Below are 41,453 nucleotides of genomic sequence, written 5' to 3'. Positions count from 1 at the left end.
CAGTGAAACGATGCATCGCCGATGGTAGTGTGGGGTTTCCCCATGTGAGAGTAGGTCATCGTCAAGATTAAATTCCGAAACCCCAATTGCGAAAGCAGTTGGGGTTTTGTTTTGGGCGCTCGAAAATTCCAGCGCTTTCAGCAACATTAAATAAGCTGCCGTTGAGGGAATTCGATACAAAGTGTTTCTGCATTTTTGCTATGGTGCAGCACATTTTCACAAGGATTGATCTTTATCCGCAGGATGCGGCGTCGACCTTTTCCAACGAGATGCTGTAGAAATGCCTGAACCAATACCTATCAAAGATCACGAAAAAGAAAACCGTTTGGTCAACAAACGTTTGTTTGCCTGCGCATTGCTGGTAATTGGGATCACGTGCGCCTTGGTGGGGCGTATGTATTTTTTGCAAGTCGTGCAGTACGACTATCACTCCACAATTTCGGAAAACAACCGGGTCCACGTACTGCCCATCACACCGACTCGCGGCTTGATCTATGACCGTAATGGTGTGGTCCTGGCCGACAACCGCCCGAGTTACAACTTGACCATCACCCGTGAGCGCACAGCCGACCTCAAGGGTGAACTGGACGAAATCGTCAATCTGCTGCATCTGCCTGCCGAAGACCGTGCGGTGTTTGATAAGGCGCTCAAGCAGGCCCGCCACCCGTTTGTTCCCGTCACGTTGTTCTACGAGTTGACCGAAGAGCAGATCGCCGTTTTGGCCGTCAACGAGTTCCGTCTACCAGGGGTGGACGTGGAGCCACAGTTCGTTCGCCACTACCCCCTGGGCGCGCACTTTGCCCACTCCATTGGCTACGTCGGTCGTATTAACGAAAAGGAATCCAAGACCCTTGATTCGGTGGAGTACCGCGGTACCCAATCTATCGGCAAAACCGGAATCGAGCGTTTTTACGAGTCTGAACTGCATGGCCATGTCGGTTATGAAGAGGTAGAGACCAACGCACAGGGCCGTGTGCTGCGCGTGCTCAAGCACACCGATCCGATCCCTGGTAAAAACATCGTCCTGAGCCTCGACGTCAAGCTACAGGAAGCTGCCGAAGAGGCCTTGGGTGACCGTCGTGGTTCGGTGGTCGCCCTGGACCCGCAGACCGGTGAAGTACTGGCTATGGTCAGTAAACCGAGTTTCGATCCGAACTTGTTTGTCACAGGCATTAGCTTCAAGGAGTACGCTGCGCTACACGACTCCATTGACCGACCGCTGTTCAACCGCGTGCTACGCGGGCTCTATGCGCCGGGTTCAACCATCAAGCCGGAAGTGGCCATCGCCGGTCTCGACAGTGGCGTTGTTACTCCACAAACCCGAGTGTTCGACCCGGGTTACTATCAGTTGCCAGACTTTGACCATAAATACCGCAACTGGAACCACAGTGGTGACGGCTGGGTGGACATGGACGCGGCCATCATGCGTTCCAACGACACTTACTTCTACGATCTGGCCCATAAGCTCGGGATCGATCGCCTGCACGACTATCTGGCTGAGTTCGGCCTGGGTCAGAAAGTGTCCCTGGATATGTTCGAAGAGTCTGCCGGCTTAATGCCATCCCAGGCCTGGAAGCGTGCAACCCGACGCCAGCCGTGGTTCCCAGGCGAAACCGTGATCCTCGGTATTGGCCAAGGCTACATGCAAGTGACACCGCTGCAATTGGCCCAGGCCACGGCATTGATCGCCAATAAAGGCGTATGGAACCGACCGCACCTGGCCAAGACAATCAATGGTGTGCCACCGGTGGATGAGCACCCAATGCCCAACGTGATCCTCAAGGACCCGCGTGACTGGGAGCAGGTCAACCACGGCATGCAATTGGTGATGCACGATCCCCGCGGTATCGCCCGAGCGGCAGCGCAAGGCGCGCAATACCGCATCGCCGGCAAGAGTGGTACCGCCCAGGTGGTGGCGATCAAGCAGGGTGAGCGCTACAACCGCAACAAGACGTTGGAGCGGCATCGCGATAACGCCTTGTTCGTCGGTTTCGCGCCGGCCGAACACCCGAAAATCGTGATTTCAGTCATGATCGAAAACGGTGAGGCCGGCGGCCGTGTAGCCGGGCCTGTGGTGCGACAGATCATGGATGCTTGGCTGCTCGACCAGGAAGGCCATCTCAAGCCGCAATATGCAGCGCCGGCCAAGGCACCCGGCGACCCAAGGGTTTGACTCAAACCGCCCACTCATCCCAGCGCGCTACGCCGTCATAGGCCAGCCAGGGCACTTCATGGGCCGTCCAGATGTGCGAGGTGGCCCTGACGCCCGGATCATCATCCAGCGTCGCCACCCGGACGATCACGTGGGGCTGATGCCCACGTTCAGCGATCAGATGTGAGCCGCAGCGTGAGCAGAAATGTCTGAATTTGCCCGGCGAAGACTCAAAGGACGACAGCAGCTCCTCACCGAGTGTCCAGCGAAAATGTTCACGCATCACCCCGGCCGTGGCAACAAACGCGGCCGCGTGCGCCTTGCGGCAGCTTGCGCAGTGGCAGTGGCTGATGGGCATGTCCAGGCTGTCCACTTGATAGCGCACACCTTTGCACAAGCAACTTCCATTCAGTGGGTCAGTCATAACCTATGGCCAGGCAAGGAGGGGGTCATCATCATCGCGCACAACGCAAGGTTGCGCATTGATTGATGTCGCCTACTGTTCAATGAAGGAGGTGACTTATGCACGTATTAGATCGCATCGAACGTAAAGTCCTGCTCAATGCGTCACGTAAACAGGTCTGGGAGGCTCTCACGGAGGCCGAGCAATTTGGACGCTGGTTCGGTATCGCGCTTAAGGGTAAAACCTTTGTGGCTGGGGAAACCATCGAAGCGCCGATTACCTATCCAGGTTATGAACATGTCGTGTGGAAGGCCAGGGTCGAACGTATCCTGCCCCAAACGCTGTTTTCCTTCTGGTGGCATCCTTTCGCAGTGGAAGAGGGCGTCGACTATGACAAAGAGGCACCGACGCTGGTGGAGTTCACGATTGAAGATCGCGCCCCAGGCATCCTGTTGCGGGTCGTCGAGTCCGGTTTTGACAAGGTGCCCGAAGCGCGTCGTCAGAAAGCCTTCAAGATGAACTCCCGTGGCTGGGACGAGCAAATGAGCAATATCGAAAATTATCTGAGCAAGCCCCCAATAAGGTGATGGGGCACACCGGAGGGCAGTCTTCACTCCGCTAGGCAGACAGGCCGCTGACGGGCTCACAAAGCACGTTCAGCTCGATGCCTTTTCTTGATTTGCTGGCCTTCATGCACACAGCGGTCGGTGGTGGCGTTTGCACGGATGCCGAGTAGAATCACGCCCTGAAAGCGATTCCTGAGGTGCGGTACGGTGGATTTACAGCAGGGTTTTGTCCTGACCCGGCATTGGCGCGATACCCCAACCGGTACGGAGGTCAGCTTCTGGCTGGCCACCGACCAAGGGCCAAGGTGCATTCGCCTACCCGTGCAGACCTCGGTGGTGTTCATCCCAGAGGCCCATCGCAAGCCACTCGATTGGCTGCTCAAGGGGGAGCGCGATCTCGAGTTGCGGCCCTTGCAGCTATGCGACTTTCATCACCGTCCGGTTCTGGGCCTCTATGCCCGCCAGCACCGCCAGTTGATGGACATCGAGAAGCGCCTGCGCGCTGCCGGGGTCGATGTGTACGAAGGTGACGTGCGGCCGCCCGAGCGCTACATGATGGAGCGCTTTATCACCGCCCCGGTGTGGTTCGGCGGCACTGCGGATGCGAGCGGCACCTTGCTCGACGCGCAAATGAAGCCAGCCCCCGACTACCGTCCTCCCTTGAAGCTGGTGTCCTTGGACATCGAGACCACCGCCCAGGGCGATCTCTACTCCATCGCTCTTGAAGGCTGTGGCGAACGCCAGGTGTACATGCTCGGCCCGCCGAACAAAACCGACGCCGTGGATTTCAAGCTCAACTATTGCGACACCCGCGCTCAACTGATCGAACACCTCAACCAATGGCTGGCCACTTTCGACCCCGACGCGATCATCGGCTGGAACGTGGTGCAGTTCGACCTGCGCGTACTCCACGAACACGCCCAACGCCTGAACGTGCCGCTGTTGCTGGGACGTGGCGGTGAAGCCATGGCCTGGCGCGAACACGGCAGCCGCAATCACTACTTTGCGGCGGCGGCAGGAAGACTGATCATCGACGGTATCGAAGCGCTGCGTTCGGCGACTTGGAGTTTTGAATCCTTCAGCCTGGAAAACGTTGCGCAAACCCTGCTCGGCGAAGGCAAGGACATCTCCACGCCGTACCAGCGCATGGACGAAATCAACCGCATGTTTGCCGAGGACAAGCCTGCCCTGGCGCGCTACAACCTCAAGGACTGCGAACTGGTCACGCGGATTTTCGAAAAGACCGAGTTGCTCAAGTTCCTGCTGGAACGTGCCAGCGTCACCGGGTTGCCGGCCGACCGTAACGGCGGCTCCGTGGCCGCCTTCACCCACCTGTACATGCCGTTGATGCACCGCCAGGGTTTTGTAGCACCGAACCTGGGCGACAAACCGCCCCAAGCCAGCCCCGGCGGTTTTGTCATGGACTCGCGCCCAGGCCTCTATGAGTCGGTGCTGGTGCTGGACTATAAAAGCCTTTACCCGTCGATCATCCGCAGCTTCCTCATCGACCCGGTGGGCTTGATCGAAGGCCTCAAGCATCCCGACGACAGCGATTCGGTGGAAGGCTTTCGCGGAGCGCGCTTCTCCCGCACCCGGCATTGCCTGCCGTCCATTGTCACGCGGGTGTCCGAAGGCCGCGAAGAGGCCAAGCGCGAACGCAATGCGCCGTTGTCCCAGGCACTGAAGATCATCATGAACGCCTTTTACGGTGTGCTCGGCTCCAGCGGCTGCCGGTTCTTCGACACCCGGCTGGCGTCCTCGATTACCCTGCGTGGGCATCAGATCATGCGCCAGACCCGTGCACTGGTCGAGGCCCAAGGGTACGAGGTGATTTACGGTGACACCGACTCCACCTTCGTCTGGCTGGGCAGCGCGCACTCTGCGCAGGACGCCAATCGCATCGGCCTGGCGCTGGTGCAGCACGTCAACAACTGGTGGCGCGCGCACCTGAGCAACGAGTACGGCCTGCAAAGCGCCCTGGAACTGCAATACGAAACCCACTTCAGTCGCTTCCTGATGCCGACCATTCGTGGCGCCGAGGAGGGCAGCAAAAAGCGCTATGCCGGCCTGGTCGTGCGCGAAGATGGCAGCGAAGAAATGGTCTATAAAGGCCTGGAAACCGTGCGCAGCGACTGGTCGCCCCTGGCCCGGCAATTCCAGCAGGAACTCTACCAACGCATCTTCCATCGCCAACCCCATCAAGACTACATACGCGACTATGTGCGGCGTACCTTGAGCGGCGAATTCGATGAGTTGTTGATCTACCGCAAACGCCTGCGCCGGCCCTTGCACGACTACGAACGCAACGTCCCGCCCCACGTACGCGCCGCGCGCCTGGCAGACGAGTACAACGACCGCGTGGGCCGCCCGCGCCAGTATCAGCGTGGTGGCTGGATCAGCTACGTGATCAGCGTCAACGGCCCGGAACCGCTGGAAGTGCGGCGGGCACCCATCGACTACGACCACTACGTCACGCGCCAATTGCAGCCCGTGGCTGACGCAATCCTGCCGTTCGTGAATGACGATTTCGGTACCCTGGTAGGCGGGCAGATGGGGCTATTCTAGCTAATCGACCACAGGCTCGATATTGCCCATCGCTCAGGAGGAAACGCCCATGTACACCCTTTATGGCACCGACGAATCCGGCTCCTGCATGATCGAAATTGCCCTGCGGCGCTGCGCAGTGCCGTGGCATCGCGTGCAGGCCAGTTCCTGGCAGGACGGCGAGGGTAGCGACGCGCTTGCACGTATCAATCCACTCAAACAGATCCCCACCCTGGTCACTCCAAATGGCCAGGTACTGACCGAAAGCGCCGCGATCCTGATCCACTTGGGCCTGGAGTATCCCAAGGCCGAATTGCTGGCCGGCGATCGTGCGCAGATCCTGCGCGGCTTGCTGTATATCGCCGCCAACTGCTATTCGGCGATCGGCATCATCGACTACCCGCAACGCTGGTGGGGCAATGCCGATGAGGCGCAACAAGCGCAACTGGTCAGCGGCACACGGCGCTACCTGCGCCAGGCTTGGGTCGTGTTTGCCGATCAGTTTGCCGGCCAGCTGTTTACCCCGAGCAACGCGCCGAATGCACTGGGCATCATGGCGGCGGCGGTGTCGCGTTGGGACGACGCGCGTGAGGTGCTCGGCAACCTGGCGCCGGGCTTTGCGCAGAGCCTGGAGCGGGTAGACGCTGACCCTGTCGTGGCCCCCGTTTTTGCCCGGCATTGGCCGCAGTGGAAGGTCTCGTAACCGGAAGAAACAATGACCGAGCCACTGTCCAAGCCCTTGCGTAGCGGGCTTCCTGACCTACGCTTCTCAAAGTGGTGTAGGAATCATCCTTGAATTTGGCTGTCGCAGACATGAAACTCAAGAACCCTGCATGGAATTCAAAGGAGGTGCGCATGCTCATCCGGTCGCTGACCCTGGCTACCTTGATGGCTTTTACGGGGCCTTTGTTGGCCGCTGATGATAATCCGCTCAAGCAGGAATTGGGCAAGACGCGCCCACTGGTGGTCGTGGAGCTTGATGCTGGAAACCCGACACTGGCAACGCTGAAGAAACAACTGGAAGAGGCTGCCACCAAGCAGGCGTTCGAAGAGCGCAGCATGGTGTTCTACACCGTGAAGTTCGGCAGCATTGGTGCCGAAGGGGAGAAGTTCGCCAAGGATCCCAAAGACAGCAAAAAGCTCACGCCGCCTGAAACCAACGCACTGATCCGTGCCCTCAAGCTCGGCGTCGGCAGCGGCACCAAAGTGATTCTGATCGGCAAGGACGGCGAGAAGAAACTCGAGAAAACCGTGCCGCCGGACAGCCTTGACCTGAAGGAATTCTTCAGCGCCATCGACCAGATGCCGATGGCGGAAAAGGAGCTTGCCGCCCCTGCGGAACCGGAGCCTGTTGCAGCCGCTCCAGCCAAGGGCACCAAACCCGCCAAGCCCGGCAACAAAACCCCTAAGCCACTGGAGGATTGAACAGGCCCCCACCCACCGTTCTGGTGGGAAGCGGCCTCAGGCTTTCCACGGCTTGAGCCAAAGCCCCAGCCCCACCAACACCAGCGCGCCGGCCAGGCTACTTAACCCCAACTGCCACCCATCGTTGTGCAATGGATGCAGGGCCAGCGCCGCCACACCCAACAGAACCCCGCTCAAGCCCCACTGCAACGGCCAGCCCAGTTGGCCGAGCAGTTGCTGGCGGTGCATTAGCAACACGTTGGTCACCACCACGCCACCCAACGCCGCCAAGGCGATCCCCGGCAGGCCGAAACAATAGGGCAGCACCACCAGCAAAGCGGCGTTGACCAGGCTGCCCAGCAGTTCGCAGTTGAGTGGCAGGCGCGTGTCGCCGCTGGCATAGGCATAGCGGGCGAGCATGGCGTTCCAGGCGCCAAACACCAGTGGCGTGGCGAACCAGGCCAGCAGCGCCGGCAGTGGGCCGTCGACGCTCTGGGCGGGCATCAGCAGATGGATCAGCGTGGGGCTGGCGCCAATCAGGCCAAAGGCTGCAGGCAGGCTCAGCAGGGTCGCTGCATCCAGGCCGCGGCGCAGCAGGGCCAGGCGCTGTTGACCTTGCTCGCCGCTCATCATGCCCAGCAGCACTTGGTTGAGGCTCATCAGGGCGATCAATGGCAGGTTGATCAGCTTGCGTGCGAGGTTAACCCACGTAACAGCGCCTTCCCCCAGGAAACTGGCGATCAATCGTTCCAGTAGCGCCAGGCCCTGGCTGGCCACGTTGCTGGCCAACAACGGCCCGATGCGCCCCAGCAATTCGCGGCCGGCCAGAGGGTCGCCGGTGACCTGCCACGGCCGCCAGCCGAAAGACCAGACCGGCGCCAGCAACGGCAGGCACATCAAGACACTGCCAGCAAAAAAGCTCATGGCCAGTTCGGCACTGTCGCTGGAACTGCCGCGGATAAACAGGTACAGCACCGGTGGCAGATTGAACAGTAAAGAGCCCAGGCCTGGCAGGACAAAACGTTGGCGTGCCTGCAAGGGAATACTGAACAGCCCATGCATCACCAGGCCTGGCGCACAGGCGGCCAGCCAGCGCAGGTTGGCGGCGGCTTGTGCATGGGCCGCGGCGTCCAGGCCGGGCCCGATCAGGCGCACCCACAGCGGCGCGCCCAGCGCCAGTATGGCAAACAGCGCCAGGCCCACCCCCAGCAGGCGGGGGGACAGGCTGGCCAACCAAGCTTGCTGGCGGTGTGGGTCGCGTTGCTGATAGAGGGGCAGGGCCGCCGCTGCGAGCAAGCCGGCAGCCAGGGTCATGCGCAATGCTTCGGGCAAAAACACCGCCACCAGAAACCCGTCGCTGCGACTGCCCGCGCCCCAGGCCGCCACCAGTAGCCATTCTCGGGCAAAACCGGCCACCAACCCGGCGAGCGTCGCCAGGGTCAGCCAGAGCGTGCTGCCGAACATCAGTGAAACAGGGTGAACAGGCCCTTGCCACCCACCTTATAGTTCAGGTCATGGCAACGCTCGCCCATGATTTTGGCACCACTTCCGCCAATGATTTTGTAGGGCGCAACGGCTTTGGCCACCACGGTATTGGCGCTTATCACCGAACCATAGCCCAGGTGCGTGCCGAAGCCGATCAACGCACGGCTGCCGATCCAGACGTAGTCGTCGATGTAAGTCGGCCCGGAAATCGACCAGAACTCCGGCGCCTGCAAATCATGGCTGCCGGCGATGAGCAGAACATGCGACGCAATCGCCACATGGTTGCCGATCACCAGTCCGGCGCGGGCGTCCACTTGGCAATGCCAACCGATTACCGAATCGTCGCCGACCACCAAATTGTGCATGCCCAGCACTTCGGTGTTACGCCACAAGCTGGAGCCCTTGCCGATCTTCGCGCCACCCAGGCGCAGCCAGGCAATGCGCACATGGTGGCTGGGGATCTTGTTGATCAAGATGTTGTAGGCCATGTCCCAGGCACTGCGCCAGCGGTCTTTGACGGTTGCCCAGTTTTTGCCGTAACGGGGCAGTAACTCGGCCGCAAGGTCCTGTTTCATCCGGCGGAACAGGCGTCGGGCCACCGGGTGTTCAATCGCAGTTTCCAGGTCGATGGAGCTGATCCAGAACCGCTTGTTGTCGCCTTCGCCTTCTTCAAATACCACGTCGTTGGCCAGGCACCAGTCCAGCGCCTCTTCCAGGTCTGGCAGGCTTACGCCTAGTTCACTGGCCAGCATGGGGAGACGGTCGCGCAAGTCGGTGGAGTGAATCATCCGGTGCTTCATGGTCGGTTATCCTTTGGCGCAGTAGCAGGAACGGTGGCGGTAACGGTGGGGCGCAGGCGCACCTGTTGCAGGCTCATGCCCATCAACAGCCAGAACAGCGCGATCAGTACAAAGGTGAAGCTGAAATAGTGGTCGAAAATCCCCGTCAGCAGCGCCGCTAACACGCCACAGATGCACCCCAGCCACAGCGCATTGTCGGCGGTGACCTTGCGCACCTGGCCCAGGGGCCGCACTTCGCGCCACCACAACAGGGTGACGGTGATAAACAGCAGCATCCCTGGAATGCCGACCTTGTAGATGAAGTTCAGCCACAGGTTTGAGATCCCCAACAGATTGGTGCCGGGCACGGGCGGGTCGATCTTGAAGCCGATCCCCAGGGGGAAGGTCGCCATGGCGGCGGGGAACTTGGCGTACTCGTCAAAGCGGATTTCGGTACTGGCGTTGGTGGTCGAGAAGATGGTCATCAAGCGGTCCTGCAACGGCGGATAGAACATCACCAGCGCAACGGCGAACGCCGCCCCGATACCGATGATGCGTCCGCTGTTCGGCACGCGCTTGTAGGCCAGCCAGATCAACACCAGCGCCAGGGCCACGATGGCACCACGGGAAATACTCAGCAGCAGGCCGGCACACCCCAGCACCGCCACCGCCAGGCCCAGCGCCCGGCGCCAGCCGCTGCGGGTCCAGCCATAAAACAGCGCCAGGGGAATAAACAGCACCAGCACGCCACCGGTCAGGTTGGGGTGCACCCAGGGCGAGGCCATGCGTGTGTAGTTGGCAGAGAAAATATCCTTCACCGCTTCCGGGTGGGCGTATTTGAGGTCGGTGAGAATATCGATCATCGACATCGCGTTGCGCGTCTTCAGGAACATGAAGATCGACAGCAGCAGCATCGCCAGGTTACCCAGCAACAGGGCGACCACCACCTTGTCGCGGTCGGCATCGGTGCGTAGCAGCAGAGGCACGATAAACAGCATCGACAGGTTCATCAGCCAGCGCACCCAGTTCACCGGCCCGTTGCCTTCGGCATGGATGATCAACATGCCCCAGATAAACGGAATGGTGCTGAACAGCATCAGCCACATCAGCGCCCGCTCGGTCGGCCGCCACAGCATGAAACCACGGGTCTTGCCGATGAACGATTGCCAGAACACTCCGACCCAAGTCAGCCCCAGCACCGCCTCGCTGACGGTGGTGCGGATACCCAGTTGCAAGGTGGTGTAGGGAATACTGGTGGCCAGTACCGCGAAAATCAGCAAGCCCCACAGGGGAAAGCGGATCAGCGTCAAAGCCACGGCTACACCGGCCACGGCCAGCATGACCTTGATCGGCGACAGGGCCAATAGCAACCCGCCGAACACCAGGCCCAGCAGCAGACTGACGAATTTTCCTGGCAGCATTAGCGATCCAATTCCTTGAGCAAAGTGTCCAGGCGTGAGCGATAGGCCGGTTCGGCAAATTGCCGGGCCCAGGCGCGGTGTGTTTCGCCGTCTTGCGTGGCATCGGCGGCTGCCAGTTGTTGCATGACGTTTTGCAATTGCTCGGCATCATGGGGGGCGAAGCGCGGGGCGTTGGGCGGCGCGATTTCATCCAGGGCGCTGCCGCGTGCCACCGCGACCGGCGTGCCGACACTCAAGGCTTCCACCACTGGCAGGCCGAAGCCCTCGGCATAGGATGGCTGCCACAGGCACGCGGCATGGCGGTAGAGTGCTTGCAGTTGGCCGTCCGACAAACCGGTGCACCAATGCAGGCCCGGCAGGTCACCAAGTGCCGTCGGTACATCGCTGGCGTGGCCCACCAGGACCATGTCCGGCACGTCAGGGTTCAGCGCACGGCAGGCCTGCCATTGGCGCAGGAAGAACTCCATGTTCTTGCGCGGCTCCCGCGTGCCCACCACCAGCCAGTAACGTGTCGGCAGGTTGGTTGGCAGTGGCTCTGGCGCTGCATTCAATTCGGGCACTAGGTTGTTCAGCACGCGGAATTTGGCCCGGGCCCAGGGGAACAGGCGCGCGGCCTCATTGCAGGAAAACTGCGAAGGGCACCACACCCGATCAGCCTGCCACACCGACCAGGCAATCGAGGCCCCGTCGATCAGGCGGTAGGCCAGGGCCTTGAGCTTGGATCGATGGAAGTTGCGGTGGGTGAGCTGAAACAGGTCATGCAGCACCAGCACATAGCGGGTGCCAGCGGGTTTGCGGCACAGCGGCAAGCCCATATTGGCCGTGGCGATGTACAGGTCGATCTGCTGCTCGTGCAAAGCCTTGGGCAAGAAACCGCGCTCGAACCGCAGGCGCACTTGTGGGCGTTGCAGGCCGTCCAGCGGGCTGGCCCAGGCCGGGCAAACGGCAGTCTGGCGTTGTGGATGGTCCAGGGGCGCCTCGGTGAACAGCACCACCTCGGTGTTGCCGCGTGCGCGCAGGGCATCTTCCAGAGCCACGACCTGGCGGGCGATGCCCGAAGACGGCGCAACTGTGGCGGGGCGATAGTCCAGGGCTACACGCATGGCTGAGACTCCTTGGCGGTGAGCAAGCTGCGGTAGAGGTGCTCCAGTTCGTTAGCCGCCACCGCCCAGTCGTGGTAGTGACGCGCATAGTCGCGTGCGGCATCGGCCAGCCGCCCGGCCAGCGCCGGTTCATCCAGCAGGCGCACAACGGCGTCGGCCAGGGCCTCGGCGTTTTCGCCGGCCAGGTAATGCACCTGGGGCTGCACCGCCAACCCGGAGACACCCTGGGCCGTGCTGACCAGAGGCAAGCCGGCGGCCATCGCCTCCAGCACTTTGAGCTTGGAGCCGCCGCCATGGCGCAACGGGGCGACAAAACCGGCGCAGCGGCGCTGCAAGGCGCACAGGTCGGGAACAAAACCCAGCCACTCGATACGCTCATCTGGCCAACGCTCGCGCCAGTGTTCGGGTAAGCCATAGCCGACCACCGCCAGGCGCGCATTCGGGCACTGCAACCAGACCCTGGGGAAGATCTCTTCGAGCAGCCACTGCACGGCGTCCAGGTTCGGTGCATATTCGTAGTTGCCAACGAACAACAGGCGCTGGCTCTGCGCATCAGCGCTGACCTCGGCAAAGGCTCGGCTGTCCACCCCGTTGACCACCACGGTCACCGGCGTCGATGACAATGGCCGCATGGCCTGGGCGTCCGCCTCGGTCACGGCGACTACCTGGGCGGCGGTATCGAATGCCTTGCGTTCCCATTGTCGGCAGCGCCACTGGTCATACTGTACAAACGGTGCGGCCCACTTCGGGAAACGGTCGTAAGTGGCGCCGCCGAGGCTCGATTCCAGGTTGTGCTCGGTCAGCACAAAGTCGCGCCGTTGCTGCTGCAGGGTGCGCAGGAACGGCTGCAGGCTGTAGCTGTGTTCCACCTGAATCACGTCCCAGCGCTCGTTCAACAGTTGCGCAAACTGTGCCTGCAACGGTGCCGATAGGCCGTTGACCGTGGTCAACAGCGGCCAGGGGGCGAACACGCCACCGAGCAGGGTCAGCGGGTGTTTCAGTGGCCGGCGCGGTACGACGATCAAGCGTTCGAGCAACGGCTCCAAGGCCGCATGCACCGCGTCATCGGCCAGCGTTTTTGATTGCGCCAGCAGCGTGATGCGATGCCCGCGCTCACTCAAGGTGCGCAGCAAATGGTACTGCCGCGTTTTGCCGCCGCTGGTGGTCGGCCACGGCAGGTAGGGCACAATCCATAGGATTCTCATGTACAGCTCTCCATGCCCAGGGCTACCACACCAGTATCTGCAAACTTGGCTTCACCACCGGGCGAATACCGTTGTCGTCGCTCAGGGTTTGCCGGGCGCCGGTCAGCGGGTCCAGCAGTTCTGCGCGTTTGATGCTGGGCAGGCTGATGTTGCTGCCTTCGGCACTCCAATACATCAGCAGGTGTTTTCCGTCAGGGCGGGTCCAGGCCACGCTGTAGAAACTGTCTGGTACATCCTGCAACGGCGGCGTGTTGCCGGGTTTAAGCGTGGGGCCGGTGATCTCCAGGAAGCGGGCGAGGGCGGTGTATACCGGCTTGGGTTCGCCATCAAGGTTCAACAGGCCGTAATGCTGGTCGCGTGGCGAGGCGCGTTGGTCGAGGTCAGACAAGGCGAACAGAAAGATCTTCTGGTAGTCCTGGGAAGCCATCAAGGCCAGGCGGCGCAAGGTGTAATCGGCTTGCCCGTCGATACCGATCAGGTCCTGCATTTCCTTGGGGCCGGCATAGCTGGACCAGCCCCATTCAGTGGCCCATACCTGCTTGATCCCGGCACCGTGGAGCATCGAATTGAGTTGATCGCCGCGCAGCAGCACTTCGTTCTTGCCTGGCTCATCGGTTTCCGGGGTCATCGAATAAGGGTGATACGCCGCGACCATGCCCAGGCTTTGCACGCCCAGCGCGCCGAGGGCTTCAAACATCAGGGTTTTGCCACGGGGCGGCATCTGGCTGTAATACGCCATGCCGCCCATGACTTGCAGTTTGTCGGGCGCAGCAATGTTCAAGGCCTTGTGACTGGCCAACAACAACTGCGCGTATTCCTTGGCGTTGACTTTAGGGCGCCAGTTGTTCGGCAGGTTCTGTTCATTCCACACCTGCCAGGCATCGATATTCGGGTAGCGCTTGGCCAGGACGGCCAGGCGCATGGCGTAGATGTTGGCGTCCCGTGGCTGATACTGGTCTTGGAACGGCACGCCCTTGGGTGCGGTGGTGATAAAGGGCGCCGAGCCCACCAGGTAAAACACCGAGCGCAGTTTTTCGGCGGTCAGGGTGCGGTCTAGTTCGTCGAAGGTGCTCAGCTGATACTCGTCTTCCTTGGGTTCCAGGCGATCCCAGTGCAGGTCGACCCGCACCCATTGCAACCCTAGCTTTTTATATTGCTTGATCTGCTTGCGGTACTGCTCGGGTGTGAACCACAGGAAGTGCGCGTTCACGCCGAGGAAGTCCTTCCAGACTATGGTGCGCTCCGAGGCCAGGTTGACCGGCTGCGCATCAACTTTTTCACTCAACAGCAGGGCGCTACCGACGGCGATTGACAGCACCAGCGGCAGGTAGCACCACAGTGGGCGAACGGATGACAGGTTCATCGCAACGGTTCCTTACAAGCATCCCGAAATAATTCAGCAAACCGCTGGGCCGTGTTGGCCCACTGGCGTTGGCGGCCGATTTCTCCCGCCCGGTCGGCCCATTGCTGCGCCTGTTGCGGGTCGAGGATCAAGCGGTTCAAGGCGTTGCTCAAGGACGCTGTATCGCCCTGCTGATAGGTGATGCCATTGCCGCCGGCCACCTCTTCGGCAAAGGCGCGGGCGTTGGAGGTGATCACCCCGCGGCCGCATGCATTGGCCCACGACAGCGCGCCACTGGTGCCGCGCATCTGCCCCAGAAAACTGAGTTTTTTCGATTCGCGATAGGGCAGCACCATCACATGGTGCGCCTGGATCGTAGAAGGGATCTGCGCCGATGGCAGGTCCAGTTGCCAGTCCACCACATCCTCAAGATGCAGGGTGCTGATCTGCTCGCGCAGGCCATCGAGGTAATTGCCGGCGGGGTCAAACGTCATTTCCGGCGCGGTGCCACCGGCCAGGGTCAGGCGTACCTGGCCTCGGCATTGCGGGTGGGCGGCCAGTGATTGGGCCAGGGCCAGCAGCAAGTCCTCGATGCCCTTGCCACGGTAGATAAAGCCGAAATACAGCAGGCGCAGTGGCGCCAGTGGCGGCAAGGCCTGGGGCGCGATGGGCAGGTTGCCATGGGCAATCACCGCCACCTGTTGCGGGCGCAGGCCCATGCGCTGGCGCAGGCAGTCGCCGCCCAGGCGGGTGAGGGTGATCAGCCGGCGCATACCTTTGGCCAAGCGCCGTTCTTCGTGCAAGGTCAGCGGGTCGGCCAACAGCGCGGCCGCTTGGGGCAGCGGGTGGGGCAGGCGTTCAAGTAGCGTCAAGGGGAAAAACAGCTTGGCCCGGCGCCAGATCAGGCGCTCCGGGTCATGCACCGTGGCGGTCAACGGCAGGTGCGGTTGCGCCCGGCGCAGGTACTCCAGCGCCTGGAACTCACCGAAGCGTCCACCTCCCAGTTCAGCATGCACCAGGTCCACGCTGCGCCAGTCAAAGGCCTGCAGGCGCTTCAACTGTTCAGGCAGCTCCAGGCAGCCGGCGAGCGGGGTCACCACCTCCAGGCCCTGTTCGATCAACGCGTTGCGCAAGTGCGCGGCGTAATCGGCGATCCCGGTCTGCTCCGGTGGCAGCGGCGCCAGCAATGCGATACGCATCAGGCCGCCCCACGCCAGCTGTTGAGTCGCGCCAGCACCTTGGCCGGCACTTCGAAGCGGCGGCGGTTGAGGATCATGCCATCGACTTTGCCGAACGCAGTGGTCAGCAACGACACGGCATTTTCGATCGTCGGTACGGTGCTGGTGCGGGCCTCGATCACCAGCACGATCTGGTCGGCGCGGCGCAGCGTCAGGAACGCCTGCGGGTTGGAGGACAGCGCCGAGGCGTCCAGCAGTAATACTTCACCCGGCGTTGGCGCGTTCGCCCCATCGACCGAGACGCGATGGCCACGCTCCTCCAGCAAACGCTTGAGTTGCGAGGCGATAAAGGTCACACCCTCGCCATGGCGCGCCGAGGTCAGGCCCAGGGCGAAACCTTCGGCGGCGATGCGATCCAGGGGCAGCAGGCTGTACAAGCGATAAAGGCTGGCGGTGACGGCTGCCGGCGTTGCGTCCTGTACATCGGGAATGCTGCTCCACAGCGGCACATGGAACATCTCCTGCAAGCGGGTGCCATCGTGGATGCGCTGGTCCAGCAGGTACAGCACATAGATGGTCAGCAAGCCCACGGCCACGCCGGCGGGAATGGCGAACAACAGCATCAGCAGGCTCTTGGGAAACACGCGTGCCGGGTTGAGGGTGGCGTGTTCGATCAGGGCGATGTTGCTGATCTGGCTGTTGTCCAGTTCATGGTCGATTCGCGCCTGTTCAAGATTGTCCGAGTACAAGGCATAGCTCTTTTCGGCGGTGCGCAGTTGTTGGCTCAGGGTGTTGAGTTGCGGTTCATCGGTCATCGCCTGGTCACGCTGGGTGCGCAGTTCGGCAAGGGTCTTGTCGTAGTTCTCGATTTCCCCGGCCAGTTTGCGCTCTTGCAACTGGGCGTCGATCATTTGCTGTTTGACGTTGATCACCAGGCTGTTGGGCGCGGTGTTTTGCGAGCGTTCCAGGCGTGTGGCTTCCTGAGCACTGAGCGCTTCCATGTCGCGGATGTTCTGCTCGATCTGATTGACCTGCGGCGTACCCGGCAGGTAAGTGCGCAATAGCCGTGCCCGCTCCACTTGCAGCGCATTGAGCTGGCGCTTGAGGTCGAGCTGGGTGGGGTTGAGGCTCGTTTCGCGCATCGTCACCACGTCTGCCGGCTGGCTCTTGATCTGCTGGCTGGCGTTGGCCAGGAGGCTGCGAATCCCTGAGATCTGGTTCTGAGCACTGACCTTGGCGTCGGTGACGCGGTCGATCTGGTTGGTCAGGTTCTTCAGGCGCGCATCGACACTGATCGAGTCGATCTGCTTCAAGCGGCCTTGCAGCTGATCTTTCAGGCTCTGGATATTCTCCGCCACCTTGGCGCGTTCGGTTTCATAGAAGGTGTGCAGGCTCTTGCGCCCAAGAATCCGCGCACGCTCTTCGAGGTAGGCGTTGACCCATTCCTCGACGATTTTTTGCGCCACCGCCGGGTCGTCCCAGGTGAAGGAAATCTCGATCACCGAAGAGCCCGGCTCGTGACCAGCGGTGAAGTTCTTCTCCAGTGAGGTCGCCAAGCGCTCCAGCGGGCTTTGTTTCTCGGCAAGGCCCACGAACTGCAGCACACTACGAATGCCATTGATGACTTCGCCAACGCCCTTTTTGATGTAGAACTTGGTCACCTTCCAGAAGCCTTGCGGCGGTTCGGCGGTCATCGCCATATAGCGCTCGGCAACGATGTGCACGATAGGCCGGCCCGTGAGCATTTTTTCTTCGTCGACAATCGGGTCGTGCTGGGTGCTTGGGGCAATCAGCGTCTGGCGATTGGCGGCTTCGATCGGCAAGGTGGTGTTGTCTCGCCCCGGCTTGACCAGCAAGCGTGCGTCCGACTCGTAGCGGGCCGGCAACAGGAAGGCACCCAGCACCGCGACGACGATTGTGGTGATCACGGCTAGTTTGAATTCGCGGCGGTAGATGAAAAACAGCCGCAGCAGGTCGCGAAGAGAGCGGATTTCGATCACAGGATCACTCCATTGCATATGGGGTTTACGAAAGGCGGGAACGCTTGGTTCGAGTGATACGAAGCCCGTTTCATAATCCTTGGCCTGCGTTGATGGTTGGGTTGTTGTAGATGGTGTTGCCGCTGTTTTTCACGTCGCTCTTGTTCAGGTCATAATTCAAGCCAATGCCAATCCCTTTGTTGATCGGAAACAGCTTTGTGAAATACATATCCACAGCCTCCACCGTCGCGCCGATGCCCGACTGCGGCACAAAGATCAAGTCGCCGCGCTGCAAGGCCACGCGCGGCTGATTGGGGTTGGTCAGCATGCTCTCCAGGCTGATGAAGTACGTCTTGTACTTGCCATCTGGCCCGGTGCGCAGCAAGGCCACGTTGGAGGCATCCGCCGAGGGCAATACACCACCGGAACTGAGCAGTGCCTGCTCGACGCTGACGTTGCCGGCCAGGTCGAAAAATGCCGGGTTAGGCACCGCACCGCCGATAAACACCTTGTTGCTCGGTGCGCTGGCGATGTTCACCGTCACCGCAGGTTCGCGGTAAATGCGCTTGTACTTCTCGGTGATTTCCTTGCCCAGGTCTTCGGGCGTGCGCAAGGCCGCCTTGACCCGGCCAATATTGGGCACCGAGATCACGCCGTCGGGGCGCACCACGAATACGGTCATGTCATCGGCTGCCGCCGGTTCCTGGGCATCACGCACGATACGCAGCGAGTCGCCGCTCTGGATCAGCACCTGCGGCGGCGGCAGGTCGGCCAGGGTCAGTGCCGCTTGATGACCTGCCTTGAGCGTATCGTTGTCAGGAAGCGGCACCCGCGCGGGGGTCGAACAGCCAGCCAGCCAGATTGAGGCGCTCAAGAGGCCGAGCAGGGTAAGACGGGAACGTCGGTTGATAGTCTTCATGACGGCTCAAGTCCAGTAGGTGGAAAACATGCCCAGGCGCCGTTTAAGCGCGTTGGGCAGGTGGCGTTCAAGGTGGCCGAGGCGGTAACCCAGCAATTTAAAGGCACTGCGCACCACCACTTCGGGGGCGCGGTACAGCGCGTTGGCCTCGCGCAATGCGTGCAGTTCGGCCAGCACATAACGTTTGCCTTCGCCGCCGGCGTCGCCAAACGCCTGGCGAATCCACGGCTCGCGGCCGTAGAACACACCGATATCGAAGTAGCGGCGAAACTCTTCCAGCAAGCGGTAATCGTGGGAGTGATAAACCTGCGCACTCGCGGCGTAGCGCACCTGGTAGCCGGCCAGCAGCATGCGCGCGGCTACATAGGCGTCTTCACTGCCAATCACATCCTGGGGGAAACCGCCCACCGCGCTCAGGGCGCTGCGTCGGTACACCGAAAATGAGTCGGAGCTGAAGCAGGTCTTGATGCCTAGTTGCGCTGCATCGTCCAGGCGCTTAGTGCGGCTGGCCGCCGGGTAATTGAAATGCCGCGACTGCGCGCCGAGCACGCCGGCACCGGGGTGCGGCAGCTGCCGTCCATAGGCCACGCCATTGAGCGGCTCCAGTTGCAGCTCGCTGATCAGGTTGGCGAAGGTCTCGGCGGTGGCGGGGATCGCGTCCTGGGTCATGACGATCAAGGCGTCGCCGCCCACCTGTTCACTGGCCCAGCGCCGGGTACCTCCGTGGTTGAAATCACGCGCATCGATCCGCTCCACGCGGGCGCCGAACTCGCGAAAGCGCGCCACGGTGGCATCGCTCGATGCGCTGTCGACCACCAGCATTTCGTCGGGTTGCAAGGTTTGCATGCGCAGCGCTGGCAACAGGCGATCCAGATGGCTGGCCGCGTTGCGGGTGGGGATGATCAATGACGTACGCATCAGGGCTTCACTTCAACCGGCGCGCGGCCGTAGATGTCGTCATAGCGCACGATGTCGTCTTCACCCAGGTACTCACCGCTCTGTACCTCGATCATCACCAGGTCGATGATGCCGGGGTTGGTCAGGCGGTGTTTGTGCCCGGCGGGAATGTAGGTGGACTCGTTCATGTTGAGCAGGATCTCGCGCTCGCCATTGGTGATCATCGCTGCGCCGCTGACCACCACCCAATGCTCGCTGCGGTGATGGTGCATCTGCAGGGATAGCGAACCTTTGGGCTTGACCACGATGCGCTTGATTTTGAACCGCGTGCTTTCTTCCAGCACCGTGTAGGTGCCCCACGGGCGGGTGACGGTGCGATGCAGGCTGAACGCCGGGTGATTCTGGCGCTTGAGTTCGGCAACGATATGCCGCACGTCCTGGCTGCGATGGGCGTCGGCAATCAGCAGGGCATCCGGGGTGTCGACGATGATCAGGTCGCGCACACCCACTGCACCGAGTACTCGTTTGGGCGAGTCGATATAGCAATTTTGCACGTCGTGCAGGATTGCCTCGCCATTGACCTGGTTGCCATTGTCGTCACTGGGCGTGAGTTGGCGCAGGGCTTCCCAGGAGCCGATATCGCTCCAGCCTATGTCGCAGGGCACGACCGCCACCTGGGCGGATTTTTCCATCAGCGCCACATCAATGGAGATATCCGGCGCGCTGGCGAAACCTTCAGGGCTCAGTTCGCGTTGGCGACTGCTGCTGTTTTGCAGGCTCTGGCTGTGCTCCAGTGCAGCCTTGGCCGCCTCTAGAACCGCCGGGGCGTGGCTGGCCAATTCTTCCAGCAGGGTGGCTGCCTTGAAGCAGAACATGCCGCCGTTCCACAGGTGCTTGCCGCCGTCCAGGTAGCCTTGGGCGGTGGCCAGGTCGGGCTTTTCGACAAAGCGCTGCACTCGAAACCCAGCGCCCAGTGCCGGCCCTTGTTCGATATAGCCAAAGCCGGTTTCTGCTCGGTCAGGCTGGATGCCAAAGGTCACCAGGTAACCGGCCTCGGCCAGTGCGCGGGCTTTTTCCACCGCCTGGGCAAAGGCGCCTTCATCGAGGACCAGATGATCGGCCGGCATCACCAGCAACTGCGCGTCTGCGCCAAAATGCTCTTGCACGTGCAAGGCGGCCACGGCGATGGCGGCGGCGGTGTTGCGGCCAAACGGCTCCAGCAGCAGGTCGAGGCCCAGGCGCTGGGTGTTCACCGCTCGGTAGTCGTCCAGGGTGCGAAACAGCAGGTCGCGGTTGGTCACGGTCAGGATGCTGTCGACGCCCGGCAAGTGACTGGCCCGCAGGAAGGTCTTCTGCAACAGGCTCTGGTCGTCGCGCATACGCATGAAGGGCTTGGGCATGTTCTGTCGCGAAACCGGCCACAGCCGCGTACCCGAACCACCGGAGATGATGCAGGGAATCAATCCGTTAAGTGGGTTCATCAATAGACTTCCTTGGTGGAAAGAACGGCCGGGACCGTCATGAAAACGATGTAAAGGTCCAGCCACACGGACCATTTGGCGATGTATTCAAGGTCGTACTCGACCCGCTTCTGAATCTTGAACAGCGTATCGGTCTCGCCGCGGTAACCGTTGATCTGCGCCCAGCCGGTAATGCCAGGCTTGACCCGATGGCGCGAACTGTATTCGCTGACCGCCTCCTCGAAAGGAATCCCGGCGGCCTTGGTGGCCGTGGCGTGAGGGCGCGGGCCGACCATCGACATATTGCCCAGCAGCACGTTGAACAGTTGTGGCAGCTCATCGATGCTGGTCTTGCGGATGATCCTTCCCACCCGGGTGATGCGCGGGTCCTGGCGCGTGGTCTGGTTTTCGGCGTTGAGGTCGGTCTGCTCGACGTACATCGAGCGGAACTTGAACACGCGGATCAGGTTGTCGTTGTAGCCAAAGCGCTTCTGGCGAAACAGCACCGGGCCCTTGGAATCGAGTTTGATCGCGATGGCGGTCACCAGCATCACCGGCGACAGCAGCAACAGACCGATGCTGGCCAGCAGCAGGTCTTCGCAACGCTTGATAAAGGGCGACCAGCCGCGCAGTGGCAACTGCGAGGTGTTGAACATCAGGATGCCGCCCACATCGGTGATACGGTTATGGCCGTAGCGCAAGGCGGCCATGTCCGGCACCAACATGACGTTCACCGACATCTGCCGCAGGCGTTTGACCAGCCCATTGATGCGCTGCTCGGCGGCCCAGGGCAGGGTGATCATCACCTGGTTGACCTGTTCGGAGCGGATCAGCTTTTCCAGGTCGCGGGTATTGCCCAGCAACGGCAAGCGGCTCAGTTCTTTGGGAATACGCTCGGTACGGTCGTCGATAAAACCGATGAGGCCGGAGCGGATATCACTGTTGCGCGACAGGTGTTCAGCCACATGCACGGCCGTATCGGTAAAGCCCAGGATCACGGTGCGCTGGAGGAATTTGCCGTTGTCCATCAAATGGCGATACAGGCGCAGCATCAGTATCCGCTCCAGGCCAAACAGCAACAGGCTCGCGCAAAACCAGAACGCCAGGTTGCGAGGGCTCAACTGCGGGAACAGAAGCAGGATCTGGTACATGAACAACAGGATGCAAAATGCCGAGACCCAGGCCACCAGCATCACACGAAAACGCAGGCGATTGCTGAACAGGTCATCGGAGTAAACCCCCAAGGCCTGGAACAAAATAATGGTCAGGATCGCAAAGAACGCCAGCAGGCCCAGATAGTGAGCGCGCATGTGCTCAGCGACGGGATCCGGGTAGAACAGCAGGATGATCGCCGGCGAGATTGCGGTCAGCCCGTGAAGCAGTTTTACGAAAACGACAAAAAACTCAACGAAACCGGTGCGAGTTAAAAACAGGCTATCAACCGACGACTTACCGCGCATAAATCAGATCCTCAATACACCACCAGAACGTTCCTATTCGTCTGCTCATCCATAAGGCATGTGTGCTTTACAAGTGGTGCAAATCGAACGACTTCTGTTGCTGGGTAATCCGTAATGTCTGTCTACGCGCAGGCATTTACTGGGTGATGGCTAAATAGTGGCTCCTTTGAGGATTTGTGTCAATGATTTGGCTTTTTGTCCTTTTTATTTGATGTTCCTCTCAAGGCCTCCATGTTATGACGGTTTGTTGACGTGTGTGGTGGGTATTTCAGAATAATCGAGAATCGATGATGGCTTTTTGGAGTGTAGGAATAAACGTAGGGATTTGCCTGCCAGCGACGAAAAGCTTTTTGATGGCGGTGCATGAGGAAGGGGCACAGCGAACCAGGGCCGGCGTACCGGCTCTGGTGGAGGAGAGGGGCAGCGCTTAGAAGTTGCCTTTGAGGCTCAGCGTAAGGTTACGCGGCTCCCCGTAGAGATTACCCCAGCCTGCTGTACCCACGGTCTGGTAGTAGTTTTTATCGAACAGGTTGTTGCCGTTGAGCGCCACCGTCCAGGTGTCGTCCACCTGATACGCCAGGCGCGCATTCCACAACGCATATCCGGCCTGTTCCAGCTTGATGGTTTGCAAGCGGTAGTTGCTGCTCTGGGCGTTGACCCCAGCGCCGACTGTCCATTTCGAGAGCGCACCGTCCAACTGGTAGTCGCCCCACAAGCGCAGCATATGCCGTGGTACGTAGGTGTTGGACACCGCGCCTTCGGCTGCGCTGTCGATGTTCTTCAGGTTTTTGGTTTGCGTGTAGGTATAGCCGCCGAACACTTGCAGGCGTTCAAGCAATTCGCCGCTCAGCTCGGCCTCGACCCCTTGGGCGCGAACTTTGCCCGTGTCGGTGTAGCAGTAGCCGTCGGAGGAGCTACCGCAGCGGGTCTCGAAATCGGTTTGGGCGGCGTTTTTTTCGATGGCGCGAAACACCGCCAGGGAGCTGTTCAGGCGCCCGTCAAACCATTCGCCCTTGATGCCCAACTCATAGTTCTCCCCCATTTTCGGCTTGAGGGCCGAACCGCTGACCGTGGCGTAGGAGCTTTGTGGCTGGAAGATATCGGCGTAGCTGGTGTACACCGAGAGGTTGTCATTGAGGTCATAGATCAACGCGGCAAACGGCGTGACCACCCCGGTTTCCTTGGTGCGTGCGTCCTGGTCGGCCCACTCGCCCCACGCCAGGTTCAGGGATTTGCGGCGGTTTTCGTACCAGCTCACGCGACTGCCCAGAACCAGCATCAGAGGCTCGGCCAGACGCAGGCGCAAGGTGGCGTAAGCGCCGTATTGGGTGGCGGTTTCGTTGACGGTGCCGCCACGGTACATGTTGGGCCAGAAGGTATCGTCGGCAGGTTCCGGGAAGTGGTGATTGGGGTTGAAAACGCTTTGGCGCTGGGGCAGGTTGCGGATCGCATAGACATCGTCTTGGGTACCACGACTGCCATTGGCGCCGAGGATCAACTCATGTTGCAGGCCAAAGGCTTCAAATTGACCATCGATATAGGCATCCAGGCCGTAGTCTTTGTGGTCGTAGTCCAGCAATGCTGCGTAGCTGGTGAGGGTGGGGGCCGGGTTGCCATAGTCCACGGTGCTTTCGCTGGCAGCGTATTTGATGTCTTGCAGGTTGCGGCTGTGTACGGCGCTGACTTTGAGTTTCCAGGCGTCATTGAAGTGGTGAGTCACATCGGCGAACAGCGTGGTGCGCTGGCTTTGCCAGTCGTTCCAGGCTTGGCCCAGGCAGGTGGAGCGGCTCAGACCGAGGCTTTTGCCGTCGCGGTAACGCGGCAGGCCACTCCAGCACGGCGTGGAATCGACATCCTCATAGCTGGCACCGAAGCCTAAAGTGGTGTCAGGGCTGATATCCATGTCCAGGGCCGCGTAAAACGCCTGGTCCTGGCGCTTTGCAAGGTCCATGTAGGAGCCGCGATTCTGTTGGCTGACCGATGCACGGCCACGCACCGTGCCGCTGTCGTTCAACGGGCCGCCGGTGTCGAACTCGGCGTGGTAGTTATCCCAGGTGCCCGCCGATAGGCCAAGGCTGGTGGTGGGCTTGTCCTGGGGCCGCTTGCGCACGAAGTTCACCGCACCACTGGCCGTGCCGGCACCCTTGAGCATGCCAGCAGCGCCTTTGAGGACTTCTACCCGATCATAGATCGCCATGTTCGCGCTGAAACTGTCGGCCTGTATGTAGTCCTTGCCAATGTCCAGCGGTACTCCATCGAACTGGTACTGGCCGAGCATCTTGAAGCCCCGGGAGTAGAAATACTTGCCGCCCATGGGCGATTCGTAGCTGGTGATCCCCGGGGTGCGCTCCAGCAATTGGTCGATGGTGGTGATGTTCTGGTCATCCATGAGTTTGCGGGTCATCACGCTCACCGATTGCGGCGTTTGTCGCAGGCTGTGTTCGCCCTTGCCGATGGTCACCGCGCCGGTGGTGTAGGAGCCGCTGCCTTCGGTAGTAGCGCCCAGGCGTTCGCCGGTAATGGTGGTGGCGCCCAGGTTCAGGGTCGAGTTGGCGGCCTGTTGGGGCAACAGTAACCAAGCGTTCGGACCCTGGCTTTGAGCTTGCAAGCCCTGGCCTTGAAGCAGTCGGCTCAGGGCCTGTTGTGTTTCCAGAGCGCCGCTCAGCCCAGCACTGCTTTTGCCGGCTACGCTGCCGGCGTCATACGACACGCTGATACCGGCCTGCCGCGCAAATTGATCAAGGGCGCCGGCCAGTGGGCCGGGGGCGATATTCCAAGTGCGCGCCTGGCGTTCGCCGCCGGGTGGCTGGGCACCTGCGCTATACGGCAGGGTACTGGCCGCCAGGCACGCGCCGAGGAGGGTCGCCTTGATGGCGTGCCTGAGAGGTAAACGCAGTGAGGGGAACGCTTGCATGACCGCGGGATGCTCCTGAAGGAAGTGGACAAACCGGCCTGTTGATCGGCCTTTCCTTACAGGTCGAATGGCAATGAGAATTCACCTCATTTATTTTTGGCCGGTCATACCCGAGCGGAGACTGTCACCCAGTAGCGGCTGCGGTAGGTCACATCAATCGCTAGCGATTGAGCCACCAACTTGAGCACCTGGTCGGTGTCGTCCAGTTGGTAAGTGCCCGAAACCCGCAACCCTGCCACGGCTTCGCTGCAACGTACCAACCCATTGCGATAGCGGCCCAGCTCGGCCAGGAAGTCGTCCAGGCGCATGTTGTGGGCGCTGATCACGCCGTCACTCCAGGCCCAGGGGTCCAGGCCGTTGTTGGGGGAAGGGCTAATGCCGCTGCGGTTGAACATCACCTGTTCCCCGGGCTTGATCACCTGGCGTGCGGCGCTGTCATGGCGATCGGCAAACACCGCCACCGCACCCTGTTGCACGGCCAGCAGGGTGCCTTGGGGTTCTTCGCGCACCAGCAAGCGCGTGCCGAGGGCGCGCAGGTAACCGTCGCGGGTATGCACCCATAGCGGGCGGTGGTCGGCGCCGGTATTGATCAATATTTCACCCTGGCGCAGGTTCACCAGCCGTTGTTCGGCGCTGGAGGTAATGTCGACGGCACTGGCGCTGTTGAGCTGGACTTTACTGCCATCCTCCAACGTTACCCAGCGCCGCTCGCCAGTGGCGGTGCGGTAGTCCGCCATCAAGGCGGGCAGGGGCGTGTAGTCGCGGCCCAGCCAGGCTAAACCTGCGGCGCCGGCAAACAGCCCGAGCAGTTTCAGGCTTTCACGACGGCTGATGTGCTGGCGTGCGCCGTCGAGTGCATGGCGACTGACATGCGCCGGCAAGTGGTTGAAATCGTCATTCAGGGTGGCGACCCGTTGCCAGGCTTGTTGATGCGCCTCGCTGGTGTGCAGCCACTGGTCAAAGGCCGCGGTGCTGGCGTCGTCGGCGGTGTTGTAGCGCAGCTTGATCATCCACTGGATGGCCTGGTCGACCAGGTGCGAGTCAGGAGTCGGCATAGCGCAACCGGTAACAGGCGTGCAGCGCCTTGGACAGATCGCGTTCCACCGTGGCCTTGGACACGCCCAGGCGCAAGGCGATCTGCGGGCAGGTCAGGCCGTCCAACTGGGCCAACAGGAACGCCTCGCGTACCCGCGGCTTGAGCTGGTCGAGCAAACGGTCAATGCGCTCCAGGCTGTCGAGGATCAGCCGCTTTGTTTCTTCGCTCGGCACCTCTACTTGCGGGAAGTGCGCCAGGCTCTCCAGGTAGGCGCGTTCCAGTTCGCGGCGCCGGTATTGGTCGATCATCAAGCTGCGCGCGATGCTGCTCAGATACGCGCGCGGCTGCTGCAAAGTCTGTTGCTGACGCGCGTTGAGCAGGCGCACGAAGGTGTCCTGCGCGAGGTCAGCGGCGCGCTCATGGCAGCCCGTGCGCCGGCTCAACCAGCCGCGCAGCCAGGAATGGTGGGCTTGGTAAAGCTGGCCGATGGCAGCAGGGTCCAGTGGGTGATCGCTCGACATGGTCATCCTGGCGCAGCAGGCTTAATTGATAATGTTTCGCATTCTAGACGTTGGTCGTGGCATTCAGCAATCACTCGGTTCGCTGCGTGAGCAATGTATCCAGCACAATTTTTTGTAGGGCCTGCAAACGCCGATTAATCTGGATTTTTTCCAGCGGACGGTTCAACCATGATCAGCCTTGTCACACTCGGTGTTTTTTCCGGCGCTGTGTTGCTGTTGTTGCTGTCACCGGGGCCGAACATGGCGTTTGTCATCAGTCAGGGCGTCACCCATGGCTGGCGCGGCGGCGTGGCCTCGGCCCTGGGCATTGGCGTGGCCGACCTGTTGCTGACAGCGTTGACCGCCATGGGGGTGACGGCGTTGGTCGCCAGTTGGCCACCGGCATTCGATCTGATCCGTTATGCCGGCGTGATTTACCTGCTGTGGCTGGTCTTCAAAACCTTGCAGAAACGCCCCGGCCTGGGCACCGCTCACGTCGGCCGCGTGGCGTTGGGCCGAGTGTTTCTGCAGGCCATGCTCAACAGCTTGCTCAACCCCAAGGCGTTGTTGTTTTTCATGGTGTTCCTGCCGCAGTTTGTGCGGCCCGAGGCGGGGCCTATCGCCTTGCAATTGATGGTGCTGGGCGGTGTGTTGACGTTGATCGCGAGCGTGTTTCATCTGCTGTTGGGCCTGTTTGGCGGAGCGCTCAGCCGCTTTTTCGCCAAACGCACAAAAAGCGCCTGGCTGCAGAAATGGGGCTTGGCGGCCGTGCTGATGGCGTTGGCTGTGCGCTTGGCGGTGATGTCACGTCCTGCCTGAAGCCACGCGGGAAGCCAAGCAAGTTTCTTTGTGGCGAGTGCCCGACAGCCGATGCTCATCTACCTGACACCCCATAATCCAAATGTGGGAGCTGGCTTGCCTGCGATTACGGCCTGACAGCCGACGCTTCTCTACCTGACACTCCACGATCCAATTGTGAGAGCGGGCTTGCTCGCGAAGGCGGCCTGACAGTCGACACAGCTATACCGTGTACATATCCATTCCTGCGGTAACGGCCACCTAGGGTTCCGCTCTGACAGCGGCTCACTTTTGAAAAAAAGCGCAAAAGTAAGCAAAACGCTCTTGCCCCGCCACTCGGCACCTCGCTTGCGTTCGGCCAGCGTGGTTTAACGGGGCGCCCAAGATCAAGAGCGACTCGCTTCGCATCGTGATTACTGTCGGCTACAGCTGGACGGCCGTTGAGCACCGAAATAATCAAAAGGAGTTTCGTACAGCGGTCTAGGACTTACCTCACGTTCAAGCGTTGAAACCGGTTCATTCCCACGGACCTTCCCAGTCGCTGCAAATTCAGCGACCGGACGTGAGAAATCCAAATTCACCCCAACCGCGCAGCCGCCCGCGCAACAATCTCCCCGCGCACTTTGCGTGACTCCACCGTGCGCTTGTTGGCTTCCTCCAGCACATGCCGGGGCGCTGTCTCCGGGTGGCCTGAGTCAAACGGTGGGGCCGGCGCGTATTCGATCTGCAGTTGCACCAGTTGCGCCGCCGCTTCGCTGTACAACTCCGCGGCCAAAGTCAGGGCAAAATCGATGCCGGCGGTGATCCCGCCGCCGGTAAACAGGTTGCCATCACGCACCACACGTTCCTGTACGGGGATGGCACCGAGCGGGGCGAGCAGGTGGTGGTAGGCCCAATGGGTGGTGGCCTTGCGACCGCGCAGCAACCCTGCCGCGCCCAGTACCAGTGAGCCGGTGCACACCGAGGTCATGTAGCGCACTGTCTGGGCCTGGGCCTTGAGGAAGTCCAGGGTTTGCGGGTCTTCCATCAATGGGCCCACACCCGCGCCGCCGGGTACGCAAAGCACATCCAGGTTCGGGCAGTCGGCGTAGGTCATGGTCGGCGTGAACACCAGGCCAGTGCTGGAGGTGATCGGCGCGAGGTCTTTCCACACCAGGTGCAGCTTCACGTCTGGCATCGAACCGAGGACATCATAGGGGCCGGTAAGGTCCAGTTGCTGGATGCCGGGGAACAACAGAAAGCCGATCTGCAAGGTCATGATTCAAGCTCCGAAAAGGAATGGACGTGCTCACTGTAGAAGCCTAGGCTTTGGCGAATACGCCATTGAGCCCACTAATCTCGCCAATCATGCCTAAAATTATTCATGTACTCGCGTTTGAGAATGCCCAGGTACTCGATGTCACCGGGCCTCTACAGGTATTCGCATCGGCTAACGATTTGGCGCGCCAGCATGGTTTGCCATTGCCCTACGCGGTCAACGTCATCGCCGCTCAGGCTGAGCCGGTGATGACGTCCTCCGGCCTGGCGCTGCTGGCTGAGCCGCTGCCCGCCATTGACCAGCCCTGCGACACCCTGGTGATCGCCGGTGGCTGGGGCGTGTACGGCGCTGCCGAGGACCCGGCGCTGGTGCAATGGGTGCGCGATAAATCCCATTACACCCGGCGCATGGCTTCGGTTTGCACCGGGGCTTTTCTGCTGGCCGCCAGTGGTTTGCTCGATGGCTGCCGCGTGGCCACGCACTGGACGCGCTGTGAAGAACTGGCGCGCAAGTTCCCTGCGCTCACGGTGGAGGCCAATCCGATTTTCATCCAGCAAGGTGCGGTGTGGACGTCTGCTGGTGTGACTGCCGGGATCGACCTGTGCCTGGCCCTGGTAGAGGATGACCTGGGGCGTGAGATTGCCCTGGAGGTGGCGCGCCACTTGGTGGTGTTCCTCAAGCGCCCTGGCGGTCAGTCGCAATTCAGCGTGACGTTATCCCTGCAAAAGAGCGACAGCCGTTTTGCCGAGCTGCATGCCTGGATCGCCGATCACCTGACGCTGGATCTGAGCATCGCCACCCTGGCGGCCCAGGCTGGCATGAGCGAGCGCAGCTTTGTACGCCACTACCGCACCGAGACTGGCCAAACCCCGGCGCGGGCTGTGGAACTGATTCGCGTCGAAAACGCACGCCGGCAACTGGCAGATAGCACAACCTCCATCAAGCGTATCGCCATGCAATGTGGTTTTGGCTGTGAAGAGACTTTGCGCCGCAGCTTTCTAAGGGCTTTGTCGGTGACGCCCCAGGCTTATCGAGAGCGTTTTTCACCGCTCCAGTAGTTCCAGCAAAGCTTGAAGCGTGACCTGAGGCGCTTCCTGGAAAACGTTATGACCCACGCCGGGCAACACCTGGCGGCGATAAAAACCGCTGAAGTGCTCCACGTCATCATCCTCCAGCGACGGTGGGCCCACGCCATCGTCGGCCCCGCACAGCGAAATGCTCGGTACTGATATCGGCGGTTGCGGCACCAGCGCCTGCTCGATGTATTCCAGCGCGGGATCACCCGGCGCATACATGAAGCGATGGCGATAGGAGTGAATCACCACCTCGACAAAATCCGGGTTATCAAACGACGGCGCGGTCAGGGCGTAGCGGCTTGGCCCTTCGGCCCAGGACGGTGACCACAGCGTCCAGAGCAATTGGCAGAGTTCACGCCGGTTGGCCGTCAACCCGTCGACCCCGCGCTGGGTGTGAAAGTAGTACTGATACCAGAGCCGGTGCTCTGTCTCAGGTGGCCTGGGCTTGAGCGACTGGCTGATGGCCTGGATGTTGTAGCCATCGCCGGTCACCAGGCCGCGCACCCGCTGCGGCCATAGCGCCGCTACAATACAGGCGGCGCGCCCACCCCAGTCAAAGCCGGCGAGGGTGGCTTGCGGGATCGACAACGCATCCATGAAGTCGAGCAAGTCCTTGGCCAGCGCTGCCTGTTGGCCAGAGCGCATCACTTGCGTGTTGATAAATCGCGTCGGGCCATAACCGCGTAAATACGGGACCAATACCCGATAACCACGTTCAGCCAGCACCGGCGCGATGTCGTCGTAGCCCCGTGGGTCGTAGGGGAAGCCATGCAACAGGATCACCGGTTCGCCATCGAGGGGGCCGTGGGTTTCGTAAGCCACATCAAGCAGGGTTGTGCGCACATACAGCAGCGGGGCGGGGGACGTCAGGGTTGCCATACGGTTTTCTCCCCGCTGAGTTTGCGGTCCAGGAACGTTGCCGCACTGATCAATGCCAAGTGGCTCAAGGCCTGGGGCGTGTTGCCCAGGTGCCGGGCCTGGCTGTCGAACTCTTCGGCGTACAACCCCAGCGGGTTGGCGTAACGCAGCAACTGTTCGAATTCCAGATGGGCTTTTTCGACTTGCCCGGCGCGCGCGAGGCATTCGACGTACCAGAACGAACAGGCGGCAAACGCGCCTTCGACGCCTTGCAGCCCATCGATCTGGCTGTCGTCATTGCGGTAGCGGTAGACCATGCCGTCGCGCACCAGGCTTTTCTGGATCGCTTCCAGTGTCGTGAGCCAGCGCGGGTCCGTGGCGGCGACAAAGCGCACCAGCGGCATCAACAGCATCGAGCCGTCGAGGGCGGTGCTGCCGATATGCTGCACAAAATGCCCGCGTTCTTCGTTCCAGAAGTTAGTCCAGATGTCGGCGTAGATCGCCTGGCGCGTCTGGTCCCAGCGTGCGAACGGGGCCGGCAGCGAACGTTTGGAGGCCAGGCGAATGGCACGGTCCAGGGCCACCCAGCACATCAGGCGTGAGTGCAGGAAGTGGTGCTGCTCACCGCGCATTTCCCAGATGCCCACGTCTTTGTGGTTCCAGATCTCACACACTTGGTCGACCACTTCCACCGTGTGTTTCCAGCCTTGGTGGGAGATGGCTTCGCCGTACTTGTTGACCAGATAAACCGCGTCCATCAGTTCGCCGTAGATATCCAGCTGGATCTGGTCGAACGCTTCGTTGCCCACCCGCACCGGTTGGGCGCCGCCGTGGCCGCTCAAGTGGTCGAGGGTGGTTTCCGGCAGTTCCTGGCGACCGTCGATGCCGTACAGGATGTTGATCTTGGTCGGCTGGCCGCAGCAGTCGCTGACCCGGCCCCTGAGCCAGCGCATATAGGCGTTGGCTTCCTCGACGAAACCCAGGCGCATGAACGCATAGACGGTGAACGAGGCATCGCGGATCCAGGTATAGCGGTAGTCCCAGTTGCGTTCGCCGCCGGGCGTTTCCGGCAGCCCGAACGTGGCCGCGGCGATGATGGCGCCGTGTTTGCGCGAGGTCAGGAGTTTCAGCGCCAGGGCCGAGCGGTTGACCATCTCGCGCCAGCGTCCGCGATAGTTGGACTGGCTGATCCAACCGCGCCAGAACTTCAAGGTGCGCTCCAGGTAGAGGTCGGTACAGTCGTTGGTGACGCGCGCATCCTCCTGGCCACCGAGGACAAATTCGGCGCCTTCATCCTGGGCGAGGGTAAAGGTGGCGATGGCGGTATTGCCTTGGAGGGTCAGCGGCTGGCTGCCAATCAGGCGCATGCCGGGCTGGCCGCTGGCGGTGAACACCACGCTGGCAGCCTCGGCCTTCGCCTCGGTGGGGGCCCGGGCATAGTCGTGGCGCACGGCGCAGCTCAGGTGGATAGTCGCCTTGCCACTGACCACCCGTACCCGCCTGATCAGCAAGGGCAGTTCATCGACGTTTTCGCTGACGGTCAGCAGGTCGGTGATCTCCACCACCGCTTCATCGCTCAGCCAGCGAGTCTGCAGCACATTGGTGTCGGGCAGGTAGATCTGCTCGCGGCGGGCGTTGGGTAGGTCCGGGGTAAGCTGGAACGTGCCGGCCTCGGGCGTGTCGAGCAGTGCGCAAAACACCGAAGGGCTGTCGAATTCCGGCCAGCAGAAGAAGTCGATGCTACCGCGGTCGTTCACCAGTGCCGCGCTGCGCATGTCGCCAATGATCCCGTGGGCATCAATGGCGCTTTGAGGTTCGTTCTTGAAATCAACCATTGCCACGGAACTCCGGGTAGAGGCTCATACCGCCATCGATGAACAAGGTGCTGCCAACCACATAATCAGAGGCATCGCTGGCCAGCCAAACCACCGCATTGGCCACATCCTCCACATCACCGACGCGGCCATAAGGAATCAATTCAAGCAGCTCTTTTTCTGCCGCGCCTTCGGTGGTCGCACGGTTGATCGCCGTACGAATCGCCCCCGGTGCGATACCGTTGATACGGATGCGCTGTTCGCTGACTTCCTGGGCGAGGGTGCGCATCAGCATCTCCACGCCGCCCTTGGACGCGGCGTAATTCACATGCCCGGCCCAGGGGATGACTTGATGCACCGAACTCATATGGATGATTTTGCCGGCGGCTCGTGACACACCTTCGCGAATACCCTGGTGATTGAAGATACGCACCGCCGCGCGCGCGCAGAGGAACTGCCCGGTGAGGTTGACGCCAATCACCGTGTTCCAATCCTCAAGGGTCATATCGACCAGATTGGCGTCTTTTTGCAGGCCGGAGTTGGCCACCAGAATATCCAGATGGCCGAAGGCGTCGAGGGTTTGCTCGAACAGGCGTTCGACATCGGCCTCCTTGGACACATCGCCGCCAATCGCAAGCGCTCGGCCGCCGTTGGCATTGATCTGCGCGGCGAGGGCCTCAGCCGGTGCCGCCTGGGAGTTGTAGTTGAGCACCACCGCCGCGCCTGCCGCGGCCAGGGCTTTGGCCGCGCCCGCGCCAATGCCGGAACTGGCCCCGGTGACCAGGGCCACTTGTTGCTGCAAGGAAATCTGCATCGCCCACCCACCGTTTTATGAGAGTCCTTCTTGCTGACTGGCGGCTGGGAGCGGAAGTTCACCCCCTGGCGCTTACGCCCAACTCGGGCAAAGCGCGACTTTATCGTATGATGCTGAAAACAAAGGGCAATACAGGAAGCGATGGAATGCATGCGTGGGCCGATACCCGATGGATGAAACTATTACTCAGCGGCGTAGTGGCCGCTTTATCACTGGCTCAGACAGCCTTGTGCGTCGCGGAAAACAGCAATGGTAAAGCGCTGTATCTACAGCGCTGTGCTGTGTGCCACGGGCCCGATATCAAAGGCACGGGCCCATTGGCAAAAAAAAGTAATCCGCCAACCCCCGACCTGACAACTGCCACCTTCAAGAAACGACTCCATGATTATCCGGGCGTTATCGTCTCCTCGGTCATCCTTCGCCCCAATGGCAACCTGATCCCCAAGACGCTGCAAGACAATGGCGTAAAGATCGCGCCACATGCCTGGAGCGTTAAAGACTTTCGCGATTTGCATCAATACATGAGTGAGATCATTTCAAACAAATAGTGGGGGGCGATGAGCTGCAATTGCCCTGCTTAATAGGAAGCATTACTATTCACGCCCCGCCTCCCCAGTGCTCTCGCGATGACTCCTCAGCCGCCCCGCAGAACAGGCTTTTTCGAGCACTACGAAGAGTTGATCGGCACCTGGACGCGCCGCCTGAGAAACCGTCAGCAAGCCGAAGACCTGGCGCACGACACCTTCGTGCGGGTGCTTGAGTCCGCTGCCTGCGAGGTGGCGCAACCGCGCGCTTACCTGCATCAAACCGCGCGCAATATTGCGGTGGATGCCTACCGCCGCGAAGACCGCCGCGAGGCGTTGACGTTGCAGGCGGCTGATCACAGCACGCCTCACAGTAGCGACCCGGAGCATTACATGCATGCCATCCAGTTGGCCGACGCCATCGAGCGGGCGCTGGCCGAGTTGCCGCTCAACTGTCGCAGGATTTTCATCTGGCAAAAGATCGAAGGGCTCACCCAGCAGGAAATCGCCACACGCCTGGGGCTGTCTAAAAACATGGTGGAAAAGTATATGATCCGCACCCTGCGGCATCTGCGTGATCGTCTGGATGCGAGCGCGCCATGACCGGCTTTGAAACAGGATCTTCCACGATGGATAACCGTGTCCGTGATGAGGCCGCGCAGTGGTTTGTACGCCTGCAAGACGGCCCATTGAGCGCCCAGGAACGTCAATGTTTCGATGCCTGGCGCAGGTCGCAGCCCGCGCATCAGTACGAAATCGATGTGCTGCAAGGGCTATGGAGTGCGACGGATTTGCTGCCCAAGGCCCGCTTGCAGGCGCTGGGCGATGCGCCGACCGAGCGCCTTGGACGGCGTGCGCTGCTGCGTTATGCCGTGGCCGCCAGTGTGGTCGCCGTTGCAGTGGGCCTGGGTGCGTACAGCGGGCTGGGGCAGCCAAAGCCCTACAATGCCGAATTCAGCACGCGGTTAGGCGAACATCGTCAGGTGACCTTGCCTGACGGTTCCGTGATGGACCTCAACAGCCGCAGCGTGGTCGCGGTTCACTACGAAAAGGGCCGTCGGGGCGTGGAGCTCAAGCAGGGCGAGGCGATGTTCAGCGTGCAGCATGACGCCGGGCGCCCGTTTGTAGTCGCAGCCGGGGCAGGGCAGGTGACCGTCACCGGCACGCGCTTTGATGTACGTCGGGAGGCGGACCAGACCCGCGTGGCGGTCGAAGCCGGCACGGTCAAGGTGCAGGGCCGGGCATCCGATCACATCGTCACGCTCACCGCCGGGCGTGGCACCCATGTCGATCCCCAAGGCCAAGTGGCGGCGGCCTACGCGGTGAACCCTGAAGAACTGACCGCGTGGCGCAACGGTAAACTGGTGTTCAACAACGCCACCCTGGTCGACGTGGCACGGGAAGTGTCGCGCTACCGCGAGCAACCGCTGCGTGTCGGTACGGCAGCGGTGGGCAATCTGCGCTTGACCAGTGTCTTCAACTCCAGCGATACCGATGCCTTGCTCAAGGCCTTGCCTCACATCCTGCCGGTCGCCTTGCGCACTTTGCCGGACGGTAGCCAGGAAATTATTTCGCGCTGACATTCAGGTTTTTTTCGAGTTCTTCGTCTTCTCCTGCAACTGCAACTGGTTTGCATTAACGGCCGCGCATGCTTGCGATCACAGGACTAGGTTCGACGTGAAAAAACTTGCCCCCCACAACAATAAAATTTCCCGCTGGGCGCCCTTGGCCCTGGCCGTTGCCATCAGTACCGCACAGGCTGCCGAGGGTATCCACATTCGTGCGCAATCCCTCGGCGCAGCCTTGAGCCAATTGGGCCAGCAGACCTCGCTGCAAGTGTTCTTCAGCCCCGATATGGTTGCCGGCAAGCAAGCTCCTGCGGTCGATGGCAACCTCTCGCCCGAACAAGCCCTGCGGCAATTACTGCAAGGCAGTGGCCTGGATTACCAGATCGACGCCGGCTCCGTGACCTTGCGTCCGGTGAGCCGCGGCACCGGTGAAGCGGGCTCACCGCTGGAACTGGGGGTCACCGATATCAAGGTGGTGGGCGACTGGCTTGCCGACGCCGATGCCGAAGTGGTGCAGAACCATCCCGGCGCACGCACCGTCATTCGACGCGAAGCCATGGTAGAGCAGGGCGCGATGAACATCGGTGACGTCCTGCGCCGCGTGCCTGGCGTGCAAGTGCAGGAATCCAACGGCACCGGTGGCAGTGATATTTCCCTCAACGTCGGCGTACGCGGCCTGACCTCGCGCCTGTCACCGCGCTCCACCGTGCTGATTGACGGCGTACCGGCTGCGTTCGCTCCCTATGGCCAGCCACAGCTGTCGATGGCGCCGATTTCTGCCGGTAACCTGGAAAGTATCGACGTTGTCCGCGGTGCGGGTTCAGTGCGTTATGGGCCACAGAACGTCGGCGGCGTGATCAACTTCGTAACCCGTGCGATCCCGCAAGACTTCTCCGGGGAAGTCGGCACCACCCTGCAAACGTCTGCCCACGGTGGCTGGAAGCACGTAGAGAATGCCTTCATCGGCGGCACGGCCGACAACGGTATCGGTGCCGCGCTGCTGTACTCCGGGGTCAACGGCAACGGTTACCGAAACAGCAACAACGGCAACGACATCGATGATGTGATCTTCAAAACCCACTGGGCGCCGACCGATCAAGACGATTTCTCGCTGAACTTCCACTATTACGATGCCAGCGCCGCTATGCCCGGCGGCCTGACCCAGAAGCAGTTCGATGCCAACCCGTACCAATCGGTGCGTGACTGGGACAACTTCAGCGGGCGCCGCAAGGACGTGTCGTTCAAGTACATCCGCCAGATCGACGACCGCACCCAGGCCGAAGTGCTGACTTACTATTCCGACAGTTTCCGTGGCAGCAACATTGCCAACCGCGATCTCAAGACCCTCAGCTCCTACCCGCGCACCTACTACACCTTCGGCATCGAGCCGCGTGTGTCCCATGTGTTTGACCTGGGGCCCAGTACCCAGGAAGTCAGTGTGGGTTATCGCTACCTCAAAGAAGGCATGCACGAGGAGGCCACCAGCCTGAACCTGGTCAACAACGTACCGACGCCGGGCGGGCAGAGCGACGGTCACGTGTATCAGGACCGCACGGGGGGCACTGAAGCCAACGCCTTCTATATCGATAACAAAATCGATATTGGCAAATGGACCATCACCCCGGGCATTCGCTTTGAAGATATCCGTACCGAATGGCATGACCGCCCGGTCGTTGCCCTGAACGGCAAGCGTACCGAGGAAAAACGCCGCGAGGTCCACAACAACGAACCGCTGCCGGCACTGAGCGTGATGTACCACGTGTCTGACGCCTGGAAACTGTTCGCCAACTACGAAACCTCCTTCGGCAGCCTGCAGTATTTCCAACTCGGCCAGGGCGGTACCGGCGACCAGACGGCCAACGGCCTGAACCCGGAAAAGGCCAAGACCTACGAGGTCGGTACGCGCTACAACGACAGCATCTGGGGCGGCGAAGTGACGCTGTTCTACATCGACTTCTCGGATGAACTGCAATACGTCAGCAATGACGTGGGCTGGACCAACCTCGGCGCCACCAAGCACAGCGGCATCGAAGCATCAGCCCATTACGACCTGTCCAACCTCGACCCGCGCCTCGACGGCCTGACCGCCAACGCGGGCTTCACCTACACCAAGGCCACCTCCGAAGGTGATGTACCGTTCAAGGGCCGTGACCTGCCACTGTATTCCCGCCAAGTGGCGACCCTGGGCCTGCGTTACGATGTCAACCACTGGACCCACAACCTGGACGTCTATGCCCAGTCCGGCCAGCGTGCGCCCGGCACCGGCACCACCTATATCACCCAAGGCTCTGCTGATGGCCAATACGGTGATATCCCCGGGTATGTCTCGGTCAACCTGCGCAGCGGCTACGACTTTGGCGCGCAACTGTCGAACCTGAAACTGGGCGTGGGCGTGAAGAATGTCTTCGACCAGCAGCATTACACACGCTCTAGCGACAACAATGCAGGGTTGTACCTGGGTGAGCCTCGCACGTTCTTCCTACAGGCAAGCGTAGGGTTTTGAGCTTTAGCCGATGAAGAAAAATCGCGATCTCAAAGGTCGCGATTTTTTTTTGGCCCGGGGCCAGGGGCACCGCCCATTCATCGCGAGAAGATCGCCGCTATCCAAGCGTTCCTACACCTTGATCACATATTGTTGCTGGATCAGGAACTGATTCCGACGCAAAACCACACATGGGAAAGCTGATGGGCTTCGACATTGCGTTGGAGCGACAAGCTGAAAATCGCCCACTGTCATGGAGAAACTTATGTCGGTATCGATGTTGGATACACCCGTCTCTGCTTCAGCAACGTCTGACCTTCCACCGGCCAAGGTCGACATCAAAGTCGCTAACGAGGCTGCGGCTGCGCGTTCTTTCAATGGCCAGAATGCTGCCCATGTTAATTTCCAATCCAGGGAGAACAAGGATGGGCCGGTATTTGGTAGTCCTCAGGTGCCGACCACCGCGGCTGACGCGCATGGGCGTCACCACAGCCCGCAGGGGGCGCAGAGTTTGCTGAGCCAATTCAAGCAGTGGGTCGGTCATTGCTTCAGCGGACATCGGCCGCCCACGCATCCTGGTTGTGAACATCGGCCGCCAAGGCCGAACCCAGGCTGCAGCAACCCGCCCCCCAGACCGAATCCTATTGAGAGCAATCCTCCACCACGACCGGACCCCACCGCAGGTCGACCGTGTCCGCCCGCCCCCGGCAGGCCGGATCCGCAGTACGCGTTGAAGAACCGCGAAGAGTTGGCCCAACAACTGCTCGACAGCTTCAATGCCTTCAGAGACCCGAAGAAGCCTGGCTACGTCAGCGTTGACAGCATTCTTGCGATGGCGAAAAGAGGGTGGTCACCTAACCCCGTCATGAACGAGAACATCCGCCTGGCCAATGAGCTGCTACGACGCCCGGAACTGATGGCAGCGATGGATCGGCACAGTTCCACCGGCGCCCTGGATGGTCTTATCGACCGGCAAAAACTGAATATGGTGATCAAAGGAGAAAACTACTTCAAGTACAAGACTGACAAGGAACTGGCCGGTGAGCTGCTTGATCATTTCGACGAGTTGAAGAAAAGGAGCGGGGGCTCAAGCCTGAAAATCAGCGAGCTGAAAGAGTGGGCGCGCAAGCCGCTCAGTGGCGATGCAGCCAAGGACCATCTGATTCAGTTATCCCAGGAAATACTCACGCGCAGTGACGTGCTCGAAAAAATGGATAACCACTTCAGTAAATACGGCGATGGGAAGATCAGCCGTAGAGGGTTGTACTCGTTGTCCCGCTGACCGCTCTTGCGGCGCCACCTTTTTGAGGTGGCGCCAGTTTTATATGTTTCAAGGAACGAATTATTCCCGGTTGCCACATAGGTGGTACCTGCGGTAGTGATTTGGCATGCCGTTTTTTCAGCTTTCGAATGAGGGAAACATATGACTTCAACCTCGTTTAATTCCCCCAAACCTGGCCCTCTCGACCTTTTGCACAACACCCAGCAAGCGAGTCTGGCAATGCCAGAGGAGTGCGCAGCGTCGCAAAGTCTTCCCTTTGAGTCGACCGAATATGAGGCCGAGGCGCGGCGCATGAAGGCTTATGCCGGCGAGCGCAAATTCCAGGCGCCCGTTTCGGATGATTTTTCCCGGGGCCTGCTGGCGGAGTTGCAGACGCCGGGGGCCGGTGGCGATTCATTGAAAGACACCGGCTTGATCAACAGCCTGGCAGGCTGGTGGCGTAGGCGAAAGCTGGATGAGGGTGGTTGACCACGGTTTTACATATTGTCATTGGTATTAGCCTTTTACTCGGAACTGTCGAGCCCATCCAACCACACATGAGGTACCTGCCTGAGGAGAGTCTATTCGTTGATTTTGCCCATCACGGCACAGACCACCCAGCGGATATGCATCTGAAAAGAGTTGGAGAAAACCCATGACAATTAAGGGTGCAGTACCTTCCGGCCGGCCGCTTCCTCCCGACAGGCTGGCCGCACAATCAACCACTCCACCACCGGTCTGCCAATCTGAAACCTGGTATGAAGCCCCGTCCGCGCCCTCGGCTGGAGGCTCGCACAAACCCTTTCTCTTGCGTGGGACCTTATCCGCTCTGCGCTATCGAGACTTGCAGAACTCCCCTGTTGAGCGGGCCAGTGGTTCCCTGCCGAGTGCGACTACAAAGGATAGCCAGTTGGCAAAGGCCTTGGAAAAATCCTTCGGCGTGGTGCACCCGTTCCTGAATGACGGGCGCTTGACTTGGACGTCCATGCAGCGGATCGCTGCTCAACCGACGGGTGAAAACGAGGTGTTGGACAACGCGATCCAGGTCGTCAGAGAAATTCTCAAACGGCCTCGGCTAAGCGACGCTATCTTCAGCCGTGATGGCGATATCACACGTGACAGCCTCCGTACTGCTGCCCAGACCTTGCAGGGCAACAGCTCTCCAAGTGTTTTCAGCCAGGATCCGTTTCATGCTCAAAGCAATGCACAGGTGGTGCAAGCGCTGCAAAGCCAGTTTGCGCACCTGCGAGACGAGACCATGGATCGAACCTATCTCTTTGAAACGCATCAGTACGTTGAAATAGCCAAGCTTCGGTCGGTAATGCAAGACCCGTATGAGGTAGATCAACACGGCGCGCCTGTGCTGGATACGTCTACAGGCATGCCCAGGTCCCAATACAGCGAGCTCAGTGTCTACACAGCGAAGAATATTCTTGACCGTCCGGGTTTGCTGTCGTCATTACAGCGAGCCAATGGCACACGACTGTTTGGCCCGCCTCACAAGGACGGTTGGCTCAGCAACAAAAGCCTCGAACGTTGGCGGGAGCAGGACGATGCTCGCAAAGCGCGTTGAAGCTTGGACTTATACCTTGAGGATTTTTCCACTGATGGCTACTGCAGCCAGCAATACCGCGATCAGGATGAACGCAGTACTCAAGCTGCTGCCATGGGCGATAAAGCCAATCATGGCGGGGCCGGCGAGAATCCCGGCGTAGCCCAATGTGGTGATGGCAGGCACTGCAATATGCTCTGGCATCACCGTTTGCTTACCCACGGCGGTATACAGTACCGGTACGATATTCGAACACCCTGCACCCACCAGCGCGTAGCCGAGCAGCGCCGTTTCCCACGCTGGCAATAGGGTCGCGAGGAGCAAGCCGGCACAGGCCAGCGCGCCACCGAGCACGATTACGCGAGTGGGCCCCAGGCGTCGAACAATGGCATCGCCGGTCAGGCGTCCAGCAGTCATGGTCAAGGCAAATGCCGCGTACCCCAGGCCGGCGTAAGCCTCATCCAGGCCGCGCTCGGCGCTGAGGAACACAGCACTCCAATCCAGCACGGCACCTTCAGCCAGGAATACGATGAAACACAGGCAACCGATAAACAACACCACGCCATGGGGCACTGCAAATGCCGGTCCCGAGCTTTTGCTGCCATAAGGCAACAAATGCGGTGCGGCTTTCAACAGCGCCGCCACCGTGATAACGACGACCACCAGAGTCGCCTGCAATGGCGACAGGCCCAGCCCCAGCA

The 41,453-nt window shown here is 60.7% G+C and carries 35 protein-coding genes; 14 read left to right on the top strand and 21 right to left on the bottom strand.

What is annotated here, in order from left to right:
* Window positions 1-280: 280 nt before the first annotated feature.
* Window positions 281-2,173: a penicillin-binding protein 2 gene (gene mrdA / locus GIV35_RS20500; RefSeq protein WP_054898205.1), complete on the top strand. Its 1,893-nt coding sequence runs from the start codon at window positions 281-283 to the stop codon at window positions 2,171-2,173.
* Window position 2,174: 1 nt separating this feature from the next.
* Here the strand turns inward: mrdA and GIV35_RS20495 are convergent, their stop codons facing one another.
* Complete coding sequence (locus tag GIV35_RS20495) at window positions 2,175-2,576, bottom strand: GFA family protein (RefSeq protein WP_198716636.1); 402 nt, start codon at window positions 2,574-2,576, stop codon at window positions 2,175-2,177.
* 98 nt (window positions 2,577-2,674) lie between these two features.
* On the opposite strand from GIV35_RS20495, the gene GIV35_RS20490 reads away from it, so the two are divergent.
* The 4 genes from GIV35_RS20490 (at window position 2,675) to GIV35_RS20475 (ending at window position 7,090) form a co-directional block, all read left to right on the top strand.
* Entirely contained in the window at window positions 2,675-3,142 is a 468-nt protein-coding gene (locus GIV35_RS20490) for an SRPBCC family protein (RefSeq protein ID WP_105226348.1), read from the top strand.
* Window positions 3,143-3,328: 186 nt separating this feature from the next.
* Window positions 3,329-5,686, top strand: a complete 2,358-nt coding sequence (locus GIV35_RS20485) for a DNA polymerase II (protein WP_236265823.1) — start codon at window positions 3,329-3,331, stop codon at window positions 5,684-5,686.
* A gap of 49 nt (window positions 5,687-5,735) precedes the next feature.
* Window positions 5,736-6,368 carry a glutathione S-transferase N-terminal domain-containing protein gene (locus tag GIV35_RS20480; RefSeq protein WP_236265822.1) on the top strand — a complete coding sequence of 211 codons (633 nt, stop codon included), beginning with the start codon at window positions 5,736-5,738 and terminating at the stop codon, window positions 6,366-6,368.
* 152 nt (window positions 6,369-6,520) lie between these two features.
* The gene (locus tag GIV35_RS20475; RefSeq protein WP_105226350.1) at window positions 6,521-7,090 is read left to right on the top strand and encodes a DUF4174 domain-containing protein; all 570 of its coding nucleotides are present in this window, start codon (window positions 6,521-6,523) and stop codon (window positions 7,088-7,090) included.
* A gap of 36 nt (window positions 7,091-7,126) precedes the next feature.
* On the opposite strand, the gene GIV35_RS20470 is transcribed toward GIV35_RS20475, so the two are convergent.
* From GIV35_RS20470 to GIV35_RS20400, 15 genes are all read right to left on the bottom strand, one after another.
* A complete protein-coding gene (locus tag GIV35_RS20470; protein WP_213153812.1) occupies window positions 7,127-8,533 on the bottom strand; it encodes a lipid II flippase MurJ in 1,407 nt (468 codons plus the stop codon).
* Window positions 8,533-9,354, bottom strand: a complete 822-nt coding sequence (locus GIV35_RS20465; RefSeq protein WP_105226352.1) for an acyltransferase — start codon at window positions 9,352-9,354, stop codon at window positions 8,533-8,535. Before GIV35_RS20465 ends, GIV35_RS20470 begins: the two co-directional genes overlap by 1 nt.
* Window positions 9,351-10,754, bottom strand: a complete 1,404-nt coding sequence (locus tag GIV35_RS20460) for an O-antigen ligase family protein (protein ID WP_223024284.1) — start codon at window positions 10,752-10,754, stop codon at window positions 9,351-9,353. The genes GIV35_RS20465 and GIV35_RS20460 overlap by 4 nt, the downstream gene beginning before the upstream one ends.
* Window positions 10,754-11,857, bottom strand: a complete 1,104-nt coding sequence (locus GIV35_RS20455; protein ID WP_236264958.1) for a glycosyltransferase family 4 protein — start codon at window positions 11,855-11,857, stop codon at window positions 10,754-10,756. The genes GIV35_RS20460 and GIV35_RS20455 overlap by 1 nt, the downstream gene beginning before the upstream one ends.
* On the bottom strand, window positions 11,848-13,062 hold the full coding sequence (locus GIV35_RS20450; RefSeq protein ID WP_223024283.1) for a glycosyltransferase family 4 protein: 1,215 nt from the start codon (window positions 13,060-13,062) through the stop codon (window positions 11,848-11,850). The genes GIV35_RS20455 and GIV35_RS20450 overlap by 10 nt, the downstream gene beginning before the upstream one ends.
* A gap of 22 nt (window positions 13,063-13,084) precedes the next feature.
* A complete protein-coding gene (locus GIV35_RS20445; protein WP_236264956.1) occupies window positions 13,085-14,425 on the bottom strand; it encodes a beta-galactosidase in 1,341 nt (446 codons plus the stop codon).
* Window positions 14,422-15,603 (bottom strand): glycosyltransferase, encoded by a 1,182-nt coding sequence (locus GIV35_RS20440; protein WP_223024280.1) that lies wholly within the window; start codon window positions 15,601-15,603, stop codon window positions 14,422-14,424. Before GIV35_RS20440 ends, GIV35_RS20445 begins: the two co-directional genes overlap by 4 nt.
* On the bottom strand, window positions 15,603-17,582 hold the full coding sequence (locus GIV35_RS20435) for a GumC family protein (RefSeq protein WP_105226358.1): 1,980 nt from the start codon (window positions 17,580-17,582) through the stop codon (window positions 15,603-15,605). Before GIV35_RS20435 ends, GIV35_RS20440 begins: the two co-directional genes overlap by 1 nt.
* A 70-nt stretch (window positions 17,583-17,652) precedes the next feature.
* The gene (locus tag GIV35_RS20430) at window positions 17,653-18,480 is read right to left on the bottom strand and encodes a polysaccharide biosynthesis/export family protein (RefSeq protein ID WP_198716645.1); all 828 of its coding nucleotides are present in this window, start codon (window positions 18,478-18,480) and stop codon (window positions 17,653-17,655) included.
* Between the two features lie 6 nt (window positions 18,481-18,486).
* Window positions 18,487-19,398, bottom strand: coding sequence for a glycosyltransferase family 2 protein (locus GIV35_RS20425; RefSeq protein WP_105226360.1), 912 nt, complete (start codon window positions 19,396-19,398; stop codon window positions 18,487-18,489).
* Window positions 19,398-20,858: a mannose-1-phosphate guanylyltransferase/mannose-6-phosphate isomerase gene (locus tag GIV35_RS20420; protein ID WP_198716647.1), complete on the bottom strand. Its 1,461-nt coding sequence runs from the start codon at window positions 20,856-20,858 to the stop codon at window positions 19,398-19,400. Before GIV35_RS20420 ends, GIV35_RS20425 begins: the two co-directional genes overlap by 1 nt.
* Window positions 20,858-22,297: an undecaprenyl-phosphate glucose phosphotransferase gene (locus tag GIV35_RS20415; protein WP_105226362.1), complete on the bottom strand. Its 1,440-nt coding sequence runs from the start codon at window positions 22,295-22,297 to the stop codon at window positions 20,858-20,860. The genes GIV35_RS20420 and GIV35_RS20415 overlap by 1 nt, the downstream gene beginning before the upstream one ends.
* 427 nt (window positions 22,298-22,724) lie before the next feature.
* Window positions 22,725-25,211: a TonB-dependent siderophore receptor gene (locus GIV35_RS20410; protein ID WP_198716648.1), complete on the bottom strand. Its 2,487-nt coding sequence runs from the start codon at window positions 25,209-25,211 to the stop codon at window positions 22,725-22,727.
* Between the two features lie 104 nt (window positions 25,212-25,315).
* Window positions 25,316-26,266: a FecR domain-containing protein gene (locus GIV35_RS20405; RefSeq protein ID WP_236264954.1), complete on the bottom strand. Its 951-nt coding sequence runs from the start codon at window positions 26,264-26,266 to the stop codon at window positions 25,316-25,318.
* Window positions 26,253-26,768 (bottom strand): sigma-70 family RNA polymerase sigma factor, encoded by a 516-nt coding sequence (locus GIV35_RS20400; protein WP_034125829.1) that lies wholly within the window; start codon window positions 26,766-26,768, stop codon window positions 26,253-26,255. The genes GIV35_RS20405 and GIV35_RS20400 overlap by 14 nt, the downstream gene beginning before the upstream one ends.
* Window positions 26,769-26,936: 168 nt before the next feature.
* Here GIV35_RS20400 and GIV35_RS20395 point away from each other — a divergent pair, with 168 nt between their 5' ends.
* Window positions 26,937-27,566 (top strand): LysE family translocator, encoded by a 630-nt coding sequence (locus tag GIV35_RS20395; RefSeq protein ID WP_213153807.1) that lies wholly within the window; start codon window positions 26,937-26,939, stop codon window positions 27,564-27,566.
* A gap of 556 nt (window positions 27,567-28,122) precedes the next feature.
* On the opposite strand, the gene inhA is transcribed toward GIV35_RS20395, so the two are convergent.
* Complete coding sequence (gene inhA / locus GIV35_RS20390) at window positions 28,123-28,803, bottom strand: isonitrile hydratase (RefSeq protein WP_213153806.1); 681 nt, start codon at window positions 28,801-28,803, stop codon at window positions 28,123-28,125.
* A gap of 89 nt (window positions 28,804-28,892) precedes the next feature.
* Here inhA and GIV35_RS20385 point away from each other — a divergent pair, with 89 nt between their 5' ends.
* Window positions 28,893-29,861, top strand: a complete 969-nt coding sequence (locus GIV35_RS20385; RefSeq protein WP_236264952.1) for a GlxA family transcriptional regulator — start codon at window positions 28,893-28,895, stop codon at window positions 29,859-29,861.
* Here the strand turns inward: GIV35_RS20385 and GIV35_RS20380 are convergent.
* From GIV35_RS20380 to GIV35_RS20370, 3 genes are read right to left on the bottom strand one after another with little or no spacing between them, the layout of a single operon-like run.
* The gene (locus GIV35_RS20380; RefSeq protein WP_198716652.1) at window positions 29,847-30,758 is read right to left on the bottom strand and encodes an alpha/beta fold hydrolase; all 912 of its coding nucleotides are present in this window, start codon (window positions 30,756-30,758) and stop codon (window positions 29,847-29,849) included. The two genes, GIV35_RS20385 and GIV35_RS20380, sit on opposite strands and share 15 nt — an antisense overlap.
* A complete protein-coding gene (locus GIV35_RS20375; protein ID WP_236304262.1) occupies window positions 30,746-32,572 on the bottom strand; it encodes a glycoside hydrolase family 15 protein in 1,827 nt (608 codons plus the stop codon). The genes GIV35_RS20380 and GIV35_RS20375 overlap by 13 nt, the downstream gene beginning before the upstream one ends.
* On the bottom strand, window positions 32,565-33,365 hold the full coding sequence (locus GIV35_RS20370) for a glucose 1-dehydrogenase (protein ID WP_236265444.1): 801 nt from the start codon (window positions 33,363-33,365) through the stop codon (window positions 32,565-32,567). The genes GIV35_RS20375 and GIV35_RS20370 overlap by 8 nt, the downstream gene beginning before the upstream one ends.
* Window positions 33,366-33,511: 146 nt before the next feature.
* Here GIV35_RS20370 and GIV35_RS20365 point away from each other — a divergent pair, with 146 nt between their 5' ends.
* The 7 genes from GIV35_RS20365 to GIV35_RS20335 all read left to right on the top strand — a co-directional run bounded on the left by GIV35_RS20365 (window position 33,512) and on the right by GIV35_RS20335 (window position 40,773).
* Window positions 33,512-33,913, top strand: coding sequence for a c-type cytochrome (locus GIV35_RS20365; protein ID WP_200648084.1), 402 nt, complete (start codon window positions 33,512-33,514; stop codon window positions 33,911-33,913).
* Window positions 33,914-33,991: 78 nt separating this feature from the next.
* On the top strand, window positions 33,992-34,492 hold the full coding sequence (locus tag GIV35_RS20360; RefSeq protein WP_054898227.1) for a sigma-70 family RNA polymerase sigma factor: 501 nt from the start codon (window positions 33,992-33,994) through the stop codon (window positions 34,490-34,492).
* A gap of 26 nt (window positions 34,493-34,518) precedes the next feature.
* The gene (locus GIV35_RS20355) at window positions 34,519-35,469 is read left to right on the top strand and encodes a FecR family protein (RefSeq protein ID WP_223024493.1); all 951 of its coding nucleotides are present in this window, start codon (window positions 34,519-34,521) and stop codon (window positions 35,467-35,469) included.
* Between the two features lie 97 nt (window positions 35,470-35,566).
* Complete coding sequence (locus GIV35_RS20350; RefSeq protein WP_223024494.1) at window positions 35,567-37,960, top strand: TonB-dependent siderophore receptor; 2,394 nt, start codon at window positions 35,567-35,569, stop codon at window positions 37,958-37,960.
* 244 nt (window positions 37,961-38,204) lie between these two features.
* Window positions 38,205-39,221, top strand: coding sequence for a type III secretion effector protein (locus tag GIV35_RS20345; RefSeq protein WP_223024495.1), 1,017 nt, complete (start codon window positions 38,205-38,207; stop codon window positions 39,219-39,221).
* Window positions 39,222-39,440: 219 nt separating this feature from the next.
* Window positions 39,441-39,689, top strand: a complete 249-nt coding sequence (locus tag GIV35_RS20340; RefSeq protein WP_229999849.1) for a type III secretion protein — start codon at window positions 39,441-39,443, stop codon at window positions 39,687-39,689.
* A 421-nt stretch (window positions 39,690-40,110) separates the two neighbouring features.
* Window positions 40,111-40,773 (top strand): type III secretion effector protein, encoded by a 663-nt coding sequence (locus GIV35_RS20335; RefSeq protein ID WP_233475384.1) that lies wholly within the window; start codon window positions 40,111-40,113, stop codon window positions 40,771-40,773.
* A 9-nt stretch (window positions 40,774-40,782) separates the two neighbouring features.
* Here GIV35_RS20335 and GIV35_RS20330 read toward each other — a convergent pair.
* Window positions 40,783-41,453 (bottom strand): MFS transporter (locus GIV35_RS20330; protein ID WP_329609911.1); only part of this gene is annotated, 671 nt, incomplete at its 5' end.

It is taken from the genome of Pseudomonas sp. PA-1-6B (genome assembly GCF_021609545.1).
In the GTDB taxonomy this organism is placed as follows: domain Bacteria; phylum Pseudomonadota; class Gammaproteobacteria; order Pseudomonadales; family Pseudomonadaceae; genus Aquipseudomonas; species Aquipseudomonas fluorescens_BV.
Note: the sequence above shows the minus strand (reverse complement) of the source record. Positions and strands in the feature narration are given on the sequence as shown.

What these genes read in the sequence shown, in the direction of transcription:
- mrdA (WP_054898205.1), top strand. Translation starts at nt 281, where the DNA reads ATGCCTGAACCAATACCTATCAAAGATCACGAAAAAGAAAACCGTTTG.
- GIV35_RS20495 (WP_198716636.1), bottom strand. Translation starts at nt 2,576, where the DNA reads ATGACTGACCCACTGAATGGAAGTTGCTTGTGCAAAGGTGTGCGCTAT.
- GIV35_RS20490 (WP_105226348.1), top strand. Translation starts at nt 2,675, where the DNA reads ATGCACGTATTAGATCGCATCGAACGTAAAGTCCTGCTCAATGCGTCA.
- GIV35_RS20480 (WP_236265822.1), top strand. Translation starts at nt 5,736, where the DNA reads ATGTACACCCTTTATGGCACCGACGAATCCGGCTCCTGCATGATCGAA.
- GIV35_RS20475 (WP_105226350.1), top strand. Translation starts at nt 6,521, where the DNA reads ATGCTCATCCGGTCGCTGACCCTGGCTACCTTGATGGCTTTTACGGGG.
- GIV35_RS20470 (WP_213153812.1), bottom strand. Translation starts at nt 8,533, where the DNA reads ATGTTCGGCAGCACGCTCTGGCTGACCCTGGCGACGCTCGCCGGGTTG.
- GIV35_RS20465 (WP_105226352.1), bottom strand. Translation starts at nt 9,354, where the DNA reads ATGAAGCACCGGATGATTCACTCCACCGACTTGCGCGACCGTCTCCCC.
- GIV35_RS20460 (WP_223024284.1), bottom strand. Translation starts at nt 10,754, where the DNA reads ATGCTGCCAGGAAAATTCGTCAGTCTGCTGCTGGGCCTGGTGTTCGGC.
- GIV35_RS20455 (WP_236264958.1), bottom strand. Translation starts at nt 11,857, where the DNA reads ATGCGTGTAGCCCTGGACTATCGCCCCGCCACAGTTGCGCCGTCTTCG.
- GIV35_RS20450 (WP_223024283.1), bottom strand. Translation starts at nt 13,062, where the DNA reads ATGAGAATCCTATGGATTGTGCCCTACCTGCCGTGGCCGACCACCAGC.
- GIV35_RS20445 (WP_236264956.1), bottom strand. Translation starts at nt 14,425, where the DNA reads ATGAACCTGTCATCCGTTCGCCCACTGTGGTGCTACCTGCCGCTGGTG.
- GIV35_RS20440 (WP_223024280.1), bottom strand. Translation starts at nt 15,603, where the DNA reads ATGCGTATCGCATTGCTGGCGCCGCTGCCACCGGAGCAGACCGGGATC.
- GIV35_RS20430 (WP_198716645.1), bottom strand. Translation starts at nt 18,480, where the DNA reads ATGAAGACTATCAACCGACGTTCCCGTCTTACCCTGCTCGGCCTCTTG.
- GIV35_RS20425 (WP_105226360.1), bottom strand. Translation starts at nt 19,398, where the DNA reads ATGCGTACGTCATTGATCATCCCCACCCGCAACGCGGCCAGCCATCTG.
- GIV35_RS20420 (WP_198716647.1), bottom strand. Translation starts at nt 20,858, where the DNA reads ATGAACCCACTTAACGGATTGATTCCCTGCATCATCTCCGGTGGTTCG.
- GIV35_RS20415 (WP_105226362.1), bottom strand. Translation starts at nt 22,297, where the DNA reads ATGCGCGGTAAGTCGTCGGTTGATAGCCTGTTTTTAACTCGCACCGGT.
- GIV35_RS20410 (WP_198716648.1), bottom strand. Translation starts at nt 25,211, where the DNA reads ATGCAAGCGTTCCCCTCACTGCGTTTACCTCTCAGGCACGCCATCAAG.
- GIV35_RS20405 (WP_236264954.1), bottom strand. Translation starts at nt 26,266, where the DNA reads ATGCCGACTCCTGACTCGCACCTGGTCGACCAGGCCATCCAGTGGATG.
- GIV35_RS20400 (WP_034125829.1), bottom strand. Translation starts at nt 26,768, where the DNA reads ATGTCGAGCGATCACCCACTGGACCCTGCTGCCATCGGCCAGCTTTAC.
- GIV35_RS20395 (WP_213153807.1), top strand. Translation starts at nt 26,937, where the DNA reads ATGATCAGCCTTGTCACACTCGGTGTTTTTTCCGGCGCTGTGTTGCTG.
- inhA (WP_213153806.1), bottom strand. Translation starts at nt 28,803, where the DNA reads ATGACCTTGCAGATCGGCTTTCTGTTGTTCCCCGGCATCCAGCAACTG.
- GIV35_RS20385 (WP_236264952.1), top strand. Translation starts at nt 28,893, where the DNA reads ATGCCTAAAATTATTCATGTACTCGCGTTTGAGAATGCCCAGGTACTC.
- GIV35_RS20380 (WP_198716652.1), bottom strand. Translation starts at nt 30,758, where the DNA reads ATGGCAACCCTGACGTCCCCCGCCCCGCTGCTGTATGTGCGCACAACC.
- GIV35_RS20375 (WP_236304262.1), bottom strand. Translation starts at nt 32,572, where the DNA reads ATGGTTGATTTCAAGAACGAACCTCAAAGCGCCATTGATGCCCACGGG.
- GIV35_RS20370 (WP_236265444.1), bottom strand. Translation starts at nt 33,365, where the DNA reads ATGCAGATTTCCTTGCAGCAACAAGTGGCCCTGGTCACCGGGGCCAGT.
- GIV35_RS20365 (WP_200648084.1), top strand. Translation starts at nt 33,512, where the DNA reads ATGCATGCGTGGGCCGATACCCGATGGATGAAACTATTACTCAGCGGC.
- GIV35_RS20360 (WP_054898227.1), top strand. Translation starts at nt 33,992, where the DNA reads ATGACTCCTCAGCCGCCCCGCAGAACAGGCTTTTTCGAGCACTACGAA.
- GIV35_RS20355 (WP_223024493.1), top strand. Translation starts at nt 34,519, where the DNA reads ATGGATAACCGTGTCCGTGATGAGGCCGCGCAGTGGTTTGTACGCCTG.
- GIV35_RS20345 (WP_223024495.1), top strand. Translation starts at nt 38,205, where the DNA reads ATGTCGGTATCGATGTTGGATACACCCGTCTCTGCTTCAGCAACGTCT.
- GIV35_RS20340 (WP_229999849.1), top strand. Translation starts at nt 39,441, where the DNA reads ATGCCAGAGGAGTGCGCAGCGTCGCAAAGTCTTCCCTTTGAGTCGACC.